This window comes from Rhizobium croatiense, assembly GCF_019793465.1.
GTDB lineage: Bacteria > Pseudomonadota > Alphaproteobacteria > Rhizobiales > Rhizobiaceae > Rhizobium > Rhizobium croatiense.
The window spans coordinates 113,414-170,589 of the sequence record NZ_JAILYJ010000013.1 but is presented as its reverse complement, the minus strand read 5'-3'; the positions used below and the strand labels follow the sequence as shown (position 1 = coordinate 170,589).

51 protein-coding genes, 1 tRNA gene and 1 pseudogene (1 of these 53 cut by a window edge) are annotated in these 57,176 nt (G+C 62.3%); 38 read left to right on the top strand and 15 right to left on the bottom strand.

The genetic code is table 11. From position 1 onward, the window contains the following. The 3 genes in view from K6M89_RS21200 to K6M89_RS21190 are tightly spaced (at most 17 nt apart) and all read left to right on the top strand, a layout consistent with a single transcriptional unit that may run on beyond the window. A protein-coding gene (locus tag K6M89_RS21200) for an SIS domain-containing protein (protein ID WP_222140851.1) crosses the window boundary here: on the top strand, positions 1–154 show its end. 878 nt of this gene lie to the left of the window's left edge; the window shows 154 of its 1,032 coding nt (coding positions 879–1,032); its start codon lies beyond the left edge, outside the window; its stop codon occupies positions 152–154. Beyond that, positions 154–1,305, top strand: coding sequence for an N-acetylglucosamine-6-phosphate deacetylase (nagA, locus tag K6M89_RS21195; protein WP_222140850.1), 1,152 nt, complete (start codon positions 154–156; stop codon positions 1,303–1,305). The genes K6M89_RS21200 and nagA overlap by 1 nt, the downstream gene beginning before the upstream one ends. A 17-nt stretch (positions 1,306–1,322) precedes the next feature. Beyond that, positions 1,323–2,051, top strand: a complete 729-nt coding sequence (locus K6M89_RS21190) for an SIS domain-containing protein (RefSeq protein WP_222140849.1) — start codon at positions 1,323–1,325, stop codon at positions 2,049–2,051. Between the two features lie 59 nt (positions 2,052–2,110). Here the strand turns inward: K6M89_RS21190 and efp are convergent, their stop codons facing one another. Continuing rightward, on the bottom strand, positions 2,111–2,680 hold the full coding sequence (efp, locus tag K6M89_RS21185) for an elongation factor P (RefSeq protein ID WP_010031711.1): 570 nt from the start codon (positions 2,678–2,680) through the stop codon (positions 2,111–2,113). 148 nt (positions 2,681–2,828) lie between these two features. Between efp and epmA the strand changes: the two genes are divergently transcribed. The 9 genes from epmA to K6M89_RS21140 all read left to right on the top strand — a co-directional run bounded on the left by epmA (position 2,829) and on the right by K6M89_RS21140 (position 15,634). Then, on the top strand, positions 2,829–3,890 hold the full coding sequence (epmA, locus tag K6M89_RS21180) for an EF-P lysine aminoacylase EpmA (protein ID WP_222140848.1): 1,062 nt from the start codon (positions 2,829–2,831) through the stop codon (positions 3,888–3,890). Further along, on the top strand, positions 3,887–4,939 hold the full coding sequence (locus K6M89_RS21175; protein WP_222140847.1) for a lysine-2,3-aminomutase-like protein: 1,053 nt from the start codon (positions 3,887–3,889) through the stop codon (positions 4,937–4,939). Before epmA ends, K6M89_RS21175 begins: the two co-directional genes overlap by 4 nt. Positions 4,940–5,201: 262 nt before the next feature. Further along, positions 5,202–5,453 (top strand): acyl carrier protein, encoded by a 252-nt coding sequence (locus tag K6M89_RS21170; RefSeq protein WP_010031713.1) that lies wholly within the window; start codon positions 5,202–5,204, stop codon positions 5,451–5,453. Further along, on the top strand, positions 5,453–6,634 hold the full coding sequence (locus K6M89_RS21165) for an acyl-CoA dehydrogenase family protein (RefSeq protein ID WP_222140846.1): 1,182 nt from the start codon (positions 5,453–5,455) through the stop codon (positions 6,632–6,634). The genes K6M89_RS21170 and K6M89_RS21165 overlap by 1 nt, the downstream gene beginning before the upstream one ends. Before the next feature lie 5 nt (positions 6,635–6,639). Continuing rightward, positions 6,640–7,548 (top strand): amino acid--[acyl-carrier-protein] ligase, encoded by a 909-nt coding sequence (locus K6M89_RS21160; protein ID WP_097583178.1) that lies wholly within the window; start codon positions 6,640–6,642, stop codon positions 7,546–7,548. Then, on the top strand, positions 7,539–8,519 hold the full coding sequence (locus K6M89_RS21155) for a DUF1839 family protein (RefSeq protein ID WP_498072975.1): 981 nt from the start codon (positions 7,539–7,541) through the stop codon (positions 8,517–8,519). Before K6M89_RS21160 ends, K6M89_RS21155 begins: the two co-directional genes overlap by 10 nt. Positions 8,520–8,535: 16 nt before the next feature. Next, positions 8,536–11,016: a glycoside hydrolase family 2 protein gene (locus K6M89_RS21150; protein WP_097583177.1), complete on the top strand. Its 2,481-nt coding sequence runs from the start codon at positions 8,536–8,538 to the stop codon at positions 11,014–11,016. Positions 11,017–11,061: 45 nt separating this feature from the next. Then, positions 11,062–12,240: a glycosyltransferase family 4 protein gene (locus K6M89_RS21145; protein ID WP_222140845.1), complete on the top strand. Its 1,179-nt coding sequence runs from the start codon at positions 11,062–11,064 to the stop codon at positions 12,238–12,240. Positions 12,241–12,322: 82 nt separating this feature from the next. Further along, entirely contained in the window at positions 12,323–15,634 is a 3,312-nt protein-coding gene (locus K6M89_RS21140; RefSeq protein WP_222140844.1) for an oligosaccharide flippase family protein, read from the top strand. 20 nt (positions 15,635–15,654) lie between these two features. Here K6M89_RS21140 and K6M89_RS21135 read toward each other — a convergent pair whose 3' ends face one another. The 3 genes from K6M89_RS21135 to K6M89_RS21125 form a co-directional block, all read right to left on the bottom strand. Further along, entirely contained in the window at positions 15,655–16,833 is a 1,179-nt protein-coding gene (locus K6M89_RS21135; RefSeq protein WP_222140875.1) for a glycosyltransferase family 4 protein, read from the bottom strand. A gap of 268 nt (positions 16,834–17,101) precedes the next feature. Continuing rightward, positions 17,102–17,338 (bottom strand): Lrp/AsnC ligand binding domain-containing protein, encoded by a 237-nt coding sequence (locus K6M89_RS21130; RefSeq protein ID WP_010029047.1) that lies wholly within the window; start codon positions 17,336–17,338, stop codon positions 17,102–17,104. Positions 17,339–17,406: 68 nt separating this feature from the next. Beyond that, the gene (locus tag K6M89_RS21125; protein ID WP_222140843.1) at positions 17,407–18,315 is read right to left on the bottom strand and encodes a LysR family transcriptional regulator; all 909 of its coding nucleotides are present in this window, start codon (positions 18,313–18,315) and stop codon (positions 17,407–17,409) included. A 103-nt stretch (positions 18,316–18,418) separates the two neighbouring features. Between K6M89_RS21125 and hglS the strand changes: the two genes are divergently transcribed. From hglS to K6M89_RS21095, 6 genes are all read left to right on the top strand, one after another. Beyond that, the gene (gene hglS, locus K6M89_RS21120; RefSeq protein ID WP_222140842.1) at positions 18,419–19,831 is read left to right on the top strand and encodes a 2-oxoadipate dioxygenase/decarboxylase HglS; all 1,413 of its coding nucleotides are present in this window, start codon (positions 18,419–18,421) and stop codon (positions 19,829–19,831) included. A gap of 67 nt (positions 19,832–19,898) precedes the next feature. Then, the gene (locus tag K6M89_RS21115) at positions 19,899–21,182 is read left to right on the top strand and encodes an NAD(P)/FAD-dependent oxidoreductase (RefSeq protein ID WP_222140841.1); all 1,284 of its coding nucleotides are present in this window, start codon (positions 19,899–19,901) and stop codon (positions 21,180–21,182) included. A gap of 64 nt (positions 21,183–21,246) precedes the next feature. Then, positions 21,247–22,785 carry an L-piperidine-6-carboxylate dehydrogenase gene (amaB, locus tag K6M89_RS21110; protein WP_222140840.1) on the top strand — a complete coding sequence of 513 codons (1,539 nt, stop codon included), beginning with the start codon at positions 21,247–21,249 and terminating at the stop codon, positions 22,783–22,785. 194 nt (positions 22,786–22,979) lie between these two features. After that, a complete protein-coding gene (locus K6M89_RS21105; protein WP_222140839.1) occupies positions 22,980–24,002 on the top strand; it encodes an iron ABC transporter substrate-binding protein in 1,023 nt (340 codons plus the stop codon). Positions 24,003–24,065: 63 nt separating this feature from the next. Then, positions 24,066–25,733: an ABC transporter permease gene (locus tag K6M89_RS21100; RefSeq protein WP_222140838.1), complete on the top strand. Its 1,668-nt coding sequence runs from the start codon at positions 24,066–24,068 to the stop codon at positions 25,731–25,733. After that, positions 25,730–26,767 carry an ABC transporter ATP-binding protein gene (locus tag K6M89_RS21095; protein WP_097583160.1) on the top strand — a complete coding sequence of 346 codons (1,038 nt, stop codon included), beginning with the start codon at positions 25,730–25,732 and terminating at the stop codon, positions 26,765–26,767. Before K6M89_RS21100 ends, K6M89_RS21095 begins: the two co-directional genes overlap by 4 nt. Before the next feature lie 103 nt (positions 26,768–26,870). Here K6M89_RS21095 and K6M89_RS21090 read toward each other — a convergent pair whose 3' ends face one another. The 3 genes from K6M89_RS21090 to K6M89_RS21080 form a co-directional block, all read right to left on the bottom strand. After that, complete coding sequence (locus K6M89_RS21090) at positions 26,871–28,202, bottom strand: glucoamylase family protein (RefSeq protein ID WP_222140837.1); 1,332 nt, start codon at positions 28,200–28,202, stop codon at positions 26,871–26,873. A 250-nt stretch (positions 28,203–28,452) separates the two neighbouring features. Further along, positions 28,453–30,237, bottom strand: a complete 1,785-nt coding sequence (locus K6M89_RS21085) for a gamma-glutamyltransferase family protein (protein ID WP_222140836.1) — start codon at positions 30,235–30,237, stop codon at positions 28,453–28,455. 46 nt (positions 30,238–30,283) lie between these two features. Continuing rightward, positions 30,284–31,726 carry a M81 family metallopeptidase gene (locus tag K6M89_RS21080; RefSeq protein ID WP_222140835.1) on the bottom strand — a complete coding sequence of 481 codons (1,443 nt, stop codon included), beginning with the start codon at positions 31,724–31,726 and terminating at the stop codon, positions 30,284–30,286. A gap of 40 nt (positions 31,727–31,766) precedes the next feature. On the opposite strand from K6M89_RS21080, the gene K6M89_RS21075 reads away from it, so the two are divergent. Both K6M89_RS21075 and K6M89_RS21070 read left to right on the top strand, forming a co-directional pair. Continuing rightward, complete coding sequence (locus tag K6M89_RS21075; protein ID WP_222140834.1) at positions 31,767–32,051, top strand: hypothetical protein; 285 nt, start codon at positions 31,767–31,769, stop codon at positions 32,049–32,051. 68 nt (positions 32,052–32,119) lie between these two features. After that, positions 32,120–32,413, top strand: coding sequence for a hypothetical protein (locus K6M89_RS21070; protein ID WP_222140833.1), 294 nt, complete (start codon positions 32,120–32,122; stop codon positions 32,411–32,413). Positions 32,414–32,417: 4 nt separating this feature from the next. Here K6M89_RS21070 and K6M89_RS21065 read toward each other — a convergent pair. Beyond that, a tRNA-Ser gene (locus K6M89_RS21065) sits at positions 32,418–32,507 on the bottom strand. A gap of 303 nt (positions 32,508–32,810) precedes the next feature. On the opposite strand from K6M89_RS21065, the gene rplU reads away from it, so the two are divergent. The 4 genes from rplU (at position 32,811) to K6M89_RS21045 (ending at position 34,797) form a co-directional block, all read left to right on the top strand. Continuing rightward, positions 32,811–33,128: a 50S ribosomal protein L21 gene (rplU, locus tag K6M89_RS21060; protein ID WP_003543907.1), complete on the top strand. Its 318-nt coding sequence runs from the start codon at positions 32,811–32,813 to the stop codon at positions 33,126–33,128. A gap of 33 nt (positions 33,129–33,161) precedes the next feature. Continuing rightward, a complete protein-coding gene (rpmA, locus tag K6M89_RS21055; protein WP_003567620.1) occupies positions 33,162–33,431 on the top strand; it encodes a 50S ribosomal protein L27 in 270 nt (89 codons plus the stop codon). A 125-nt stretch (positions 33,432–33,556) separates the two neighbouring features. After that, complete coding sequence (locus K6M89_RS21050; protein WP_222140832.1) at positions 33,557–34,213, top strand: GNAT family N-acetyltransferase; 657 nt, start codon at positions 33,557–33,559, stop codon at positions 34,211–34,213. Next, on the top strand, positions 34,210–34,797 hold the full coding sequence (locus K6M89_RS21045; protein ID WP_097583146.1) for a GNAT family N-acetyltransferase: 588 nt from the start codon (positions 34,210–34,212) through the stop codon (positions 34,795–34,797). The genes K6M89_RS21050 and K6M89_RS21045 overlap by 4 nt, the downstream gene beginning before the upstream one ends. A 38-nt stretch (positions 34,798–34,835) precedes the next feature. Here K6M89_RS21045 and K6M89_RS21040 read toward each other — a convergent pair whose 3' ends face one another. Next, positions 34,836–35,702, bottom strand: coding sequence for an endonuclease/exonuclease/phosphatase family protein (locus tag K6M89_RS21040; RefSeq protein WP_222140831.1), 867 nt, complete (start codon positions 35,700–35,702; stop codon positions 34,836–34,838). An 84-nt stretch (positions 35,703–35,786) separates the two neighbouring features. On the opposite strand from K6M89_RS21040, the gene obgE reads away from it, so the two are divergent. The 7 genes from obgE to modC all read left to right on the top strand — a co-directional run bounded on the left by obgE (position 35,787) and on the right by modC (position 43,231). After that, complete coding sequence (gene obgE / locus K6M89_RS21035; RefSeq protein WP_097583141.1) at positions 35,787–36,875, top strand: GTPase ObgE; 1,089 nt, start codon at positions 35,787–35,789, stop codon at positions 36,873–36,875. Beyond that, positions 36,862–38,031: a glutamate 5-kinase gene (proB, locus tag K6M89_RS21030; RefSeq protein ID WP_097583139.1), complete on the top strand. Its 1,170-nt coding sequence runs from the start codon at positions 36,862–36,864 to the stop codon at positions 38,029–38,031. Before obgE ends, proB begins: the two co-directional genes overlap by 14 nt. Further along, complete coding sequence (locus K6M89_RS21025; RefSeq protein ID WP_222140830.1) at positions 38,024–39,307, top strand: glutamate-5-semialdehyde dehydrogenase; 1,284 nt, start codon at positions 38,024–38,026, stop codon at positions 39,305–39,307. The genes proB and K6M89_RS21025 overlap by 8 nt, the downstream gene beginning before the upstream one ends. Positions 39,308–39,344: 37 nt before the next feature. Further along, on the top strand, positions 39,345–39,944 hold the full coding sequence (locus K6M89_RS21020) for a nicotinate-nucleotide adenylyltransferase (RefSeq protein WP_245443237.1): 600 nt from the start codon (positions 39,345–39,347) through the stop codon (positions 39,942–39,944). A 486-nt stretch (positions 39,945–40,430) separates the two neighbouring features. Beyond that, positions 40,431–41,222 carry a molybdate ABC transporter substrate-binding protein gene (modA, locus tag K6M89_RS21015; protein ID WP_222140829.1) on the top strand — a complete coding sequence of 264 codons (792 nt, stop codon included), beginning with the start codon at positions 40,431–40,433 and terminating at the stop codon, positions 41,220–41,222. 213 nt (positions 41,223–41,435) lie between these two features. Continuing rightward, positions 41,436–42,137 carry a molybdate ABC transporter permease subunit gene (gene modB / locus K6M89_RS21010; protein ID WP_222140828.1) on the top strand — a complete coding sequence of 234 codons (702 nt, stop codon included), beginning with the start codon at positions 41,436–41,438 and terminating at the stop codon, positions 42,135–42,137. Continuing rightward, positions 42,134–43,231, top strand: a complete 1,098-nt coding sequence (gene modC, locus K6M89_RS21005; protein ID WP_222140827.1) for a molybdenum ABC transporter ATP-binding protein — start codon at positions 42,134–42,136, stop codon at positions 43,229–43,231. Before modB ends, modC begins: the two co-directional genes overlap by 4 nt. Before the next feature lie 79 nt (positions 43,232–43,310). Here the strand turns inward: modC and K6M89_RS21000 are convergent, their stop codons facing one another. Then, complete coding sequence (locus K6M89_RS21000) at positions 43,311–43,688, bottom strand: winged helix-turn-helix domain-containing protein (RefSeq protein ID WP_097583125.1); 378 nt, start codon at positions 43,686–43,688, stop codon at positions 43,311–43,313. A 210-nt stretch (positions 43,689–43,898) separates the two neighbouring features. Between K6M89_RS21000 and rsfS the strand changes: the two genes are divergently transcribed. From rsfS to K6M89_RS20970, 6 genes are all read left to right on the top strand, one after another. Further along, entirely contained in the window at positions 43,899–44,342 is a 444-nt protein-coding gene (gene rsfS / locus K6M89_RS20995) for a ribosome silencing factor (RefSeq protein WP_097583123.1), read from the top strand. A gap of 119 nt (positions 44,343–44,461) precedes the next feature. Then, on the top strand, positions 44,462–44,944 hold the full coding sequence (rlmH, locus tag K6M89_RS20990) for a 23S rRNA (pseudouridine(1915)-N(3))-methyltransferase RlmH (protein WP_097583121.1): 483 nt from the start codon (positions 44,462–44,464) through the stop codon (positions 44,942–44,944). Between the two features lie 181 nt (positions 44,945–45,125). Then, on the top strand, positions 45,126–46,529 hold the full coding sequence (locus K6M89_RS20985; protein WP_222140826.1) for a murein hydrolase activator EnvC family protein: 1,404 nt from the start codon (positions 45,126–45,128) through the stop codon (positions 46,527–46,529). Continuing rightward, positions 46,519–47,841 carry a S41 family peptidase gene (locus tag K6M89_RS20980; RefSeq protein WP_003543943.1) on the top strand — a complete coding sequence of 441 codons (1,323 nt, stop codon included), beginning with the start codon at positions 46,519–46,521 and terminating at the stop codon, positions 47,839–47,841. Before K6M89_RS20985 ends, K6M89_RS20980 begins: the two co-directional genes overlap by 11 nt. A gap of 77 nt (positions 47,842–47,918) precedes the next feature. After that, entirely contained in the window at positions 47,919–49,109 is a 1,191-nt protein-coding gene (locus tag K6M89_RS20975; protein ID WP_222140825.1) for a divergent polysaccharide deacetylase family protein, read from the top strand. Between the two features lie 24 nt (positions 49,110–49,133). Next, a complete protein-coding gene (locus K6M89_RS20970) occupies positions 49,134–49,667 on the top strand; it encodes an RNA pyrophosphohydrolase (RefSeq protein WP_064683951.1) in 534 nt (177 codons plus the stop codon). A gap of 68 nt (positions 49,668–49,735) precedes the next feature. Here the strand turns inward: K6M89_RS20970 and bfr are convergent, their stop codons facing one another. The 5 genes and pseudogenes from bfr to K6M89_RS31145 form a co-directional block, all read right to left on the bottom strand. Further along, positions 49,736–50,221: a bacterioferritin gene (bfr, locus tag K6M89_RS20965; protein ID WP_064683952.1), complete on the bottom strand. Its 486-nt coding sequence runs from the start codon at positions 50,219–50,221 to the stop codon at positions 49,736–49,738. Beyond that, positions 50,187–50,587 (bottom strand): annotated as a pseudogene (locus K6M89_RS20960) ((2Fe-2S)-binding protein). The gene bfr and the pseudogene K6M89_RS20960 overlap by 35 nt, the downstream one beginning before the upstream one ends. 121 nt (positions 50,588–50,708) lie before the next feature. Further along, positions 50,709–54,158: an error-prone DNA polymerase gene (locus tag K6M89_RS20955; protein ID WP_222140824.1), complete on the bottom strand. Its 3,450-nt coding sequence runs from the start codon at positions 54,156–54,158 to the stop codon at positions 50,709–50,711. Then, positions 54,155–55,603, bottom strand: coding sequence for a Y-family DNA polymerase (locus K6M89_RS20950; protein ID WP_313140884.1), 1,449 nt, complete (start codon positions 55,601–55,603; stop codon positions 54,155–54,157). The genes K6M89_RS20955 and K6M89_RS20950 overlap by 4 nt, the downstream gene beginning before the upstream one ends. Positions 55,604–55,613: 10 nt before the next feature. After that, positions 55,614–56,558, bottom strand: coding sequence for an ImuA family protein (locus K6M89_RS31145; protein WP_246642585.1), 945 nt, complete (start codon positions 56,556–56,558; stop codon positions 55,614–55,616). Positions 56,559–56,721: 163 nt separating this feature from the next. On the opposite strand from K6M89_RS31145, the gene K6M89_RS20945 reads away from it, so the two are divergent. Then, on the top strand, positions 56,722–57,159 hold the full coding sequence (locus K6M89_RS20945; protein WP_008528622.1) for a metallopeptidase family protein: 438 nt from the start codon (positions 56,722–56,724) through the stop codon (positions 57,157–57,159). Positions 57,160–57,176: the final 17 nt, after the last annotated feature.

Genomic DNA, 57,176 nt, shown 5'->3' with positions numbered 1-57,176 from the left:
CCTCAATCTGCGGATGCCGACGACGGGCAACGGTCTCGTCGATCCGCTGGTGTCGCTGCTCGTCTATTACCGGCTGATCGAGTCGGTGACGCGCCGTAAGGGCTTCGATCCGGACAAGCCGGCAAACCTGCTCAAGGTGACGGAGACGGTCTGATGGCCCGCAAGATCTTCATCGGCGCCCGTATTTTCGACGGCGAGCGCTTTCATGACGACAAGGCGCTGATCGTCGCCGACGGCCGGGTCGAAGCGATCGTTGCGACAAACGATCTGCCGGACGGCGAGACGTTGACGCTTGCCGGCGGCGTGCTTTCGGCCGGCTTCATCGATGCGCAGGTCAACGGTGGCGGCGGGCGGATGCTGAACGACGAACCATCGGTCGCCTCGATGGAGATCATCGTACAGGGGCATCGGCCCTATGGCACGACGTCGCTGCTGCCGACGCTGATCACGGATACGGCAGAGGCCTCCATTGCCGCGATCGAGGCCGCGATCGAGGCTGTCAAAGGGAACCGCGGCGTCGCCGGCCTGCATCTCGAAGGCCCGCATCTGGCGCCGGCGCGCAAAGGCGCGCATCTGGCCGAATTGATGCGGCCGGTGGAGGACCGTGACGTCAAGGCCTTCATCCGTGCGCGTGAGGCGATCGGCACGCTGCTCGTCACTATTGCCGCCGAACAGGTGACGGTTGCCCAGGTGCGCGAACTTGCAGAAGCCGGCGTCACCGTCAGCATCGGCCATTCCGATTGTTCGAGCGAGGCGGCAGAGGAACGTTTCGATGCCGGGGCGCGCGGCGTCACGCATCTCTTCAACGCCATGAGCCAGCTGGGACATCGCGCCCCCGGCCTGGTCGGCGCGGCGATCGATCATCCCTCCACCTGGTGCGGTATCATCGCCGACGGTCATCACGTCGATCCGAAGGCCTTGCGCACGGCGCTGCGCGCAAAACGGGGCGAAGGCAGGCTGTTCTTCGTCACCGATGCGATGTCGCTCGTCGGATCGGAAGAGGATTCGTTCACGCTGAACGGTCGCATTGTCCGGCGCGAAAGGGGCGGCTTCTGCTCGAAGCTGGTGCTGTCCGACGGCACGCTCGCCGGTTCCGACGTCGACATGATCTCGACGATCCGTTACGGCGTCACTTATCTCGACCTGACGCTCGCCGAGGCTCTTCGCATGGCAACCCTCTATCCGGCGCGTTTCCTCAGGCTTGCCGATCGCGGCCATCTCTCGCCGGGCGCGCGCGCCGATCTCGTCCATCTCACCGATGCGCTGACTGTTACCGCCACCTGGCTTGCCGGCGAAGCGGCCTGACATCAAGGAGACCTGGCATGACTGATATCACCGATGCCTATTTCTCCAATCTGATCGGTCGGCTGGAGACGCTGAAGCAGGTACTTGCCGAGCCGATGGCGCAGGCAGCGTCGGTGATCCTCGATGCCGCCCGCGGCGACAAGCGCGTCTATGTCTTCGGCACCGGCCATTCGCACATGCTGGCGGAAGAGGTGCACTACCGCGCCGGCGGACTCGCCTTCACGGTGCCGGTGCTTGTCGGGTCGGCCATGCTGCACGAGGGAGCGGTCATCAGCTCGGTCTATGAACGCACCCAGGGCCTAGTGCGGCCGATGCTAGAGCGTTACGGCATGCAGCCGGGCGACGTCATTATCATTGCCTCGAATTCCGGTGTGAACGCCGCGCCGATCGAAGCCGCCGACTATGCGCATGAAATCGGCGCCAGGGTGATCGCCATCACCTCGATCGCCTATTCCGCAGCGATCGCCAATGGCCGCCGGCGGCTCGCAGAAGTCGCCGATATCGTGCTCGACAACGGGCTGCCGCCGGGTGATGCCGTTCTCGACCTTGCAGGTACGGGGCTTCGGGTCGGCCCGGTCTCGACAGCGGTCGGGGTCACAGTCATCAACGCGATCTTTGCCGAAGTCGCCTCGGAGCTTGCGAAATCCGGCGATGCGCCGGTCTATCTCAGCGCCAACATGCCGGGGGCAGCGGAAATCAACCAGAAGCTCGTCAAGAAATACCGGCCGCGCAATCCGCATCTCTGATATCGCGGATATAAAAAAGGCCGGTCTGAGCCGGCCTTTTGCGCGAGATGCAACCAGGATCAGTCCTTCGCGCGTTCGACGTAGGAATTGTCTTCGGTCGCGATGACGACGCGGGTGCCGGCATTGATGTGCGGCGGCACCATGGTGCGCACGCCGTTCGACAGCATGGCCGGCTTGTAGGAGGACGACGCCGTCTGGCCCTTGACGACCGGCTCGGTCTCGGTGATTTCGAGCGTGACGTGGCGCGGCAATTCGAGCGCCAGCGGAATGCCTTCATGGATCGACAGGATGCAGGACATGCCTTCCTGAAGGAACGCCTTCTGGTCGCCCATGGTCTCGACGTCGACCACGACCTGGTCATAGGTCGCCGGGTTCATGAAGTGGAAGCCTTCGCCGTCTTCATAGAGATACTGGAAGGAGACGTCTTCGACGAAGGCGCGCTCGACCTGTTCGGTGGTGCGCCAGCGCTCGGAAACCTTCACGCCGTCGACGATGCGGCGCATATCGACCTGGGTGACCGGCGTGCCCTTGCCCGGATGAAAGTTCTGGGCGGTGAGAACGACGTAGAGCTTGCCGTCGACATCGAGAACGTTGCCCTTGCGGACCGAAGAGGCGATGACCTTGACCATAAGACTTCCTTGTAACTCGGCTTTCGGCGTCGTAGAGGACTGTCGAAACGCCCCGAAGACGCAAATGTTTTTCTTTGGGGGCGCAACTAACCTAAAATCCGGGAAATAGCCACCCCCATACCGGCTTGTCCGGCGAAGAAAGCTTGGAATGAACTCTGCGGCCAAAGCGTCCCCCTGGTGGACCCCGTCCGTGCATGCCGATCGCCGCCCGTTCCTCATCGGGCGCAATGCGATCCAGGCCGCGATGCGCGGGTTTTTCGCGCGCGAGGATTTCATCGAGGTGGATACCCAGGTGCTGCAGATATCGCCGGGCAACGAGGCGCACCTGCATGCCTTCGCGACGGAAGCGGTGACGACGGACGGGCAGAGGGCGCCGTTTTATCTGCACACCTCGCCGGAATTCGCCTGCAAGAAGCTGCTCGCAGCCGGTGAGCAACGCATCTCCTGCTTCGCCCATGTCTACCGCAATCGCGAGCGCGGGCCCCTGCATCACCCGGAATTCACCATGCTCGAATGGTATCGGGCGGGCGAAAGCTATGAGAGCCTGATGATGGATTGCGTGCGCATTCTGGCGCTTGCGGCCGAGACGGCGAAGACTGACAGGCTTGTCTATCGCAGCCGTGAGAGCGATCCCTTTGCAGGGCCGGAGCGGCTGAGCGTCGCCGAAGCGTTCGAGCGCCACGCCGGCATCGATCTTCTCGCCTCCGTCGCCGCGGACGGTTCGACCGATCGTGAGCATCTGGCGGCCGAGCTCAGGCGCGTCGGCATGCGTGTGGCCGAAGACGACGGCTGGGCCGATCTTTTCAGCCGGGTGCTGGTCGAAAAGATCGAGCCGCATCTCGGCTTCGGCCGCATCACCATCCTCGACGAATATCCGGTGTCGGAGGCGGCCCTTGCCAGGCCATCAGCCCGCGATCCGCGTGTTGCCGAGCGTTTCGAGGTCTATGCCTGCGGCGTCGAGCTCGCAAACGGCTTCGGCGAGCTCACCAACGCCGCCGAACAGAAGCGGCGGTTCGAGATCGAGATGGCCGAGAAGATGAGGGTCTATGGTGAGACCTACCCGATCGACGAGGATTTCCTGGCGGCACTTTCGTCGATGCCCGAGGCAAGCGGCATTGCGCTCGGTTTCGACCGGCTGGTCATGCTGGCGACGGGCGCTTCGCGCGTCGATCAGGTGCTCTGGGCACCGGTCGCGGAGTATGGCCGATGAACGCCGTCAAACCGCTCAAGAGCGTCGATGATCTTGTGCAGGCAGGACTGGTCTTGCCCGGCGATCGTGCAATGCTCGACGAAGTGGCCGCGCGTTACGCGATCGCCCTGACGCCTGCCGTCACCAGGCTGATCGACCGCGCCGATCCCGATGATCCGATCGCACGGCAATTCGTGCCCGACGCCGCCGAGTTGGCGGTCGCGCCCGAGGAACGCGCCGATCCGATCGGCGATCATGTCCACAGCCCCGTCGAAGGCATCGTTCACCGCTATCCCGATCGCGTATTGCTCAAAGCCGTGCATATCTGCCCGGTCTATTGCCGCTTCTGCTTTCGACGCGAAATGGTCGGACCGCAGGGTCTCGGCACGCTCGATGCGGCGGCGATGCAGAAAGCCTTCGATTACATAGCCGGCCACCAGGAAATCTGGGAAGTCATCCTCACCGGGGGCGATCCGCTGGTGCTTTCCGTGCGCCGGCTCCGCGACATCATGGAGGCGCTGGCGGCAATCGCACATGTGAAGATCGTGCGCTTCCACACCCGCGTTCCCGTGGTCGATCCCGAAAAGATCGACGCGGCGTTGATCGCTGCCCTGAAGGCGAGCGGCAAGACGGTCTATGTGGCGCTGCATGCCAACCATCCGAGGGAACTGACAAACGAAGCGCGCGCGGCTTGCGCCCGCCTGGTCGATGCCGGCATCGCCATGATCAGCCAATCGGTGCTGCTGAAGGGCGTCAATGACGATCCTGACGTGCTTGCCGAACTGATGAAGGCCTTCGTCGAGATCCGCGTCAAACCCTATTACCTGCACCATCCGGATCTCGCGCCCGGCACCGGCCATTTCAGATTGTCGATCGACGAGGGGCAGCGGATCGTCGCGGCGTTGCGCGGACGGATTTCCGGGCTTTGCCAGCCGGCCTATATCCTCGATATCCCAGGCGGCCACGGCAAGGCCGTCATCAGCGAAAGCGTGATCAGGGCAACAGGTGACGGATGTTACTCCGTCTCGGACCATCGCGGCGGCGAGCATTCCTATCCCCCCGCCAGTTGACGCAAAATGGCGCTTTGCGTGTCATTTCTGTACTCATCGCGTCGGAGAGTGCCGCAAGTTCCGTCGGCGAAACTCTATTAAATTATTGATGTAGAATTGTTATTTTTACTCCAGCCGGGCCGATTGCTAAAATCCTAACTGTGAGTGCTAATCATATTTAACCCAACAAATTAGCGGAATGTTCTGTTTTCCGCACTAAAAGAACGCTCATGACAAGGCGATGAACGCCGGTTCGGGATCATGAGAATCTTGGAGTGATGGGATGAATACGACAATCCGCGACCTCGTAGCCAAATTCGGCAAGCTTCCGACGTCGATCGACCAGATCGCCGACGATGCCGATCTTTATGCAGCAGGTCTGACGTCCTTCGCTTCGGTGCAGCTGATGCTCGGCATTGAAGAGGCGTTCGACATCGAATTTCCCGACAATCTCCTGAACCGCAAATCCTTCGCGAGCATCTCGGCGATCGCCAAAACCGTCGATCTCATCCGGGACGGTCGGAAGGTCGCCTGATGAATTTCCCCGTCAAGATCATGCAGGACGGTCTTGTCGCAAGGGTGGCTCGCGTCGCCGAAATCGCGGCCAGACATGCCGATGCCGTTGACGCCGAGGGCCGTTTCCCACGGGAAGCCGTGGATGCCATGAAGGCCGAGAGACTGCTCGGCATTCAGGTACCGCACCATCTCGGCGGTGAATCGGCCTCGATCACCGAGATCGCCGAATTGTGCTCGATGCTCGGCCAGGCTTGCGCGGCGAGCGCCATGGTCTTCGCCATGCACCACATCAAGCTGTCGAGCCTTGTCGAACACGGCGCCGACAGCCAATGGCATTGCCATTTCATGCGTAGCATTGCTGCCGAGCAGCTGCTGATCGCCTCCGCCACCACCGAGGGCGGGATCGGCGGAAACCTGCGCAACAGTATTTGCGCGGTCGAAGTCGACGGCGATATCTGCCGCCTCGAAAAGGATGCCACCGTCATTTCCTACGGCTCGCATGCCGACGCCATCCTCATCACCTCGCGTGCCCACGCCCAGGCCGCCTCCTCCGATCAGGTACTGACGGCCTTCCTCAAGGATCAGTACACGCTCGAAAAGACGCATGTCTGGAATACGCTCGGCATGCGCGGCACCTGCTCCGACGGCTTCCAGTTCAGAGGGCAAGCGCCGGCGCATCAGATCCTGCCGAAGCCTTTCGCGGAAATCGCAGCGCAATCCATGCTCGCTTCCTCGCATCTCCTGTGGAGCGGTGTGTGGTACGGCATCGCCGTCGATGCCGTCGCCCGCGCCCAGGCCTTCGTGCGCGCAGCTGCCCGCAGGGCCCCCGATGCCCGGCCGCCCGGCGCCCTGCGCCTCGCTGAGGTATCGAACCTGCTGCAGATGGTGAAATCGAATGTCGTGGCCGGCCTGAAGGCCTATGAACATGCCAAGGCCGATCCCGACAGGCTGTCGTCGATGGGCTTTGCCGTGGCGATGAACAACGTCAAGATCGCCTCGTCCGAGACGATCCTGGAGATCGTCAACCATGCCATGCTGATCTGCGGCATCATGGGCTACAAGAACGGCACGCCCTTCAGCCTCGGACGCCATCTGCGCGACGCGCATTCCGCACAACTCATGATCTCGAACGACCGCATCCTCGGCAATACGTCGAGCATGCTTCTTGTCCACAAGCAGGACACTAGCCTACTGGGGTAACAGTCATGGATATGCAGACCTCGTTTCTCGACCGGCTTTTCGAAGCCGGCCTGCTGATCGACACGGGCATCGATGGACTCTATGGCCGCAGCGGCCAGTTCGAAGAGGTGATCGCTGCCTTCGAGCGCCTCATCGACAAGGTCGGCGGCGGCGACGGTGCGGAGGCCATGCGCTTTCCTCCAGGCATGAACCGCGCCTTCTTCGAAAAGAGCGGCTACATGAAGAGCTTCCCGCAGCTGGCCGGCACGGTGCACAGCTTCTGCGGTAGCGAACTCGACCATGTCAGCCTGCTGCAATGCATGGAAGTCGGCGATGACTGGACCAAGGGGCAGGAGGCGACCGACATCGTGCTGACGCCGGCGGCCTGCTATCCGCTCTATCCGACGGTCGCCAAGCGCGGCAATCTGCCGAAGACCGGCGGCCTCTTCGACCTGCAATCCTATTGCTTCCGCCACGAGCCGTCGAAAGACCCGGCCCGCCAGCAGCTGTTCCGCATGCGCGAATATGTCTGCATGGGCACCGAACAGCACGTCACCGATTTCCGCCAGCGCTGGATGGATCGCGGCGTCGAAATGATGAAGGCCGTCGGCCTCGACGTGACGATCGATATTGCCAACGATCCGTTCTTCGGCCGCGCCGGCAAGATGCTCGCCAACAATCAGCGCGACCAGAACCTGAAGTTCGAACTGCTGATCCCGATCACCTCGTCCGCCAATCCGACCGCCTGCATGAGCTTCAATTATCATCAGGATGCCTTCGGCGCGAAATGGGGCCTCAACCTCGAAGACGGCAGCGTTGCGCACACCGCCTGTGTCGGCTTCGGGCTCGAGCGCATCGCGCTTGCCTTGTTCCACCATCACGGGCTCGACGTGAAGCAATGGCCGGCCAATGTGCGGAAAGCGCTGTGGGGCTGAGCTACTCGATGACATCGGTATTCCCGGGGATCAGCCCTGAAAGCTACCGGCAGCACGCGCTGCATTCCAGCGAGCGCGCCTGGCCGGAAACCAACTGCTATGTCGACCTGTGGATCGAAGTGCTGGCGACATCAGGCGCGGCACCCGAGGCGATGCTCGGTTTCACCCTGGCGCAGGATTTCGAAGGCGACCAGTTCACCTTCTTCAAGGTGCCGCTCGAGGATCTCGAGACGCTTTACGGAATCCGCGCGACCGAGCTTGCCATCTATGACCGGGTCGAGCGGCATGTCGAGGTGCAGATCGCGCGGGGCCGCCTCTGCCTGATCGAGATGGATTCCTTCTACATGCCGGATACGCGCGGCACTGCCTACCGGCAGGAACACGGCAAGACGACGGTTGCGATCAACCGGCTGGACGTTGCGGCAAAGCGTGTCGACTATTTCCACAATGCCGGATATTTCCGCCTCGAAGGCGAGGATTTCGACGGGCTGTTCCAGCTGCAGCTGACGGAGAACGACCCGCCGTTCCTGCCTTACACGGAATTTGCACGATTTCCGGAAAAGCCTGCCGACGAAGCACATCTGCGCGCGACCGCGCGTCGGCTTGCCGGGGTTCATTTCATTAGGCGTCCAGGACAGAACCCGATCCGCGCTTTCGCCGCCGTCTTCCCGCAACAGGTGGAAGCGGTGGCCGAGCGGCCGTTCGGCTTCTTTCACAAATATGCCTTCAATACGCTTCGCCAGGTCGGCGCCAATTTCGAGCTGGCGGCCGATCACCTGGCGTGGCTCTCCGCGGATGAATTCGCAACGGCCGCCGAGCATGCCAGGCGCATTTCGGACGCAGCGAAATCCGTGCAGTTCCAGCTCGCCCGCGCCGTCGCCCGCCGGAAGTTCGAGCCGCTGCAGGCAGCTCTTGATCCGGCCGCCGATGCATGGGATTTGATGATGGCATCGCTTGCAGAGCGAATCTGAGGCCGGAGATCAGACCATGCGGGGGCGTTTGGCAAGCATCGGAGCCGAGGAAAGCGTGCTTTCCGAAGGCTGGAACCTGGTCCTGACGGAACCGGATGCCTGTGCGGTGCCGCACGACATTCCGCTCTCCGCGCGGTTCATTCCTGCACCCGTTCCCGGCACCGTCGCCGCCGCACTCGAAAGAGCCGGGCTCTTCGACCGGGAAAATCCGGAACCGCTGAACACGAAAGACGCCTGGTATCTCTGCCGCCTCTTCGATGCCGATCCCGGCGAAGCGATCCTGCGTTTGGCGGGGCTTGCAACGCTGTGCCATGTCTTTCTGAACGGTCAGGAAATCCTCTTTTCCGAAAGCATGTTTACGGCGCACGAAATTCCGGTGACGCTTACGGGCGGCGACGAACTGGCGCTTTGTTTCCGTGCGCTCGGCCCGCGTCTGTCGGAGCCCGGCCCGCGCGCGCGCTGGCGGCCGCAGATGATCACGCCGGTCGGCCTGAGAAATTTCCGCACGACGCTGCTCGGCCATATGCCGGGCTGGTGCCCCGATATTCACGCGGTCGGCCCGTGGCGACCGATTTCGCTGCTGCGCCACAATCCCATCTCGATCGACAATGTCTCCATCCGCGCCGTCCTGGACGAGAGCGGCGTCGGCCGGCTGAGCGTTTCCCTGCACAACAATGCCGACAACCCTTCGATGCTGCTGCACTGCGGCGGCATGGAACAGCCGTTCGAGAAGGTCGGCGACAATCATTACTCGGCTATCCTCAAGCTTGCCGACATCGAGCCCTGGTGGCCGCACACGCATGGCGCTCCACGTCTCTACGAACTGACGCTGGTTTCCGACGGCGCCGAGTACTCGCTCGGCAGCACCGGCTTCCGGCGTATCGAGGTCGAGCGCGGCGATGACGGCGACGACTTCGCGATTCTCATCAATGGCGAGCGCGTCTTTTGCCGCGGCGCGGTGTGGACGACGGCGGATATCGCGCGCTTGCCAGGCGGACGGGCGGACTACGAGCCGTTCCTGCGTCTTGCCACTGACGCCGGCATGAACATGATCCGCATCGGCGGCACCATGGCCTATGAGACGCCGGATTTCTTTGCGCTCTGCGATGAGCTCGGCCTGCTCGTATGGCAGGACTTCATGTTCGCCAATTTTGACTATCCGCGCAACGACAAGACTTTTCTCGGTCACGTGCATGCCGAGGTCGAGGAATTCCTGCACGGCGTCCAGGCCTCGCCTTCGCTCGCGGTGCTCTGCGGCGGTAGCGAGATCCACCAGCAGGCGGCGATGCTCGGCCTGCCGATGGAATTCTGGAGCGGGCCGATCACCGATGAGATCATCCCGGCCGTCATCGCGCGCATGCGTCCCGACGTGCCCTATGTCCCGAATTCTCCCTATGGCGGCGCAATGCCTTTTTCGCCGAATGCCGGTATCGCGCATTATTACGGCGTCGGCGCCTATATGCGGCCGATTGCCGACGCCCGCCGTGCCGAGGTGCGGTTTGCCTCCGAAAGCCTCGCCTTCGCACATGTGCCGCAGCAAAGGACGTTGCATCGTCATCTCGACGTGCCGGCCGTCCATAGCCCGCTCTGGAAAGCGCGCGTGCCGCGCGACCGCAGCGCATCGTGGGATTTCGAGGACGTTCGCGACTTCTATCTGCAGCTGCTTTACGGCTGCGATCCGGCCCGGCTGCGCCGCGAGAATCCGGAACATTATCTCGATCTCTCCCGCGCCGTCACCGGCGAGGTATTCGAGGAAACCTTTGCCGAATGGCGGCGCAAGGGCTCCGGCTGCAGCGGCGCGCTCGTCTGGACGCTGCAGGACCTGTTGCCCGGCCCCGGCTGGGGGGTGATCGATTCAACCGGCGAGCCCAAGCCGGTCTGGTATGCGATGCGCCGTGCATTCCGGCCGGTTCAGACTGTCTTTACCGATGAGGGAACCAACGGCCTCGATGTGCATGTCGTCAACGAGACGGACGCCGCACTCGACGTGGAGCTCGAAGTCTTCTGCCTGCGCGACGGCAAGCAGCAGGTCGTCAGCGGCAATACCGGCTTCACGCTGGCGGCAAGGAGCGTGGAACGTTTTGCGGCCACCGCGCTGTTCGGCGCCTTCTTCGATACGACCTATGCCTTCCGCTTCGGCCCGCCGGCGCATGATGTGGGCGTGGCGCGACTGCGCTCGCTCGCCGACGGCGCCGTTCTTGCCGAAAGCTTCCACTTCCCCTTGGGACGCGGCAAAGCGCTTCACGATTCGGGCATTGAGGCATCGCTCGGCAAGGCCGGCGACGATTGGTTCGTCGATCTCAGGACAGACCGGCTGGCGCAATCGGTGCATATCGACGTCGAAGGCTATCGGGCCGACGACGATTGGTTCCATCTGGCCCCCGGCGCGATGCGGCGCGTGAAGCTCCACGCGCTCTCCGGCACGGAAAGCGATCTTCCACCTGCGGGCGAGATCAGAAGTCTGGGCAGTTCACATCGCGTCATGCTCCAGGGCTGATGCTTCCGCCAAAAATAATGCCGACGCATTGAGAAAGACCGTGATTTGAGAACGATATACCGCTTTCTGCGCGCCCATGTCCTGCAGCGGCTGATTCCGCGGTCGCGTCTGGCCTTCAATCCGCGCAGGCCGGTGGAAATCGTCGGCTATCTCTCGATGGCCGTCGGCGTCGGCGAATCGGCAAGGCTCTGCGCCGGGGCTCTGTCGGAGGCCGGGCGGGCGATTTCACTCTCCGACGTCAGCACCCAACCCGACGAGCATTCCTTCGCCGGCTGGACGCCGTCGCGTCTCTCCACCGAACCGCCGGGAAGCCGTATCTGGCACCTCAATCCGCCGATGCTGCCGCGCGCCATCCTGAAGAAGGGCGTCGCGAATTTCACCCGCGCCTTCAACATCGGCTATTTCGCCTGGGAGCTCGAAGTCGTGCCGGCTGAATGGCGCAATGCGATGCATTATATGAACGCCGTCTTCGTGCCTTCGGAATTCACCCGGCGGGCGATCGCGCCGCTGACCAAGGCGCCGGTCATCGTCGTCCCGCATCCGGTCACCGAGGCGGCGGCGACCGACGGCATGCGGCAGAGGTTCGGCATAGAGAAGGACGCCTTTCTCGTCAGCTTCATCTTCAGCGCCGGCTCCTCGATCAACCGGAAGAATCCGCAGGCCGTGATCAAGGCTTTCAGGATATTTGCCGCCGAAGCCCCAAGTGCCGTCCTGCTGATGAAGGCCAGCGGCGATGTGAACAAGGACGAAGGCCTACGCGAGCTGGTTGCCTCGGTTGCGGGCGACAGCCGGATCAGGATCGTCACCGACAGGCTGTCGAACGCCGATATCAATGGCCTCATCCGCTCTTCCGACGCCTATCTTTCGCTGCATCGTTCCGAGGGTTTCGGGCTGACGGTTGCCGAGGCGATCATGCAGCGTACGCCCGTTATCTCAACCGCCTGGTCGGGCACGGCGGATTTCTGCGATCCCGACAATACATGGCTGGTCGACTCTCCCCTCATTCCGGTGGTCGACACCCATCCCGAATTTGCCGGGCTCGCGGGCGCAGTCTGGGCGGATCCCTCTCCTGATGCGGCGGCCGCGCACCTGCAAGACATCTTCCGCGCACCCGAGCGTGCACGAGAGAAGGCCGAGAAGGCGCGGGAGCTCCTGCTGCGATACCTCGCGGAAAACAGCTATGAGAAGGCGCTTCAGACGCTGGCGGCGATGCAGGCGAGCTAAGGCGCCACTCTGCTTTATTTTAACATTTTCGCATTAGAGATGGCGGGTATCAGGCCTTAGGCCGAGCCTGGCGGATGGACGGATGTCGAAGGGTATTATCGCAAATTCGGTGATGAATGCGGCGGCAGGCATGCTGCTGTTGCTGACGGGCTTCGTCTCCTCGATCATCACGGCGCGTCTGCTTGGGCCGGAGGCCAATGGCATCGTCGCCTTCTCGCTGTGGCTGGTGATGACAGGCGCCTCGATCGCGGAGCTCGGCTCCAGCATCACGCTCCTGAAGACCATGCCGCAGCTTTCGGCGGAAGGTTATGACGAGCGCCGCCGGCGAGGATTTGCCGCCATCCTCGTCAGCTTCATGATGTTTTCGACCATCGCGCTGCTGGCGCTTTACGCCCTGTTCTTCCTGACCTCCGAGGAGATGCACTGGGCAGAGACCGCGCCGTCCGTCGCTCTGGTCACGGGCGCGCTGTTTTTCGTCCAGGCGATCGGATCCTTCGTCAAATTCTACCTGATCGGGGAAAAGAAGCTTGGCACCTTTTTTAAGCTGACGGTCGGCGTCTCGATCGTGCAGCTTGCCGGCGTTGCAGCCGGCGCCGTTTTCTATGGCGTCGAGGGGGTTCTCGTCGGTTATGCGCTCGGCCAGCTTGTGCTGTTTTTCGCCACACTGCCGATCCTGCTGGCGCGGCGTGACTGGTGCGGGGTCTCGCTGAAGTACCTCGCCTCGTCCTCCGTCATCCTGTCGATCCAGTTCATTATCGATTCCATCTTCCTCAACCGGCTCGAGCTGCTCTTCCTGCAGCAGTTCTGGTCGGTGGAGATGGTCGGTTACTACGCCGTCGGCCTGTCGATCGCCAATATCGCGCTGCAACTGCCGATTCAGATGACCGGCAGCCTGCTACCCTATTATTCCGAGCGGCGACATAACAGCGACGATTCGACCCTGCCGGTCGAGGTATTCGCCGCCGTCACTCGCAGCATGGCCTACATCGTATTGCCGATGAGCCTCGGGCTTGCGGCGATCTCCAGCGAACTGGTGCTCGTGGTGTTCGGCGAAGCGTTCCGCCGCAGCGGCACGGTGGTGGCGCTGCTGGCGCTGGTGGCGCCCGCCTATACTTTCATGCAGATCCTCAGCCTCTACCTCCTATCGATGGACAGGGCCCGCGCCCGCCTGAATACCAGTGTGATAGGTGGCCTGGTGATGGTAGCGGGTTGTTTACTGATCGTACCTAGGCTTGCCGCCGAGGGCGCCGCGCTGGTGCGCATCCTCGTCTTCGTTGCAATGTCGGTGATGATGATCAGACAGACCGGATTCGGATCCCAGCTTTCGGGTCTCTATAGAAGCCTGACGAAGGTGACGCTCGCCTCCGTGCTCTGCGCTTGCGGCGCCATTTCCGCGCTGGAATTTGTCCATGGTCCGGCCGGACTGGTCGGCGCGATCATCGCCGGCACGTTCTGCTATTTCGCAGCGCTGCGGGTGTTGCGGGCCGTACCGGCCGAAGATGTTGACGTCATGCGCTCCATTCTCGACAAGATGCCGTCCGTGCTGCGCAAGCCGGTCGGGCACGCAATCAATTTCATTGCGCCGGCGCTTCCTGGCGATCCCGATCGCGCCAAGGTCGCTCCCGGCGAGTTCTCGCTCGAACCGGCCGAGGGGGCTGGACGCAGCGCTGCCCTGCCTGTCGTCTTCGACGGTACGATCGGCCTGTTCATGCCTGAGAATGCAGGGGTGAAGAAGCGGTCGGCCGCCGTGCTCTTCGTTAGCCCCTGGGGTTTCGAGGAGATGTGCAGCCGCAAGTTTTTCCGTGTTGCGGCTGAGCATTTTTCGGATATCGGCGTGCCGAGCCTGCGCTTCGACTATCGCGGCACCGGCGATGCGCTCGATTTCGACGCGCTGCCGGCAAGGCTGGAAACCTGGGAAAATTCGATCCGCGCGGCGGCCGCCAAGCTGAAGTCGCTCACCGGCTGCGACCGTATCGTCCTCATCGGTCAGGGCCTCGGCGCAACGCTTGCCCAACGCATCGGCTCTTCGATCGACGGCGTCGACAGCCTCGTCATGCTGGCGCCGGTGCTGAGCGGCCGGGCCTATCTGCGCGAACTCACCATGTGGTCGAAGATCATCGATGCCGATCTCGGCCTCGGCAAGGAGCATGTCCAGACCGCCAAGGTTCAGATCGCCGGGCTCGTCATGCCCGAGGAGATCGCCGGCGAGCTCGGCAAGCTCAACATCACCTCGCCGCAGGGGTTGGCGGCGTCCCGCTATCTGATCCTCGAACGTCCCGCCAGGGCCGACGATACCGCCTTTGCCGACACACTGAAGGCGCTTGGCGCCGATGTCGAGCAGACGGTTTTCGAAGGCTATGACGAGCTCGTCACCAATCCGCTCTTCGCCAAGATCCCGATGGCTGTCGTCGATCTGCTGACGACCTGGCTGGAGGGGGCCACGGTGGAGACATCCGCCGCCCCTTCGCCGGCAGAAATCGAGAACCCGCCGCTGGCCGGCGATGGTTTTGTTGAAATGCCGGTCCGCTTCGGAAGCCATGGTCACCTGGTCGGCGTCGTCAGCCGGCCGCCCGGCGAGATCAACGGCAGTGCCGTGCTCTTCCTGTCGACGGCCTATGACCGGCACGCCGGCTGGGGGCGGACGACGGTTGATATGGCGCGCGAGCTTGCGCGCCAGGGCGTGGTTTCGCTGCGCTTCGATTCCGCCAATGTCGGCGACAGTCCGCCGCGGCCCGATGCACCGGAGCAGGTGCTCTACTCCGATACGCAGACCGCCGATGCGGTCGCCGCGCTCGATCTGCTCGAGGGCATCGCCGCCGGCCCGGTGATGGTGGCCGGCCGATGCAGTGGCGGCTATGTCGCCTTCCGCGCCGGCGTCGCCGATGAGCGGCTGAAGGCCGTCGTGTCGATCAATCCCTTCGTTTATTACTGGGATCCTGAGATACCGGTGCGTAAGGAACATGTTGTCTCCGTTCCCCGCAGCCTTGATGATTACGGCCAGCGCCTGGCGCGGCTCGATACGCTAAAGCGGCTGCTGCGCGGCCAGGTGGATGTCGTCTCTGCGCTGCAGAACATGGTCATCGCTGCCGGTCGTCGTCTGTCCCCATGGATCGCGCCGCTGCTCGAGCTCCTCCCCGATCGGCGCCACATCGCCCGCGAAGTCCGGCATTCCTTCGCTGAGTTCGGCAAGCGCAAGGTGCCGTTGACGCTGATCTACAGCGAAGGCGACGTTGGCCTCGACCACGTCTATTTCCACTTTGGACCACGCGGTGCCAAGCTTTCCCGCTATCCGAACGTGCGGCTGCTGATGCTGCCGGACGCCGATCACAATCTGACGCCGCCGCAATCACGCAGGTTCGTACTCGATGAGATTATCCGTCTCGCCAAAGCGTGACGGAATTTCAGGCCGCAGGATCAAATCCGGTCGGCAGCGGCGACGTTCAGCGATCGATAAAGATCGACATAACGTCCGGCGACAATATCCCAGGAATAGCCGCGCACGGCGTCGACCAGCTCGGCGCGAACGACATCTGGTTGGCGCGCAAGAGTTTCATAGGCCGCTTCGATCACTGTCGCGGCGGTCTCCGGATGGGTGAAATCGGCTAGCCTGATGACGGGATGCCGGCCGGCAAGCATTGTAAAGGCGTCATTGGCATTCAGCACCGGCAGCAGGCCGGCGCTCATCGCCTCCAGCGCCACCAGCCCGAAACCTTCATACTCCGAGGCGGAGGCGAAGAGCGAGGCCTCGGCGATGATGCGCCGGATGGCGCTGTTGTCGGGCGAGACGTACAGGGTGACGCGGCCGGCAAGGTTGCGGCCTTCGATGGCGGCTTCGACATCAGCCCGGTTCAGGTCGGATTCGGCCCCAACGATGTCGAGATGCCAACCCGCATCGCGGCTCTTCAGTACGGTCATCGCGTCGAGCAGATGCTCCAGCCGCTTGTTCACCGAGAAGCGGCCGATGGTGACGATGCGGCGCCTTGGCCGCTGCGACGCGCTGCCGGCGAACTTGCCGATATCGGCGCCGTTTTCGATCAGCAGGCTGTCCGGCGCGATTTCGGAGAACTGCTTGAGATCGGAGGCGCTGCAGCAGACGACGTGCCGATAGGCCAGTGCGGAAGCTCGGGTCAGCGTACGGAACCAGATCTTCTTGATCGCGGCGTATTTCCGGGTGTGGAAGAATCCGCCATGGGTGGTGACGATCATCGGCTTGCGATGCAGCCGCCGGCCCCAGGCGAGCGCGTCGAAGAAGAAATCGATGGCATGGACATGCACGAGATCGGCATCGGCCAGATGGCGGAAAACCTTGGGCGCCAGCGGATAACGGCTGCTGCCGGACCAGGGAATGCGCACCACCTCGATGCCGTCGATGTCTTCGCGCGCCGGCAGTTTTTCCTTCGGTGCGGTGAACAGCGAATCGAGTGTGACGACACGAACGCGATAACCGCGCCGGACGGTCTGGCGGGCAAGATTGGCGACCACATCTTCCAGACCGCCGCGATTGGGCAAAAACTGGCGCACGACATGGACGATCAGCGGCGCGGTTTCCGGCTGCGGCCTCTCGCGCACCCTGTCTGCCTCGACGATCGCCATTTTCCACCTATCGCTGCGCACGCCGCCTCCTGTCGAGGCGGCTTCTTATAGCAACGATGAGATATCTCAGGCGTTAAGCTGCAGTTTCAGCGACGTTGGGAAAGGCGATTCTTCGCGAAAAGGGTTAACCGCGTCTGACGGAGCTCAGAGCATTTCCGTTTTTCTTCGAATCACGGAAATGCTCTGTCTTTTGTTTTTAAGCAATTCCCGGCAAAAGCGCCTCGCGCTTTGCCTGGCAAAACCGCTGCACACTTTTGCTGAAATTGCTTTAGAAGGCCTTGAAGGTCAACGTCGTCAGCGAGCGGACGATGCCGGGAATATTGGCGAGGTTGTCGTTGATGAACTTGCCGATGTCCTGGCCTTCCTCGATGTAGACCTTCAGCAGCAGATCGTAGTCGCCGCTGGTGGAATAGAGCTCCGAAACCAGTTCGGTCTGGTAGATGGCGTCGGCGACCTCATAGGTTTTGCCGGGGGCGCATTGGAGCTGTACGAAGATCGGCTTCATGGGATTTCCTGCAGAGGTTGTTTGGCTGATATAATGGTCGAAAGCGCCATGCCGATGCAAGCCGTTCCTCACGCAGCCGGATTGGCGGCGGCTTCCGCGACGATCCAGTCGCGAAAGGCGGCAAGCGGCGCATAGTCGGCGCGTTCGGGCGGAAAGGCGAGATAATAGCGCTCTCGGCTCTCCATCTCCCGATCGACAGCGGCGACAAGATCGCCGCGCCTGAGTTCCTCCTGCATCAGGAATGTCGGCAGCAGGGCGACGCCGAGACCGGCGATCGCCGCCTGTGCGGCGGTGGCGAACTGGTCGAAGAGCATGCCGTGCACGTTTTCGAAGGGCACGCCGTTGCCGGCGAACCACTGCTCCCAGGCATCCGGGCGCGTCGTCAGATGCATAAGCGGAACGGTGAGCAGATCCTGCGGTTCCGAAATCCGGTGCTGCTTCAGAAAGTCAGGGCTGCAGGCCGGCACCGTGCGCTCCGACATCAAAAAGGCGAGCTCGGCGCCAGGCCAGTGCGGATGACCGAAATGGATCGCGGCGTCGATCGAATCGAGGCGGAAATCGAAGGGCGAAAGCCGGGTCGCCAGATTGATTGTCACACCGGGATTGGCGGCAAGGAAGCGCCCGAGCCGCGGCGCCAGCCAGCGCGTGCCGAAGGTCGGCAGAATGGCGAGATTGAGCGTGCCGCCATGCGGATTGGCGCGCAGGTTCAAGGAGGCGCTCGAGATGCGCCGCAGCGCCTCGCGGATTTCGCGGGCATAACTGTCGCCGGCAAGCGTCAGCCGCATGGTCTGGCGTTCGCGCAGGAAGAGCTCGACGCCAAGCTGCTCCTCCAGCGCGCTCACCTGGCGGCTGACGGCGCTCTGGGTCAGATCGAGCTCGCGCGCGGCAGCCGTGACGCTGCCGGTGCGAGCGACCGCCGCGAAGGCGGCGAGATGTGAAATCGACGGCAGAAAGCGTCTCGAAGTGATCATGATCATTCCGTTTCAGAATGAGCTATTTCCGAATTAGCGATATTTCCTGCTTCGCAGCGGTTGTAAAGACTTTCATCCTGCAAAAACGGAATGAGCCGGAGTTTTCAAGATGCCGCAAACCTTCGTTTCCACTGACCGCATCCGTTCGCTTTTCACCGAGGCGATGTCGCAGATGTACCGGACGGAGGTGCCGCAATACGGCACGCTGATCGAACTGGTCGCCGATGTGAATGCCGGCTGCCTCGAACGCGATCCGGCTCTGCGCGAGCGCCTGGCCCGCGCCGGCGAGCTGGAACGCATCGATGTCGAGCGCCACGGCGCCATCCGCCTCGGCACCGCGGACGAGCTTTTCACCATCCGCCGGCTGTTCGCCGTCATGGGCATGCAGGCGGTCGGCTATTACGATCTTTCGGTTGCCGGCGTGCCGGTCCATTCCACCTGTTTTCGGCCGATCGACGAGGCGGCACTCAACGTCAATCCGTTCCGCGTCTTCACCTCACTGCTGCGCCTGGAACTGATCGAAGACGAACGACTGCGCAGCGAAGCCGAGGCTATTTTGGCAAAGCGGCGCATCTATACGCCGCGCGCCGTCGCGCTGATCGAGCGTCACGAGCAGAATGGCGGCCTCACCGAAGCGGAAGCGGCGGAATTCGTCGCCGAGGCGCTTGAAACCTTCCGTTGGCACGGCGAGGCGACGGTCAGTGCCGAAACCTACAAGCGCCTGCACGACGCACATCGGCTGATCGCCGACGTCGTCAGCTTTAAAGGCCCGCATATCAACCATCTGACGCCGCGCACGCTCGATATCGACGCGGTCCAGGCCCGTATGCCGGAACGCGGCATCACGCCGAAGGCCGTCATCGAAGGGCCGCCGCGTCGTCATTGCGATATCCTGCTGCGGCAGACGAGCTTCAAGGCGCTGGAGGAGGCGATCGTCTTTGCCGGTGACGCGGAAGCCGTTCAAGGGACGCATACCGCCCGTTTCGGCGAGATCGAACAGCGCGGCGTGGCGCTGACGGCCAAGGGCCGGGCGCTCTACGACCGGCTGCTCGCCTCGGTTCGCGGCGAAGTGCGGGTCGGCGCCGGTGGCGCCAAGGCCGGCGCTTACGATCAGGAACTCGCCGAGCGTTTCAAGGCGCTGCCGGACAGCTGGGACGAGCTGCGCAGGCAGGGCCTGGCCTTCTTCCGTTATTCCGCCACATCAGAAGGCATTGCCGCCGCGGTCAACGGCACGCTGGCCGGCGATCCGGAAGCGCTGATCGCCAGGGGTCATCTTGTCTTCTCGCCGATCGTCTACGAAGACTTCCTGCCCGTCAGCGCGGCCGGCATCTTCCAGTCGAATCTCGGCACCGACCAGCAGCAGAATTATGCGACGCGCTCGAACCGCGACGCCTTCGAGGCCGCACTCGGCGCCACCGTTCAGGACGAGCTGGCGCTTTATGCCGAGCGCCAGGCAGCCTCGCTGGATGCAGCGATGGAAGCGCTCGGCCTTGCCGGCCAGCAGCTGAAGACCGTTGCGTGAAATGCGCGCTTCAACGCTTCATCATATGGGTTAAACTACCGCGATTTCGTTCCGATCGGACTGAACCATGCTGAATGATCCGCGCTCCCACGGCCTCTGGGAAAAGACCGCAGCCGAACCGCCTGTTACCTCGCCTCTCGCAGGCGCGGTATCGGCCGACGTCGTCATCGTCGGTGGCGGCTACACCGGCCTCTCCTCCGCCCTGCATCTTGCCGAAGCCGGCTCGGAGGTGGTGCTGCTGGAGGCAAAGGAGATCGGTTTCGGCGGCGCGGGGCGCAATGTCGGCCTGATCAATGCCGGCATGTGGGTGATGCCCGACGATCTGCCCGGCGTGCTCGGCCCGCTGCATGGCGAACGCCTGCTCGAGCTGCTCGGCAATGCGCCGAAGCTCGTCATGGAACTGATCGACAGACACGCGATTGCCTCCGAACTCGAACGCAGCGGCACACTGCACTGTGCGGTCGGGGCGGAGGGGCTGAAGGAGATCGAGGCGCGCGCGGCGCAATGGTCGGCGCGCGGCGCGCCCGTGACGCTGCTCGATGCGGCGGAGACGGCCAGACGCATCGGCAGCGACGTCTATACCGGTTCGCTGCTCGACATGCGCGCCGGAACGCTGCAGCCGCTGGCCTATGCGCGCGGCCTTGGCCATGCCGCCGTCAAGGCGGGTGTCGCCATCCATACGTCGAGCCCCGTCATCGCAACGGAGCGCAACGGCAGCCGCTGGACCGTGAAGACGGAAAACGGCGAGGTCAGCGCGGACTGGATCATCGTCGCGACCGATGCCTACAGCACCGGCCCCTTCGAGCAGGTGCGCAACGAACAGGTCTATCTGCCCTATTTCAACTTCGCCACCGTGCCGCTCGGCCACAATCTGCGCCAATCGATCCTGCCGGGACGGGAGGGCGCATGGGATACCAAGGACATTCTGTCCTCCTTCCGCATGGACCAGGCCGGGCGTCTCGTCTTCGGCAGTGTCGGGGCGCTGCGCAATACCGGACTTGCCGTGCACAAGGGCTGGGCCAAGCGCGCCCTGAAACGGCTCTTCCCCATGATCGGCGACGTCGAATTCGAATGCGAATGGTACGGCCAGATCGGTATGACCGACAATGCGCTGCCGCGCTTTCATAAATTCGCGCCCGGTGTCATCGGCTTTTCGGGTTATAATGGCCGCGGCATTGCCCCCGGCACGGTTTTCGGCCGGACACTGGCCGAGCATATTCTCGGCCGGCTTTCGGAAGCCGATCTGCCGCTACCCCTGACCTCGCCCACCGAACCGAGCTTCCGGGCGCTCAAGGAATTATGGTACGAAGCCGGCGCTCAGGTCGCCCACTTCGCCGATGCCCGCTTCTGAGAACCGACAAGCGCTTCTGAGAAGCGAAACTCGCTTCTGGAATAACAAGATTGGAACCACGACAATGAATATCGCCGTCCTCGATCTCGCCACCGAAACCGCCAAGCTGCTCGCTGAACTCGGCGTCGACGCCGGCCGCTATCATGGCGGCACGCTTTCCGTCACCTCGCCGGTGACGGGCAAGGAAATCGGCAAACTCAGGGAACACACCGTTTCCGAGACAAAGGCGGCGATCGAAGAGGCGCACAAGGCTTTCCTCGAATGGCGTTCCGTTCCGGCACCGAAGCGCGGCGAGCTGGTCCGCCTGCTCGGTGAGGAGCTGCGTGCCGCCAAGACCGCGCTTGGCCGTCTCGTCTCGATCGAGGTCGGCAAGATCACCTCCGAAGGTCTGGGCGAAGTGCAGGAGATGATCGATATCTGCGATTTCTCCGTCGGCCTGTCCCGTCAGCTCTACGGCCTGACGATCGCCACCGAGCGCTCCGAGCACCGGATGATGGAAAGCTGGCATCCGCTCGGCGTGGTCGGCATCATCTCCGCCTTCAACTTCCCGGTCGCCGTCTGGTCGTGGAATGCGGCACTTGCAATGGTCTGCGGCAATTCCACCGTCTGGAAGCCCTCGGAAAAGACGCCGTTGACCGCGCTTGCCGTGCAGGCGCTGTTCGAGAAAGCGCTTAAGCGCTTCATCGCCGAAGGCGGCACGGCGCCGGCCAATCTTTCGACGCTGATCATCGGCGGCCGCGAGGTCGGCGAAGTGCTGGTCGATCATCCGAAAATCCCGCTCGTCTCTGCCACCGGCTCGACGGCCATGGGCCGCGCCGTCGGCCCGCGGCTATCGCAACGTTTTGCCCGCGCCATTCTCGAACTCGGCGGCAACAATGCGGCGATCGTCTGCCCCAGCGCCGATCTCGACCTGACGCTGCGCGGCGTCGCCTTCTCCGCCATGGGCACGGCCGGTCAGCGCTGCACGACGCTGCGCCGCCTCTTCGTCCATGAAAGCGTTTACGACCAGCTGGTGCCGCGCCTGCAGAAGGCCTACGGCTCTGTCACCATCGGCAATCCGCTCGAAACCGGCACGCTGGTCGGACCGCTGATCGACGGCCGGGCCTTTGAAAAGATGCAGGCAGCACTCGGCGAAGCGGCTTCGGCCGGCGGCAAGGTGACCGGCGGCCAACGCGTCGACAATGGTTCGGCCGATGCCTTCTATGTTCGCCCCGCGCTCGTCGAAATGCCCGATCAGACCGGACCGGTCGAACACGAGACCTTCGCGCCCATTCTTTACGTGATGAAATACAGCGATTTCGACGCGGTGCTGGCCCTGCACAATGCCGTGCCGCAGGGGCTGTCGTCGTCGATCTTCACCAACGACATGCGCGAGGCGGAAACCTTCGTCTCGGCGCGCGGCTCGGACTGCGGTATCGCCAACGTCAATCTCGGCCCTTCGGGCGCCGAGATCGGCGGCGCCTTCGGCGGGGAGAAGGAGACCGGCGGCGGACGCGAATCCGGCTCCGATGCCTGGAAAGCCTATATGCGCCGCGCCACCAACACGATCAATTACGGCAGCACGCTGCCGCTCGCGCAAGGCGTCAAGTTCGACGTCGAATAAGTGCAATAGCGAGAGAGGCGGCGCTCGCACAGCGCCGCCTCTCTTTGACTGAATTGGGATTCATTCCCTCGCAATATGAAATATTTGGTCAAGATATTGTGATGTTTTTTTCCTGACGACCAAACTTGAAATAGGTAGTCAAGAAAAATATACGCCTCTTACCCCCTCGGGGTGACATTGCCATGGAGGCCATCATGACTACTGCTCTTAATCGTTTTTCCCAGGTGCTGGCGTTTGCCGCATCGCTTCTCTCCGCCACGGCGCTTGCTGGCATCGCCGATGCGCAGGATGAAGGCCTCGTCGTCTACAATGCCCAGCACGAAAGCCTGGGCCGCGAATGGATCGATGCCTTCACCAAGGAGACGGGCATCAAGGTCACTATGCGCCAGGGCAGCGACATGCAGTTCGCCAACCAGATCATCCAGGAAGGCGACGCCTCGCCGGCCGATATCTTCCTGACCGAGAATTCGCCGGCGATGACACTGGTCGACGGCGCAGGCCTCTTCGCGCCGGTCGAAAAGGACACGCTGGATCAGGTTCCCGATCAGTACCGCCCGGCCGACGGCATGTGGACCGGCATTGCCGCCCGCACCACCGTCTTTGCCTATGACAAGACGAAGCTCACCGAGGACAAGCTGCCGAAGTCGATGCTCGACCTCGCCGATCCGGCCTGGAAAGGCCGTTGGGGTGCGGCGCCGGCCGGCGCCGACTTCCAGGCGATTGTCGCGGCGCTGCTGCAGCTCAAGGGTGAAGACGCCACCAAGGCATGGCTGAAGGGCCTCAAGGACAATGCCACCCCCTACAAGGGCAATAGCGTCGCCATGAAGGCGGTCAATGCAGGCGAAGTTGAAGGCGCGATCATCTATCACTATTACTGGTTTGGCGATCAGGCCAAAACCGGCGAGAACAGCAAGAATGTCGGTATCCATTACTTCAAGAACCAGGATCCGGGCGCTTTCGTCAGCGTTTCGGGTGGCGGTATCCTAAAATCCACCCAGCACATGAAGGACGCCCAGGCCTTCCTGAAGTTCATCACCGGCAAGGCCGGCCAGGCCGTTCTGAAGGACGGCACGTCCTACGAATATGCCATCGGCAAGGACGCAGCCTCCAACGGCAAGCTGGTCCCGCTCGCCGATCTCAACGCGCCGAAAGTCGAGGCTTCGACGCTGGACAGCAAGAAGGTCGTGGAGCTGATGACTGCCGCCGGCCTGATCTGACACTTCTGCCGCAGGCTTGCAGCAGCCAAAACTATTGCTTTTGGCTCAAGAAAACCTTAGGGCATGACGAAATCCGGCAACCGTCCTTCAAAGGCGGTTGCCTTCCTTTTTCAGCGTGTAAAGGCATCGGCCTTGCTGCAGGACAACAGATTGCTCGCATCCGGTAGCGAGGCGCCGGCCGCGCCGGGGACCGTGCGAATGGTTTTGCCGCGCGGGCGCATACCGCACGCATCCGTCATGCTCCTCGCCACCGTGGTCGCGCTGTTCAGTCTCGTGCCCCTCGGCTTCATCGGCTGGATCACTTATGATGTCGGCTGGGAAACCGTGAAGGCGCTCGTCTTCCGGTCGCGCGTCGGTGACCTCCTCATCAATACGGTTCTCCTGGAATCGATCACCATTCCGCTGTCGATCGCGCTGGCCGTGACGCTTGCCTGGCTGACCGAGCGGACGGATGTTCCTTTCGCCAGGCTGTGGGCCTGGCTGGCGATCGCGCCGCTCGCCGTGCCGGCCTTCGTGCACAGCTATGCCTGGGTCAGCCTCATTCCCGGCATGCGCGGCCTGCAGAGCGGCATCTTCGTTTCGGTGATCGCCTATTACCCCTTCCTCTATCTGCCGGTCGCCGCAGCCTTGCGCCGTCTCGATCCGGCCATCGAGGATGCCGCCGCCTCGCTCGGCCTCAATCCCTGGCGTGTCTTCTTCCGCGCCGTGCTGCCGCAGCTGAGATTCGCCATCTGCGGCGGGTCGCTGCTGATCGCGCTGCACCTGCTTTCGGAATACGGTCTGTTCGTCATGATCCGGTTCGACACTTTTGCGACGGCGATCGTCGACCAGTTCCAGTCTTCCTACAACAGCCCGGCCTCCAACATGCTCGGCGGCGTGCTCGTCGCCTGCTGTCTTTTCCTGCTTGGCCTCGAAGTGCTGCTGCGCGGCAACGAACGTTATGCCCGCGTCGGCGCCGGCTCACCGCGTCCGGCCGATCGCCGGCGTCTCGGCTGGTTCGTGGTGCCGGCCATCGCGCTGCCCGTCGTCCTGGCGGTGCTGACGCTCGGCGTGCCGCTGGTGACGCTTGGCCGCTGGCTCTATCTCGGCGGCAGCGAGATCTGGCGTATCGAGGTCGTCAGCGCCTTCGCGCAGACGATCGTGCTTGCCCTTGCCGGCGGCGTGCTGGCGACGATAGCCGCGGCCCCGATGGCGTGGCTGTCGGTGCGTGCACCCGGCCGCTTGCAGCGCCTGCTCGAAGCCTGCCACTATTATGTCGGCTCGCTGCCGGGTGTGGTCGTGGCGCTGGCGCTGGTGACGATCACCGTGCGCCTGATGCTGCCGCTCTATCAGACCTTCGCAACCCTGCTCGTCGCCTATGTGATGCTTTTTCTGCCGCGCGCCATGGTCGGGCTGCGCACCAGCATCGCCCAGGCGCCGGTGGAGTTGGAGCGCGCCGCGATGGGTCTCGGCCGCACTCCCGGCCAGGCGGTGCGGCAGATCACCATGCGGCTTGCAGCGCCCGGGGCCGCCGCCAGCGTGGCGCTCGCCGCACTCGGCATCACCAATGAACTCACGGCGACGCTGATGCTTTCGCCCAATGGCGTCGATACGCTGGCGACGAAATTCTGGTCGCTGACCAGCGAAATCGATTATGTCTCCGCCGCCCCCTACGCCTTCATGATGATCGTGCTGTCGCTGCCGCTCACCCTGACGCTCTATACGCAATCGAAACGGACCGCCGGCCAATGACGATGCTTACGATCGAGAACATCAGCAAGCGTTACGGGCCGGTCCAGGCGCTGAAGGATATTTCCCTCGAAGTGCAGGCGGGCAGCCGCACCGCCGTCGTCGGGCCGTCAGGTTCGGGCAAAACGACGCTGCTGCGCATCATTGCCGGCTTCGAGCAAGCCGACGCCGGCAGGGTGACCCTGGATGGCGACGTGCTGGCGGACGGTCCGGCCGCGGTGCCGGCCCATAAGCGCGGTATCGGCATCGTCTCGCAGGACGGAGCGCTGTTTCCGCATCTGAGCGTTGCCGAGAATATCGGCTTCGGTTTCGAGAAGGGGGCTGTGGATCGCGAGAAGCGCATCATCGATCTGCTCGATATGGTCGAGCTCGATCGCGGCATGCTGGCGCGGCGCCCGCACCAGCTTTCCGGCGGCCAGCAGCAGCGCGTCGCGCTTGCCCGCGCGCTCGGCCGTAAGCCGCGGCTGATGCTGCTCGACGAGCCGTTCTCGGCGCTCGATACCGGCTTGCGGGAAAACATGCGCAAGGTGGTGGCGCGCGTGCTGCAGGCAGCTGGCATTACCGCCGTTCTGGTGACGCACGATCAGGAAGAGGCGCTGAGCTTTGCCGATCAGGTGGCGGTGTTAAGGGAAGGGCGGCTGATCCAGGCCGGATCGCCGCAATCATTGTATCTGCATCCCAGGGATCGCGAGACGGCGCTGTTCCTCGGCGATGCGGTGTTGCTGCCCGCCATCATCCGAAACGGCCAAGCCGATTGCGCCCTCGGCCGCGTCGCGGTCGACGGCAGCCGGCAGGGCAAGGCGGAGATCATGCTGCGGCCCGAACAGATCCGTGTCATTGCCGATGAAAGCGATCGCGATCATGGTGGACGTGTCGTCGAGGTGGAATTCGGCGGCGCGGTCTGCACCGTTGCCGTTTCGCTCGATGGCGTTGCCCTGCCGCCGATCCGGATCAAGACCTCGAGCGTCGCCCTTCCCTCGCGCGGCGATCTCGTTCGCCTCGATATATCAGGCAAGGCGCATGTCTTCGAACGGTAAAGCGCGTCGCATCGAATTTGATGCATGCGAAGCGCTTTAGTTCTTTGTTTTATGCATGTCGTTACCCCGGAACCGCTGCACACTTCCGGGCGACATGCATTGCTCAGCCGACCTTGCGTATCAGCTCTTCCGGTTCGATGCCTTCGAGCCAGCCGCCGGCAAAACCGGCGCGCTCGAGTCCGAGGCGGATGACCGGCGACTGCCGCATCAGTCTCCAGATGAAGTCGGAACGCTCGTTTTCGACGGTCATGACGACAAGACCCTGGTCGATGCCGACGGTGCGATCGTCGACCCAGCCTTCCGGCCGCTTGGTCTTGACCGTCGGGTTGAAGCCGCCGGGAAAGCCGCCCTCCAAGAGCAGGTTGGGATAGTTGGTCAAAAGTGCCTTGGTGCCGTCGAGAGCCGCCTGCCGGTCGTAGGGCAGGCAGGCGAGGGCCGCCCAGGGCGCGATCGTCCCGTCATCCGGGCCAAGCGGCGCACCGCGCGCGGCATAACCCAGAACCTTCGGCTGGCGGCCGCCGCGCATGCGCCGGGTCGGCGGCGGGCCGTCGCAAGCGGAAAACCCCCAGATATTCCTGTTGTAGCCGACGAACTGGCCGGGATTGCGCTCGGCATAGTCACGCTGGACGTTGATGACCACCTGCGTGTTGCGGAAATAATCCCAGTTCCGCTCCGCCATCGGCCTGTCCCGAATGCCGCGGAGATCAATCCAGGCATGGGAGAACAAATGGATGAACAGCGGGCCGGCATAGAGATAGGGCTGTTCGCCGTGCATCATCCAGGAATAGCTTGACGTGAAGGCGTCGTAGCACGATTGCGGGATGGGATGCGTCGGTGATGCCAGCGCCAGGGCATAAAGGATGATCGCCTCGTCGAAGCCGTGATAGCGCCAGCGCAGAAAGCCCGACGAGGGCTTCCAACCCATGGAAATGGTGTCGCCCTTGTTCAGCGCCCAGCGCCAGTCGACGCGTTCGTAGATGAAGGTCGCGAGCTCACGGATTTCGGTCTCGGTCTCATCCTGGCGATCGAAATATTGCGCTGATGTCAGGATACCGGCAACGAGCAGAGCGGTGTCGATGGTCGAAAGCTCGCTGTTCCAGGCGCGGTTGCCGGTGTCCATGTGCAGGAAATGGTAGAAGAAGCCGCGGTGGCCGGTCGCATGACGTTCCTCGCCCTGGCGCGCCTCGGCAAAGAAACGCAGCGTATTGACCGTGCGTTCGGCCGCTTCCTTGCGGGTGATCCAGCAGCGTTCGGCACCAACGGTATAGGAGGAAAGCGCAAAGCCGACGGCCGCGATGCTCGCCGGCACGCCGCCGATCGAGGTATCCGCCACTAGGCCATTCTCGGGATTGGAATATTTTAGGAAGTACTTGAATGCCGAATACTGCAACCTGTCGACCAGGGCGGCATCAATGTCTTCAATCCGTTGCAGCATAGGCTCCTACCCAACTGTTGCATCGCCCCCATGGTTGAACATGAGGGCCGTCCCCCGGCAAATCAAACCTTTTTGATTCGCAAGGATAAGAGAACACAAACGACGGGTATCGGTCGTTAACAATTATCGGTGAAATAATATCTAGCATAAGTCATATAAGCGGTGCAGCAAAAAGAGGGCGCCGCGCCGCGGCGGCACAGCTTATCTCCGCCAATGCTTATTGCCTTACAGCGCCCTGCAAGGCGGTCGCCTATCGGCCGATCGCATAGGCCTGCATCAGCCGCGGGGTAGCTGCGGCGCGCATCAGCCCGTCGGCATCGCGCCGTGCGGCAGTCAGCCGGCCGATCGTCCAGGCGTCGGTAATCGTCAGCTTGTGACCCTTCCGCGCGAGCGCGCCGAGCACATCCGAGCCAAAGCTCTCTTCCGCCATCAGGTTGCCGGGTTCGCGGGTGCGCGGATAGAAGGAGCTCGGAAAATGGGCGGTATGAAAGAGCGGCCGATCGATCGCCGCCTGCAGGTTCAGCTTGTGATTGACATGGCGGAGGAAGAAGGAAAGCTGCCATTGCTCCTGCTGATCGCCGCCCGGCGTGCCGAAGGCAAGGGTCGGGCGGCCTTCATAGAGGCCGAGTGACGGCGTCAGCGTCGTGCGCGGCCGTTTCCCCGGCGCAAGCGAGGTCGGCAGGCCCGGCTTCAGCCAGAACATCTGCGCCCGGGAGTTGAGGCAGAAGCCGAGGCCGCGCACGGTCGGCGAAGACTGCAGCCAGCCGCCGGACGGGGTAACGGAGACCATGTTGCCGTCGCGATCGATTACGTCGATATGCACGGTGTCGCCGCGCTTTTCGGACAGATGCGCCATGGTGGGCTCGTAGACGGCGCCGGTCTTGGAATGGGCGCCGAGCATATTCATCGTCAGATCACGCTGTGCCTCGAAGCCCGGAACGATGCCGGGGCGAAGATCGAGGGAGGCGTCTGCGCCGATCAGCTTGCGGCGTTCGGCAGCATAGGTCTCCGACAGCAGATGCGCGACGGGGATCTCGGAAAAACCGGGATCGCCGTAATAGACCTCGCGGTCGGCGAAGGCGAGCTTCATCGCCTCGACGACGGTATGAACGAACTCGGCCCCATCCGGGTTCATCGCGGCGAGGTCGAAATCTTTCAGGATCGACAGCGCCTGCAGGAAGACGGGACCCTGGCCCCAGGGACCGGTCTTGGCGACGGTCCAGCCGTGATAATCATAGGTCAGCGGTTCCTCGGTCGTTGCCGACCAGTCCGCCATGTCGTTGGCGGTCAGCACGCCCCTGTGGCGGCTGCCGCTTGCGTCCATCACTTCGGCGGTCTTCAGATAGGCGTCGATCTTTTCGGCGATGAAGCCGCGATAGAAAGCGTCGCGGGCCGCCTGCACCTGTGCTTCCCGATCGCTTTTTGCCTCGGCTTCGGCAATGACGCGCTTCCAGGTTTCGGCGAGCGCCGGATTGCGGAAATTCGCCTGCGCTTCGGGGATACGTCCGCCCGGCAGCCAGGTCTCGTGGGATGTCGGCCATTCCTTTTCAAAGAAAGCCGCAAGTCCCTTGATGGTCGCTGAGACGCGCGGCAGCAAGGGATGGCCGTGCTCGGCGTAAAAGATCGCCGGTTCCAGCACCTCGCGCACGCTCATCGTGCCGTAGTCGCGCAGCATCAGCATCCAGCCGTCGAAGGCGCCGGGAATGACCGTTGCAAGCAGGCCATCACCCGGGATCAGCGTGAGGCCTTCGCGCCTATAGTGCTCGATCGTCGCGCCCGCGGGTGCAGGCCCCTGGGCTGAGATGACCTCGACCTTGTCCTTCTTCCTGGAATAAATCACCGCCGGCAGATCGCCGCCGGGGCCACAGAGATGCGGCTCGACGATCTGCAGCACGAAGCCGGTCGCGACCGCGGCATCGAAGGCATTGCCGCCCTTTTCGAGAATGCTCATACCGACCGCGGAGCCGATCCAGTGGGTCGACGTGACGACGCCGAACGTGCCGAGAATTTCAGGTCGGGTCGTAAATCCGGTCATGCCGAACATCCTTTTTGGGAATTATCTCGCCGGCTTCGGTGAAATCTCAAGCCTGCGGTGACCGCGCGGAGAGGAAGACCTGCGGCTCGAAGGCAAAATCCTTGTCGAAAGGATAGGTTGGATGCTGTTTGCGCAGACGCGGCAGGCGCTCGACGAACTGATCGACCACGCCCTCCGACAGTGCCATGAGGTTCGGATTGGCAATCGGCGCCAGTTCCGGCGAAAGATAACCGGATTTGACGACGATGATCTTGGCGGCATGCGGGTCGAGACCCAGCCGCGTGAAATCGACAATATTGTGGTAGGGCCGCCGTTTGGCCGACAGCACGAGATCGATGCCGCCGGTCGAAACCACCGCCTGGCGGTCGGCCGGATCCGACGTTTCGTGCAGGAACCGGATGATGAAACGGGCCATGACCGGCTTGCTGCCCTTGGTATCGAGCGAGGCGCCGACCCTGAGTTCCAGCTCGGTACCCACGCCGGCGGCGTAACAGGCTGCGGTCGCCGCCTTGTCGGTGATGCCGGCGAAGACGACGCCGCTGGCGTTTCTGGAAATCAGCTCGGCCAAGACGTCGGCTCGGTCCCCGACGCCTCCGCCGGTCGGGTTATCGCCGGATTCGGCGAGCACGACAGGAGCCGTCGGGCTGGCGATCGCCCTGGCGACGCATTCCTCGACCGATCCGGTCTCGCAGCCGAAGACAAAATTTTCACGGGCATCCCAATAGGCTTTTGCGAGACGTCGGGCCTCGCGCTCGAGCACGGCCCGATCGGTGCCCGTCATGATCGCGGCAGCCGTGGCGCGCGGCTCGTCGGCCCAGACGTAGCCGACCATCAGCGACGCATCCCAGACACCATCAATCGCATCGATTTCGGGCAGCATGGCATAGAGGCTCTTAGCCGGCTCATCGACGGTGCTCGTGCGTTCGCCCGGCAGCACGACCGGGATCGGCGCCCAGAGAACAACCGGCTTCATGCCTGTTTTCAGGCTCCTTACCAGCATGGAGACCGAGCGGCGCATCGTCTCCTCGACATCGATATGCGGCGCAGTTCGATAGGTCGAGTAGATGTCGAGCGCATCGATGATGCGCTGGGTGACATTGCCGTGCAGGTCGTAGCTTGCCGAAACCGTACATTGCTCGCCGACCAGAGCGCGGGCCGCACAGATCCAGTCGCCTTCGGCATCCTCCATGCCGTCCACATACATGGCGCCGTGCATGGCGAGGTAGAGGCCATCGAGCGGCAGCAGCGGCTTCAGCCGCTCGAGGAATTCGCTCTTGAACGCCTCATAGGTGGCACGCGAAACCGGCCCGCCGGCAATGGCCCGGGCATGGATCGTCGGGAGGAATTCGCCATCATAGTCCCTCAGGAAGGCGAAATAGGCCGAATCCAGCAGCCCCTCGCCGCGCAACACCCGAAAATCCCTCTCTTCGTTCAGCACGGGATTGTATGTGCTGCACTCGATATGAATGCCACCGACGGCGATGCGCATGGGAAACCTCGGTTGATATGGGAGCAATCAGAAAGCAGGGGTGGCGGTGAACTGGAGATCGGGCGGCGTCGATCCGACGATCGCGCCGCTCTCTGATCCTGATGATAGTTCGCAAAACGAACCGATCAACCGCAATAAAGGACAAATTTCATTCGAGTGTCAGCCGGCATCGATGACCCGGAATCACCTCATGAAGGTTCCGGGAGGCGCGATGGAGACTAGTGGATTGGATAAAGTCGCTTACCACCCGCAAAGCGACCGCGACGTCGGCGTCAGGCGGGCGACATCGATCCGGCGCCAGCACTGGCTGTTCATCCGCGGATAAATCTCGACTATCCAGATCGGATTCTGCCGCAACCGGTTCTGGTAAGCGGCCGCCGCGTTTTAATCCGGATGACATTCGAACCAAACGAAGACCGTTTCTCCCTCGCGAACCGGCAGCCGCGTAAAGCCGTTGCTGCGTCGCTCGGTCATGAACAGCGCGTCGATACGCGCACCGGCGGCCAGCATGATGGGGAGCGCATTGTCGCGGAAGAACCCGGAAAAACGTCCTCCGCTCCGGGTGCGAGCGAGCAGATATTGACGACGACCAGTCCTTTTGCGCGGTCATCCTCGGCATATTATGTGGAAAGGCAGAACGCCCTCCACTGGCTTCAGCAGCAGGACATTGTCCGAATTGAGCATTAGATAATGGCGGAGAGGGTGGGATTTGAACCCACGATACCCTTGCAGGTATGCCGCATTTCGAGTGCGGTGCATTCGACCACTCTGCCACCTCTCCGCGGTCAGGTCGGCGCTTGTTCGGCGCGGGCGTTCTCATAACGAGCCTATGACAGGTTGGCAAGCCGAAATCTCAAGCTTTTCCATCCTTTTGCCTTGACACCTTTCTGTCACTCGCGTATCCCGCATCCGCAATAGGAGTGGAGTAATCCGCCCCTTGCCCGCCCCGCGTTCGCGCGGGGTTTCACCGGCAGACCAGAATTCCGGGCTAGCTCCCTGAAATCCCTGCTTAACCTAGACTGATAAAAAGACGGCCACCTGCTCCGATGCGGGGAGCGCCGGAACGAACATGAAAGGATAAAAAATGTTCGCAGTCATCAAGACCGGCGGTAAACAGTACCGTGTGGCAGCCAATGACGTGCTGACCATCGAAAAGCTGGAAGCCACCGCTGGCGATTCCATTGAATTCACCGAAGTGCTCGTGATCGGCGAAGGCGCCGACGCTGCGATCGGTGCGCCCTTCGTAACCGGCGCCTCTGTCAAGGCAGAAGTCGTCGAACAGAACCGCGGCAAGAAGGTCATCGCCTTCAAGAAGCGCCGCCGTCAGAATTCGAAGCGTTCGCGCGGCCATCGTCAGCATCACACGGTCGTCCGTATCACGGACATCGTGGCTGCCAAGTAAGATCAACGGGACAAGGTTTAAAGGAGAACTCCAATGGCACACAAAAAAGCTGGCGGTTCCTCGCGCAACGGTCGCGATTCCGAATCCAAGCGCCTTGGCGTGAAGAAGTTCGGCGGCGAAGCCGTCATCGCAGGCAACATCCTCGTGCGTCAGCGCGGTACGCAGTGGCATCCGGGTTCCAACGTCGGCCTCGGCAAGGATCACACGATTTTTGCGCTTACCGCCGGCAATGTGAACTACCGAACGAAGGCCAACGGTCGCGTATACGTGTCTGTCATGCCGAAAGCGGAAGCAGCGGAATAAGCCGGTAGCGCTCAAAAACAGCCGGCGTCTCATCGACCCGGCTGGCCGTACCAGGTTCAGTCCAGAAAACAGGGGAGATGGGGCGCCATCTCCCCTTTTTCTTTGTCCAAACAGGAGGACTGAACATGCAAGGCGAATTGTTGAGGGCAGACCAATCACGGTCTCCCCGGGAAGACCAGCGGTCTCCCGTAGAACGGCTGAGGCCTGAACGGTTAAGGACCGATTGCCCTGTCTTGTTATCGGAAAGGCTCGTCATGCGCGCGCCCCACGAAGAAGACATCGACGCCCTTGCCCATCTCGCCAACAACGCCAAAGTCGCCACCATGGTATCGCGTATGCCGCACCCCTATACCGCCAATGATGCCGCCGACTTTGTTTGGCGTACGCGAAATGGCGAGATTGGTAAGTGCGTCTATGCCATCACCAAAGCCGAAAACGGCGCCTTCATCGGCTGCTGCGGCGTGGAACCGCATACCGACGGCAAAACCGTCGAGATCGGTTACTGGCTGGGCGAGCCCTATTGGAACCAGGGCTATACGACCGAGGCCTGCCATGCCCTGGTCGATATGGTGTTCAGGACCCGTCAGGACGTCGACCAGATCGACGCCCGCTGCCGGGTGATGAACGTCGCCTCGCGGCGCGTCATCCAGAAGTGCGGCTTCCAGTTCCAGGGCTCGGGGCTTGCCGCCTCGCTGGCGCTCGGCAGCAACGTGCCTGTGGAATGGTACAGGCTCGACCGCAAGACCTGGATGTCGCTGAGAAGCTGGGGGAACATCGCATGAGCACGACCGCGCTGCAAAGGCCGGACACCAGGCCGATGATGCCCGGCCCCGCGCCTGTCATCTCGACATCACGGCTGACGCTCCGCCCGCACAGGCTGAGCGATGCGCCTGCGATCGCGGAATCGCTTTCCGATTTCGCGGTCACGCGCATGCTGTCCCGCGTTCCCGCGCCCTTCGACCGGCAGGATGCGCTCGACTGGCTGATGCCGGTCACCTCGGGCACCCTGCCCGACTGGCCCCTGGCAATCACCGGTCAGGACGATGTCCATATCGGCAACGTCTCGATCGAGCTGCGCCATGGCCGCTGGCACCTCGGCTACTGGCTGAACCGCTACTACTGGCGGCGCGGCTATATGAGCGAGGCGGTGGCGGCGATCATCGAGCGCTTCTCGCGCCGCATGCCGGAGACGCCGATCCATTCCGGCGTCTTCGCCGACAACCCGGCTTCGCTGCGGCTGCAGGAAAAGCTCGGGTTCCGCATGACGGGTTGCGGCGAAATCTATTGTTTCGCCCGCAACACCATGGTGTCGCACATCGAAACCGTGCTGCAGCCGGGCATGCTGCAACCGCGGAAGGTTGCCTAATCGAAGAAAAAGAGACGCCGCCACCCGCGGCGTCTCGGTCAATCGCTGATCTCGACCCAGAGCGGGAAATGATCGGAGCCGACGGATTGCGTGTCGATCCGGGCGGATTTCAACCGGCTCACGAGGCCGCAACTGACAAAGCAATAATCGAGATGCATGCGTTTGCCGTGATCCTCGGGATCCATCCAGCTGTAGCTCTCGGAGCGGTAAGCTTCGAGCGCCGCAAAGGCGTCGACCGGCGTGCCGATCCTGGCGACGCGGCCGTAATATCCGCCGACAGCACCGGCAAGCGCGCAATATTCCGGCGATTCCGGCTCCATGTTGAAATCGCCCAGAATGAGGTAATCCTCCGGCAGCGGCGGCTCCGGCAGATCGAATTCGGCCGCTCCCGTCAGCGACCCGCCCTCCTGGACGAAAGCATTGATATGCGTGTTCAGGAATTGCAGCTGGCGGATGCGTTCGTCGGGAGAAACGTGGTCGAGATGGACGGAGTAGACGCGGATCGCGCCCCCGGGCGCTGTGATGACCGCCTCGGTCGCGCCGCGCTGCGGGTTGATCTTGCCGAGCGTGCGGCTGCGCGGCAGAAGCAGCGTCCGGGTCGAGGCGATCGGCCAGCGCGACAGCACCATATTGCCGAACTGAAAGCGCGTGCCGGGTGCCGGCGCGGGCTTGCCGTGATCAGCCTCGACATGCAGGTCGCAGGCCGGCCCATATACCCAGAAATGGTCGGGAAAGAGGGCGGCAATATCGGCGACCATGTCGGCAAAACCGTTGCGCAAGAAGCCGCGGGTCACCTCCTGCAGCGCGATGACGTCGGCGCCTTCGAGGCTCCTGGCGATGCGCGCGAGATCGTATTTGCCGTCGAGACCGAAGCCGTACTGTATGTTATAGCTCGCAAAATTCACGATAATCTTTGACCTCCGTCGGAACCGCCTATATCGAATGGGCCAAGACGGGCCGTCCAACTGCCACCGGATACTGGAAGTAAAATGAAATTTCTCGACGAAGCAAAGGTCTATATCCGATCCGGAGACGGCGGCGCGGGCAGCGTCTCCTTCCGGCGCGAGAAATTCATCGAGTTCGGCGGCCCCGATGGCGGTGACGGAGGACGCGGCGGCGATGTCTGGGTGGAGACGGTCAACGGCCTCAATACGCTGATCGATTTCCGCTACCAGCAGCATTTCAAGGCGACGATCGGCACCCATGGCATGGGCAGGAACCGCACCGGCGCCAATGGCAGCGACGTGACGCTCAAAGTGCCTGTGGGAACCCAGATCTTCGAAGAAGACCGGGAAACGCTTATCTGCGATCTCACCGTCGAAGGCCAGCGTTACTGCCTCGCCCATGGCGGCAATGGCGGCTTCGGCAACGCCCATTTCAAGACCTCGACCAATCAGGCGCCGGATTGGGCCAATCCCGGCCTGCCCGGCGAGGAAAAGACCATCTGGCTGCGGCTGAAGCTGATTGCCGATGCCGGTCTCGTGGGCCTGCCCAATGCCGGCAAATCGACCTTCCTGGCGTCGGTCACCCGCGCCCGGCCGAAAATCGCCAACTATCCCTTCACCACGCTGCATCCCAATCTCGGCGTCGCCACCATCGACGAACGGGAATTCATTCTGGCCGACATTCCCGGCCTGATCGAAGGCGCCCATGAAGGTGTCGGCATCGGCGACCGTTTCCTCGGCCATGTCGAGCGCACCCGCGTGCTGCTCCACCTCGTCTCCGCCCAGGAGGAAAAGGTCGGCAAAGCCTATAAGACGGTCAAGCACGAACTCGAAGCCTATGGCAATGATCTCACCGAGAAGCCGGAGATTGTGGCGCTGTCGCAGATCGACGTGCTCGACGAGGCCGAGTTGAAAAAGAAGACGAAGGAATTGGCCAAGGCCTGCGGCAAGACCCCGTTCCAGATTTCGGCCGTCACTGGCAAGGGCATGACCGAGGTCCTGCGGGCGCTGCGCGATATCATCGTCGAAGAAAATGCCGAGGAAAAGCCGGCCAAGGTGCCGAAGCTCAGGCATCGCGACATGATCGTCTCCGAAGAGGACACGGGCGAGGATGGGGTCGATGACCAACCGTAAGCCGCTCGGCCGCTACCGCCGCATCGTCATCAAGATCGGCTCGGCCCTCCTCGTCGACCGCAAGGCCGGGCTGAAAAAGGCCTGGCTCGACGCCATGTGTGCCGACATTGCCGGACTGAAGGCCAAGGGGATCGATGTGCTCGTCGTTTCCTCGGGCGCGATCGCGCTCGGCCGCTCGGTGCTCGACCTGCCTTCCGGCGCGCTGAAGCTCGAGGAAAGCCAGGCGGCCGCCGCCGTCGGCCAGATCGCGCTCGCGCGTGCCTGGTCGGAAAGCCTGTCGCGCGACGAGATCGTCGCCGGCCAGATCCTGTTGACGCTCGGCGATACCGAAGAGCGCCGCCGCTATCTCAATGCGCGCGCCACCATCAACCAGCTTTTAAAAATCGGCGCCGTGCCGATCATCAACGAAAACGACACGGTCGCGACCAGCGAAATCCGCTATGGCGACAATGATCGCCTGGCGGCCCGCGTCGCGACGATGACCGGCGCCGATCTGCTCATCCTTCTTTCCGATATCGACGGTCTTTATACCGCGCCGCCGCATCTCGATCCGAATGCGGCCTTCCTGGAGACGATCGCCGAAATCACCCCTGACATCGAGGCGATGGCCGGGGGTGCGGCATCCGAGCTTTCACGCGGCGGCATGCGCACCAAGATCGATGCCGGCAAGATCGCTACGACATCGGGCTGCGCCATGATCATCGCCTCCGGCAAGACCGACAGCCCGCTGTCGGCAATCGAAAACGGCGCCCGCTCCTCCTGGTTCGCACCCTCGGGCACGCCGGTGACCGCCCGCAAGATCTGGATCGCCGGACAGCTGCAGCCGGCCGGCGAACTGCATGTCGATGACGGCGCCGTCGTCGCCCTCGGGGCCGGCAAGAGCCTGCTTCCAGCCGGCGTGCGCAGCGTTTCCGGCCTGTTCAGCCGTGGCGATACGGTGGCGATCGTCGGCCCTGAAGGTCGCGAGATCGCCCGCGGTCTAGCAAGCTACGATGCCGAGGACGCCCGCCGGATCGCCGGCCGCAAGTCGGCCGAGATCGCGGCCATTCTCGGTTATGCCGGCCGCGCCGCCATGGTCCATCGCGACGACATGGTGATGACCACACAGATCAGACAGAAATTGGAAAGGCAGAGGAAGGACGCGGCCCATGCCTGATACCGTTGCGCTAAGCCCTGACATTGACGCGCTGATGAACGACATCGGCCGCAAGGCGAAGGCTGCCGCACGACCGTTGGGCTTTGCACCCACCGAGGCGAAGAACCGCGCCTTGCACGCCATGGCCGATGCCATCCTGGCCAACAGCGCCCATATTCTTGCCGAGAATGCCAAAGACCTGAAGGACATCGAAGGCAGCGAGACGCTCGCCTCCTTCGTCGACCGGCTGACGCTGAACGACAAGCGCATCGCCGAGATGGCCGAGGGAATCCGCGCCATCGCCGCCCTTGCCGATCCGGTCGGCGAAGTCATCGCCGCCTGGGACCGGCCGAATGGCCTCAAGATCGAGCGCGTCCGCACGCCGCTCGGGGTCATCGGCGTCATCTTCGAAAGCCGGCCGAATGTGACGGCGGATGCCGGCGCCCTCTGCCTCAAGGCCGGCAATGCCGTGATCCTGCGCTGCGGCTCAGATTCACGCCGTTCATCGCAGGCTATCCATGCCTGCCTCGTCGACGGCCTGAAGGCGGCTGGACTCCCAGAGCATGCTATCCAACTTGTTCCGGTCACCGACCGCGCCGCCGTCGGCGCCATGCTGCGCGGGCTGGACGGCGCGATCGATGTCATCGTGCCGCGTGGCGGCAAAAGCCTGGTAGTCCGCGTTCAGAGCGAGGCCCGCGTGCCGGTCTTTGCCCATCTCGAAGGCCTTTGCCATATCTATGTCGATGCTTCCGCCGACATCGAGATGGCGAAGCAGATCGTCGTCAATGCCAAGATGCGCCGCACCGGCATTTGCGGCGCGGCCGAAACCCTGCTTGTCGACGGTGCGGCGATCGGCACGCATCTGACGCCGCTGCTCGACGTCCTCACCGAAGCCGGCTGCGAGATCCGTGGCTCCGCGACGGTGCTGAAGGTCGCCCCCGGCATCAAGCCGGCGACCGAGGAAGACTGGACGACCGAATATCTCGACGCGATCATTTCTGTCGCCGTCGTCGACGGCATATCGGGCGCGATCGCCCATATCCAGACCTATTCCTCGAACCACACCGAGGCCGTGATCGCCGAGGACCCTGCGGTGGTCGAGCGTTTCTTCACCGAAGTCGATTCGGCGATCCTGCTGCACAATGCCTCGACGCAATTTGCCGATGGCGGTGAGTTCGGCATGGGGGCGGAGATCGGCATCGCCACCGGCAAGATGCATGCGCGCGGCCCCGTCGGCGTCGAGCAGCTCACCTCCTTCAAATACCGGGTGCGCGGTGCCGGACAGACCCGACCTTGACGTGACGACGGAAAATCTGGATCGGCGCTACCTCCGCATGCCGCACAGCGAGCGCGGCATGGTCATCGGCCTGTTCGGCGGATCGTTCAATCCGCCGCATCAGGGCCACGCGCTTGTTGCCGAGATCGCCATCAAGCGGCTCGGCCTCGACCAGCTCTGGTGGATGGTGACCCCGGGCAATCCGCTGAAGAGCCGCAACCAGCTCGCACCGCTTGCCGAACGCATTGCCGAAAGCGAGCGTGTCGCCGCCGATCCGCGCATCAAGGTCACCGCCTTCGAACAGGCACTCGGCGTCAGCTACACCGCCAATACGCTAGCCCGCATCAAGGCCCGCAATCCGCATGTGCATTTCATCTGGATCATGGGCGCCGACAGCCTGCAGACCTTTCACAAATGGCAGAAGTGGCAGGAGATTGCCCGCACCTTCCCGATCGCCGTGATCGACCGGCCGGGCGCGACACTCTCCTATCTCTCCTCGAAGATGACGCGGACCTTCGATTTCGCCCGCATCGACGAGGACGATGCGCGCGTGCTCTGGAAGAAACCGGCGCCGGCCTGGACGTTCATTCACGGACCACGGTCCGGCCTGAGCTCGACGGCAATCCGCAACGGTTCGCTGCCGGGCAGCTCCAAATAGGCTAAATCTTAGGGAAATCCCAAAAACGAGAAAGCCCGACGGGGGAGGAGATCCGTCGGGCTTATAATCTCGATCGACAACTGGGAGGAGGAGTGTTGTCGATCCTGTCGAACGGCTTATGGGAGGAGGAGAAAGCCGTTGCGATGAGTGTGTTGTACCACATTCCTGAGAAAGGTGAATATCGATTTGTGCAATGCAGCAATGCTGGCGGTGCAACACTGAGGCCGAGAGGCTCCGACTGCTGCCGATTTTATCGGCAAGGCGGACGAAAATGGCCATTGTCCCGGCGGGTTCTTGCGGTTTGTCGCGGGCTTTCCCAGCCATATCAGTACCGCCGAATCTCCTGTTCTCGAAACAGCCATGCGCTTCATAAACAACGTGGATCCTCATCGTCAACAACAGGGTTATATTTCCTTGGATATATCCCTAGCCAAAACCCGAGCATCGTTATATTCGTCAAGATATTTCGAATCCTGGGACAGAATCATGCAGAACCGCCGCCAATGGATGAAACTGACAACCGCCGCGATCGCGGCTCTCTGGCTTGGCGCGGCAGCGCTGCCGGCTCCGGCAGAAGCCGCCGAAAAGCTGACCGTCTTTGCGGCGGCAAGCCTCAAGGACGCGCTCGATGCCGCCAACGCCGCCTGGGCCAAGGAGAGCGGCAAGGAAGCCGTCGCCTCCTATGCGGCAAGCGGCGCACTCGCCAAACAGATCGAAAACGCGGCCCCTGCCGATATCTTCATCTCGGCCGACCTCGACTGGATGGATTACGTCGCCAAGAAGAACCTGATCAAGGCCGACAGCCGCACCAAGCTGCTTAGAAACCGGATCGTGCTCGTTGCCGAAAAGGACAAGGCCAACCCGGTCGAGATCAAGCAAGGCTTCGATCTTGCCGGTCTGCTCGGTGACGGCAAGCTGGCCATGGGTGAGCCGAAATCGGTCCCGGCCGGCAAATACGCCGTGGCCGCGCTCGAAAAGCTCGGCGTTTGGACATCGGTCGAAACCAAAGTCGCCGGCGCCGAAAGCGTGCGCGCCGCCCTTGCCCTGGTCTCCCGCGGCGAGGCGCCCTATGGCATCGTCTACCAGACGGACGCAACGGCCGATAAGGGTGTCGCCATCGTCGGCACCTTCCCGGCCGATTCCCACCCGCCGATCATCTATCCGGTCGCCATTCTTGCCGAGAGCAGGAACCCGGACGCCGCAGCCTATCTCGACTTCCTGAAATCCGACAAGGCAGCCGGCTTCTTCACAGCGCAGGGATTTACCGTTCGCAAGTGACTGAGGGGGCGAAATGATTGCGGAATCAACAACGACGGCTTAGCGTGAGGCTAACGGAGCCGGCCTATTGCTCTTTCGTCATGCTCGGGCTTGTCCCGAGCATCTGCATCCGTTTGATAGGGCAGCAGATCCTCGGCACAAGGCCGAGGATGACGCGGAGTAAAAGGCAAAGTGAGCCTCAGCGAGCCTTCGATTTCGTGGAGACAACTGCGTTTGGATATGTTCGGCCTGAGCGATGAAGAATGGACGGCGATCCTGCTCAGCCTGCGCGTCTCGGTCGTCGCCATGCTGGCGAGCCTGCCCCTCGGCATCCTGGTCGCTTTGCTGCTTGCCCGCGGCCGTTTCTGGGGCAAGTCGGTGCTGAACGGCATTGTTCACCTGCCGCTGATCCTGCCCCCCGTCGTCACCGGTTTTCTTCTCCTCATCCTCTTCGGCCGCCGTGGTCCGATCGGCAGCCTGCTCGACCAGTATTTCGGCATCGTCTTTTCCTTCCGCTGGACGGGTGCGGCACTCGCCTGCGCCGTCATGGCCTTTCCGCTGATGGTGCGCAGCATCCGTCTGTCGATCGAGGCGGTCGACCGCAAACTCGAGGAGGCCGCCGGAACGCTGGGGGCCGGTCCGATCCTGGTCTTTCTGACGGTGACGCTGCCACTGACCCTGCCCGGCATCATCACCGGCATGATCCTTTCCTTCGCCAAGGCGATGGGCGAATTCGGCGCGACAATCACCTTCGTCTCCAACATTCCCGGCGAGACCCAGACCTTGGCGTCCGCCATCTATACCTTTACCCAGGTGCCCGGCGGCGATGCCGGCGCGCTGCGCCTGACGCTCGTCGCCGTCATCATTTCCATGACCGCCCTGCTCGCCTCCGAGTTCCTCGCGCGTTTCGCCGGCCGAAGGATTGATCCGGAATGACGTTGATCGTCGAGGCAAAACAGAGACTCGGCGGGTTCTTTCTCGACGCCGCCTTCACATCCGAAGGCGGCGTGACCGCGCTGTTCGGACGCTCCGGCTCCGGCAAGACCTCACTGATCCGCATCATCGCCGGCCTCGCCCGTCCGGACGAGGGCCGCGTTATCCTTGACGGTGAAACCCTGACCGAAACCAAAGCCGGCCTCTTCGTTCCGAAACACCGCCGTCATTTCGGTTATGTCTTCCAGGAGGCGCGACTGTTCCCGCATCTCAGCGTCCGTGCCAATCTTTCCTACGGCCGCTGGTTCGCGCCAAGACCTGCAGGCGGCGAGAGCTTCGATCACGTCGTCGACCTGCTCGGCATCGAGACGCTGCTGGATCGCAGTCCCGCCAAACTTTCCGGCGGTGAGAAGCAGCGGGTCGCGATCGGCCGCGCCCTTCTCTGCTCGCCCCGGCTGCTCTTGATGGACGAGCCGCTGGCCGCCCTCGACGAGGCGCGCAAGGCCGAGATCCTGCCCTATCTCGAGCGATTACGGGATCAGACCGAAATCCCGATCGTCTATGTCAGCCATTCGATCGCCGAGGTGGCGCGGCTCGCAAACAAAGTGGTGGTCATGCGCGACGGCAGGGTGGAGGCGGTCGGCCCGGCCGTCGACATTTTGAGCCGCGCCTCTGCGGCCTTCGACCGGAAAGAGGCGGGCGCGCTGCTGCAAGGAATCGTCGACAGCTTCGACGCGCGTCACCATCTCTCGACCGTCGCCCTCAAATCCGGTCGGCTGCATATCCCCGGCGCGGCACTCGCGCCCGGCAGTCCGGTCCGCATCCGCATCCCGTCGCGCGACGTCATGCTGGCGACGGCAAGACCGGAGGGGCTCAGTGCCCTCAACATTGTCGAAGGCAGGATCGAACAGTTATTTCAGGATGCGGACGGAACGGTTGAAATCCGGCTCGACTGCGGCGGCGATAGCATCCTCTCGCGCATCACCGCGCTCTCCTGCGAGCGCCTCGATCTTCGACCCGGCAAGACCGTCTTCGCCGTCATCAAGACGGTTGCCCTGGAACAGGATGATTTTCGGCCCGGTCAGCCTAAAATCTGAATCCTGTTCTGAATTAAAGGTTTAGAGCATGATGTCGTCCGAAAACCGCTCACACTTTTCGGCATCATGCTCTGGAGGTTTAGCCGTGCCCATCCCGCCGCGGGTTGCGCTTTGCCTCGAGCCAGGCAAGGTCCTCGGCAAGGCTCGCTTGCAAAATGCTTTCCATCCGGCGAAACCGCGCCAGCAATTGCTCGCCGAACGGCGTCAGCGCCGCACCGCCGCCCTTCTGGCCGCCGCGTTGTGATTCCACCACCTGTTCGCAGAACATCCGGTTCATCTCGCTGACCAGCAGCCATGCCCGGCGATAGGACATATCCATCGCCCGCCCGGCTGCGGAGATCGATCCGGTCACGCGGATGTGTTCCAGCAGTTCCATCTTGCCGCGTCCGAGCCGATCCTCATCCGGGAAGCTGATTCGCAAGATGGGAACGAGTGTTTTTGCGGCCGGATCGGTCATTCGAATCTGCAGATGGTGGAATTTCCGGCACTTTACGCTCCGGCCAGGAAACTGTACACCGCCCGGACAAGCAGCGAGGGCAGCAATATAGTTCAATTCGGTCGCCAGATCGGATTTTCCGCCGCTCCGTACGTTAGCACGTCTTGAAACATTAATGGTTTGATGCCTATCTTAACCATGATCCGGTCGTGATCGGATCTCGTGTTGTGCATGGCTTGTCATTCCAGGAAAGGGAAAGCACTGACAACAGTACACGCCAAGGGAAAAACGCTCGCCGTTCTCCCGAAGAGCGCAGAACGTGGCGCCGATGCCGCTGCCCGCGCCCTAGAAGCCGTCCTCGCCAGCCTCGAGGACTCCAAAGCCGAAGATATCGTCACCATCGACATTGCCGGAAAATCGGCGCTGGGAGACTACATGATCGTCGTCTCCGGCCGCTCGAACAGGCATGTCATGGCGATCTCGGACCACCTGCTCACCGATCTCAAGGACGATGGCTTCGGTACGGCCCGCGTCGAAGGTCAGGAGGGCGGTGACTGGATCCTGATCGACACCGGTGACATTATCGTGCATGTGTTCCGTCCTGAAATTCGAGAGTTCTACAACATCGAAAAGATGTGGGCGGCTCCCGATATGGATGAAGAGACACGGCACTGACAGGCGGTCCGGCATTCTGACCGGCGCCTGAGACGTGGCATTGACTGGCTGGGAAACATCGTATGCCGGCCGGTGGGCGCTTCGTGCGCCGCAGATGCCTCATGAGCGGGAGCGGGTGAATGCGCGTTGGTCTTTTTGCGGTGGGACGGCTGAAATCCGGCCCCGAAAAGGATCTTGCGACCCGTTATTTTGATCGTTTCGCCAAGGCCGGCCCTGCGGTCGGCCTCGAACTTGCCCGTATCGCCGAGGTAGCCGAAAGCCGCGCTTCCAATGCGGAGACCCGCAAGCGCGAGGAGGCGGCGATGCTGTTGAAATCGCTTTCCGAAGGCAGCGTCCTTATTCTTCTCGACGAACGCGGCAAGGCGCTCGACAGCGAAGCCTTCGCAAATCTGCTCGGCGCCTATCGCGACCAGGGCAAACGCGAGCTGACGATCGCGATCGGCGGCGCCGACGGCCTCGATCCCGCGCTCTACGATCGTGCCGACGCCACGCTCTGCCTTGGCAAAATGACCTGGCCGCACCAGCTCGTCCGCACGCTGATCGCCGAGCAGCTCTATCGCGCCGTCACCATACTGTCCGGCCATCCCTATCACCGCATCTGAGATGTTCCACGTGGAACTCAAGTCTTTGACGATGCGTCGCATTGTCACGCAGCCGTGTTTCGCGTGGCCGGCCGTTCGCTTGCAAACTTTCTGGCAAAGCGTGCCAAATCAGCTTAGTCTCCGCGCGATTTGAGAAAGTGCCCCGACACGCATGACGACGACACCAACCAGGCGACACCGCATGATTCTGCCGGCACTTGCGGCCGGTTTTGGTGTCGCCGTCATCGTCGTGTCCGCAAACACCTTCACCGTCCAGGCCCAGGAAGCCGCGCCGGCAGCGGCACAATCTGCAGCGCCGCCGCCGGCAGCCGAGCCGCCGCCGCCCGATCCGGCCGCTGAACTTGCCGCCAAACGCGATCAGACCCGCGCCGAGCTCGAAACCCTGTCGAAATCAATCAACCTTTCCTCGGACAAGGTGAGTGAACTCCAGCAAAGCATCGCCAATCTGGAAAAAAGCACGCAGAGCATCCGCCAGGCGCTGATCGATTCCGCCGCCCGCCGCAAGGGGCTCGAGAAGCAGATTCTCGAAAGCGAGAAGAAGCTGGCCGATCTCGGCGTCAGAGAGGATGGCATCCGCCGTTCGCTGCACGAGCGCCGCGGCTTGCTGGCCGAGGTGTTGGCCGCACTCCAGCGGATGGGCCGCAACCCGCCCCCGGCCTTGCTGGTCACCCCCGATGACGCGCTCGCTTCCGTGCGCAGCGCCATCCTGCTCGGCGCCGTCGTGCCCGGCATCCGCAAGGAAACCGACAAGCTCGCCGCAGATCTTGCAAGCCTCGCCGCGCTGCAGACGGCAAGTGCGGCCGAGAAGGCCGGCCTGACCGCGACGATGACCGATAGCATCGAGGAAGAGCGGCGCATGGACCTGCTGCTTGCCGAAAATGACAAGCTCAGCCGCAGCAACGCCGCCGATCTACAGGCCGAAAGGAAGCGTTCGGAGGAACTGGCGGGCAAGGCGACCAGCCTCGAAGGCCTCGTCGCTTCCATGGAATCCGAGATCGCTTCGGTGCGCGACGCGGCTGCCGCCGCCCGCCAGGCCGAGGAGAATCGCAGGCTCCTGACCGACGAGCAGCGGGCTCAGGCCAAGGCTCTGGCCGAGAGCGGCGTGCCCGATAAAAACCGCATTGCGCCCGCATATCCCTTCGGAGAATTGAGGGCCAAATTGGAGCTGCCGGTGGCAGGCGATATCCTGCGCCAGTTCGGCGATGCCGACGGCACCGGGCACGAGGCCATGGGCATGACGGTCGCCACCAACCCGGAGACAGTGGTGACGGCGCCTGCAGACGGCCTGGTGGTTTTCGCCGGCGCTTTCCGCAGTTACGGCCAGATGATCATTCTTGACGCGGGCGATGGATATCACCTGGTTCTCTCGGGAATGGATACGATCAATACCCGTCAGGGAAAATTCGTTTTTTCCGGCGAGCCGCTCGCCGTGATGGGAGCGAAAAGAGTGGCAAGCGCAACTGCATTGGCGCTGGAAACGGACCGGCCAACGCTTTACATTGAATTTCGAAAAGACGGTAAACCGGTCGATTCCCGACCGTGGTGGACCGCCAAGGACACTGGAAAGGCACGCAATGATTCGTAGGGCTTCTCTTGTTCTGGTCGGCGCATTGATGGGTGCGACCGCGATGAGCGTCATTTACTCGGCAGGTGTGCCGGCAGAAGCGGCCGGATCCTCTACATATAAGGAACTCTCGGTATTTGGCGACGTCTTCGAACGCGTGCGTGCGCAGTACGTCACGCCGCCGGCCGAAGACAAGCTGATCGAGAATGCCATCAACGGCATGCTTTCCTCGCTCGATCCGCATTCGAGCTATATGAATGCGAAGGACGCCGAGGACATGCGCACCCAGACCAAGGGTGAGTTCGGCGGCCTCGGCATCGAAGTCACGATGGAAGACGAGCTCGTCAAGGTCATCACCCCGATCGACGATACGCCCGCCGCCAAGGCCGGCGTTCTCGCCGGCGACTACATCTCCGAGATCGACGGCCAGTCCGTGCGCGGCCTGAAGCTGGAAGACGCGGTCGAGAAGATGCGTGGCGCCGTCAACACGCCGATCAAGCTGACGCTGATCCGCAAGGGCGCCGATAAGCCGATTGAGCTGACGATCGTCCGTGACGTCGTCGCCGTCCAGGCGGTCAAATCGCGCGTCGAGGACGATGTCGGTTACCTCCGCATCATCTCGTTCACCGAGAAGACCTATCCCGACATGGAAAAGGCGATCAAGAAGATCAAGGACACCGTTCCGGCCGACAAGCTGAAGGGTTACGTCCTCGACCTGCGCCTTAACCCGGGTGGCCTGCTTGACCAGGCGATCAATGTCTCTGACGCCCTGCTGCAGCGCGGCGAGGTCGTTTCGACCCGCGGCCGCAATCCTGATGAAACCCGCCGCTTCAACGCCGGCCCGGGCGACCTGACCGACGGCAAACCGGTCATCGTGCTGATCAACGGCGGTTCGGCCTCCGCATCGGAAATCGTTGCCGGCGCGCTTCAGGATCTGCGCCGCGCCACCGTCCTCGGCACCCGTTCCTTCGGCAAGGGTTCCGTCCAGACGATTATCCCGCTTGGCGAGAACGGCGCGCTGCGCTTGACGACGGCGCTCTATTACACACCGTCGGGCCGCTCGATCCAGGGCACCGGCATCACGCCTGACATCAAGGTCGAAGAGCCGCTGCCGGAAGAACTGCAGGGCAAGATGGTGACCGAAGGCGAATCCAGCCTGCGCGGCCACATCAAGGGTCAGAGCGAAACCGATGAAGGTTCGGGCTCCGTTGCCTACGTGCCGCCGGATCCGAAGGATGACGTTCAGCTGAACTACGCGCTCGACCTTCTGCGCGGCAAGAAGACCGATCCGGCCTTCCCGCCGAATCCTGATAAGGCCGTCGTCGCCAAGTAATCGATCGTCGCAAGGCCGGGCACTCGCCCGGCCTTGACCCTTTATGCTGTTTCCCGGTTTTGGAGCGGGCGAGAAAATTGGGAACGGACCTGCATGTGCCTTTGGGGCGCAACCGCAAAACCGGCAGCCGGCGTCCTGGCGTGCTGCGCCTCGGCCGCATCGCTGCCAGTCTCTGCCTTTTCGCAATAGGCGGCTTTTCTCTCTATACCGCCTTTCGGGGCGACGGGCTGGAGCGCGCCAAATCGCCGGCGGCCGAACAGGCTGCAACCCAGGCTTCCGGCAAGGCGCCGACGACCGCTGCCGACCAGGCGGCGGACGGAATGCCCCGCGCCGATCCACGCTCGGGCGCCAATGTCGAACAGATGATCACCGGCGATGGCTCCGTCGTCACCAAATACAGTCCCCGCCCGCGCGACGGCAGCGGACCGGTGCTGGTCGATGCCATGCAGATCGGCCAGGACCCGCGCATGGCGGCCCAACCCAATGAAGCGCTACTCGAAGACACTGCCTTTGGCAGGCTGCCAATCGTCGGCCCCGATGGTCGGCGGCCGATGGACCAATATGCCCGCCCCTCATCCGGCGCACGCGGCATCCGCATTGCCATTGTCGTCAGCGGCCTCGGCCTTAGCCAGACGGGGACGCAGCGCGCCATCGCCGAATTGCCGGAGGAAATCACCCTCGCCTTTGCCGCAAGCGGCAACAGCCTGCAGCGCTGGATGCAGGAAGCCCGCCGCGGCGGTCACGAAATTCTTTTGCAGGTTCCGCTCGAGCCATTTGATTACCCGGCCAATGATCCCGGCCCGGAGACCCTGCTGACCTCGAAGCCGGTGGCCCGTAACATCGAGAACCTGCACAAGGCGATGGGTGAGATCACCAATTACACCGGCATCATGAACTATCTCGGCGGCCGTTTCCTCTCCGACCCCGCCGCCATGGAACCTGTCATGCGCGATATCGGCAAACGCGGCCTCCTGTTCCTCGACGACGGCACGTCGGCACAGTCGAAAACCGCGACGGTCGCCAAGGGCACCGAACTGCCCTATGCCTTTGCCGACCTGCAGCTCGACGGCCAGCTCGATCTTGGCGCCATCCTGAAGAAGCTCGACGAGCTCGAACGCATCGCCCGTAAGAACGGCCAGGCGATCGGCATCGCCTCGGCTTTCGATGAAAGTGTCGACGCCATCGCCAAATGGAGCGAGGAAGCGTCCATGCGCGGCATCGAGATCGTCGGCGTCGCGGCGCTTTCCAACGACCCGAGAAGCCCCTGAGAGAATTCCTGAACGGAGAAGAAGATGAGCCAGGCGACCGTGAAAGCCGAGGATCTGCCCTACCGTCCATGCGTCGGCGTCATGATCCTGAACCGCGATGGCCTGGTCTGGGCCGGACGACGGATCCCCGACGGCAATTCCGAATATGACGGCTCGCCGCAGCTGTGGCAGATGCCCCAGGGCGGCATCGACAAGGGCGAGGATCCCTTGGACGCCGCCTATCGTGAGCTCTATGAGGAAACCGGGATCAGAACGGTGACCCTGCTTGCCGAGGCGAGCAACTGGATCAACTATGATCTGCCGCCGGCGCTGATCGGCATCGGATTGAAAGGAAAGTTCCGCGGCCAGACACAGCGCTGGTTCGCCTTCCGCTTCGAGGGCGACGAAAGCGAGATCGCCATCAACCCGCCGCCGGGCGGTCATGATCCGGAATTCGATGCCTGGGAATGGAAGCCGATGCAGGAGCTGCCCGGCCTGATCGTCCCCTTCAAGCGCGCCGTTTATGACCAGGTGATCGCCGAGTTCCGGCATCTGGCAGCGCTACAGGCCGAAGACTGAGCGCCTGTTGCCCGCAGATGTGAATTGAAGATGCCGACCGCGTGGAGCGGCCGGCATTTCCATCCGAATTATTCGGCTTCGTTGGCGGAATCGGCGTTGAGCTGGCCGTATTTGCTCTCGCCGATTTTCTCGAGCAGATCGATCTGCGTTTCGAGGAAGTCGATATGGCCCTCCTCATCCGCCAGTAATTCTTCGAAGAGTTTCATGGAAACGTAGTCGCCGGCCTCGTGACAGATATCGCGCGACTTCTTGTAGGCGGTGCGGGCGTCATATTCGCCGGCAAGATCGGCTTCCAGCACTTCCTTGACGTTCTGGCCGATGCGCAGGGGCGCCAGAGTCTGCAGATTGGGATGGCCTTCGAGGAAGATGATGCGCGCGACAAGCCTGTCGGCATGGTGCATTTCTTCGATGGATTCGGCCCGCTCCTTCTTAGCGAGCTTGGTGTAGCCCCAGTCCTCGAGAAGTCGATAATGAACCCAATATTGATTGACCGCCCCGAGCTCGAGGAACAGTGCCTCGTTAAGCCGCTCGATGACCTTTTTGTCGCCTTTCAATGTCCGCTCTCCTGTTTTCCTCATGGAATTGTTTCAAGCGTGACATGAAATCAAATATTTCGGTCTCCGTCGAGTGGCGACGGGCGTGATATTCCTCGGTCGTCTGGATAATGATATCGACCACATTGGGGAAGCAGCCGCAGCAACGGCCGCGTTTTTCCATGGCGTGGTAGACCTTCGCAGGCACGATAAGTTGCCAACAGTCTTCGTCGAGAAGGTTGGTGATAACCTCCCGGATTTCCTTGTCGGTTATATAATTGCAGCTGCAGACAAGCACGTCTTCATTTCCAAACATGACACTGACTATCGTGTTTTTTTGCTAAAGAAGATGGTGGCTGTCAAGAAAAAATTCGAGTCCGGCGCCATCGGGCAGCAGCGATGGGTAATGCTTGTTGCAGATTGTCTAAATTATGAGGGCGATTCCGGGCGGTAACCCCCCACACATAATGAAGGCATGTCCGGATGATTCCGACCGGCGCAATGCACGTCAATGAAAATTCCGCCCGCGCGGCATGACTTCGGCGGTTTCCGCCACGCCCGCATGGCGGCCTGCGGCCAGCACCCGTTTTTCCAATTCCGCCCCCTTCCGCGCCTCGGCGATCTCCCGCTGGTCGCCTCCTGGTCTCAGCACCTCGTCCGACCGCTCGCAGGCGCCGAAACGGCGAGCCTCGCGTTGCAGGATGCCGAGCGCCGGTGTCATGTCCTCGATATGCTCGACGACCGTATGGATCACGCCGCTATGGCTTTGCAGCCTGCCGCGGATTTTTACGAGCCGAGCCCCCATGACGATCGCCCGGTATTTGTCGAATATCTTGTTCCAGACGATCGCATTGGCGACCCCGGTCTCGTCCTCCAGCGTCATGAAGATCACGCCCTTGGCCGAACCCGGCCGCTGGCGCACGAGCACCAGGCCGGCGATCGTCACCCTCTTTCCGTTCGGCACCGCCAGAAGATCGACATTGCGGGTGATGCCGATCTTCCGGAACTCCTCGCGCAGGAAGGAGACCGGATGCGCTTTCAGCGACAGGGAGAGATAACGATAGTCTTCGATCACCTGCTCTCCCGGCAGCATATCCGGCAGCACCGCCGCGGGTTCTGGCTGAAGGTCGACATGACGGACCTGTTCGAAAAGGGGCAGTTCTTCGGCTGCACTCTTCACATCCAGTGCCCGCACAGCCCAAAGCGCTTCGCGCCGTGACAGATGAATGGATCGGAACGCATCCGCATCCGCCAGCCGCTCGATGACCGACTTCTGCAAGCCGGACCGCAGCCAGAGATCACGCACCGTACTGTATTCTTGACCGCGATTGTCGACGAGCCGTTTCATATCGTCCGACGAAAGACCCTTGATCTGCCGGAAACCCAGCCGCACCGCATGCCGGGTCTTGATGATCCCGCCCATCTCGCCATGCCGGAAATCGACGGCCTTCCGGTCGAAGGCAGCCTCCTCAAGGGTACAATCCCAGTCCGATTCATTGATGTCGACCGGCAGGATCTTTACTCCATGCTCGCGCGCATCCCGCACCAGCTGAGCCGGCGCATAAAACCCCATCGGCTGGGAGTTCAGCATCGCCGCGCAGAAGACATCGGGATAATAGGCCTTGAGCCATGAAGAGGCATAAACCAGCAGCGCGAAGGAAGCAGCATGGCTTTCCGGAAAGCCGTACTCACCGAAACCTTTGATCTGATTGAAACATTGTTTTGCGAACTCGGGATCGTAATCCTTTGAGACCATTCCCTCGATGAAGCGCTTCTCGAAATCGCCGATCGTACCGGTTCGCTTGAATGTCGCCATCGCCCTGCGAAGTTTGTCGGCCTCTGCCGGCCTGAAGCCCGCAGCGGTGATCGCGATCTGCATCGCCTGCTCCTGAAACAGGGGCACGCCGAGGGTTCTTTCGAGCACCGCTTCCAGCTCCTTGCTCGGATATTCGATCGGAATGTTCCTGGCGCGCTGTTCTCGGCGTTTCAGATAGGGATGGACCATATCGCCCTGGATCGGCCCCGGTCGGACGATCGCCACCTCGATGACGAGGTCGTAGAATATCTTCGGCTTCAGGCGCGGCAGCATGCTCATCTGCGCCCGGCTTTCGATCTGGAAGACACCAAGCGTATCGGCCCGGCCCATCATCTCATAGACCGGCTTGCCCTCGTCCCCATGCTCCCTGTTGCCGAGGTCTGCGAGCGTCTTCTTGACATCATAATGCAGTTCAAGCAGCGAAAAGGCCTTCCGCAGGCAGGTCAGCATGCCGAGCGCCAGCACATCCACTTTGAGGATCTTGACGTTGTCGAGATCGTCCTTGTCCCATTCGATCATGTAGCGATCCGGCATCGCCGTCTTCATGATCGGCACGACCTCGTCGAGCCGGTCCCGTGTGATGACGAAGCCGCCGACATGCTGGGTGAGGTGGCGCGGGAAACCGAGAAGCTCGGAGGCATATTGCAGCACATTCTGGGTCACTGGATCCTTGACGTCGAGACCGGCCGCCTTGGCATCCCTGTCGGAAAGATTGTCCTCCGACCAACCCCAGACGAGGCTGCTGATCGCCGACTGAACATCCTCCGACAGGCCGAAGGCCTTGGCGACCTCGCGGCCGGCCGAACGGGTGCGGTAGGTGGTCACTCCCGCCGTCAGCCCGGCATGTTCGATGCCATATCGTCCGTAGATGAACTGGATGACTTCCTCACGCCGGTCATGCTCGAAATCGACGTCGATATCCGGCGGTTCGTCGCGATCCATCGAAATGAAGCGGTCGAAGAGCAGCGTGCTCTTTTCAGGATTGACCTCCGTTATTTCGAGACAATAGCAGATGACCGAATTCGCCGCCGATCCGCGCCCCTGGCACAAGACCTTAAGGTCATAACGGGCGTGTTGGATGATCCTGTGAACCGTCAGGAAGTAGGACGCGTAGTTCTTATCACCGATGAGTTTCAGTTCATAATCGATCTGCTTTGCCACCTTGGGCGGCACACCCTCGGGATAGCGTTTGACTGCTCCCGCTCTCGTCAGCCTTTCGAGGGTCTCCTGTGGCGTTTCGCCGGGGTCGTTTTCAGGCGGATAATTATGCTCCAGTTCCTTCAGTGAAAAGGTCAGCTTGTCGAAAAAGACCCGGGCATTCTCGATCGCACCAGGATAGTCCCGGAAGATCCGGACCATTTCACGTGAATCCTTGAGGTAACGCTCGGCATTCGGCGCCAGCAGGAATCCGGCTTGCGATATCTGCACATGCTCCCGGATCGCGATCACGACGTCCGAAAGCGGCCGGCGTTCAGGATGGTGGTAAAGTGGCTGGTTGGTGGCAATCAACGGCACGCGATTTCGGGCGGCAAGCATGGCAAGCACAGCAAAGACCTGCCTGTCGCGGCCGTCATAGGCCGGCGCCAACGCCATAAAAATAGCCTTGCGGAATCGCCTGCGAAACCGCTCCAGATAATCTTCCAGCGCCGACTGGCCCTGCTGATGATCGACAAGGGTACGATCCGGAACGAGAGCAAGCATCATCTCGTCTCCCCATTCCATGAGCTCCGCTTCCGTCAGGATGCAGGTTCCCTTGACCGCCTCCTCCTTCAGATTGCCGGCGCTGAGAAGCCGGCAGAGATTTGCCCAACCGCGGCGGTTTCTGGGATAGGCGAGAATCTCGGGCGTATCATCGGAGAAGACGAGACGGGCACCCGGCTGAACCCTGACCGGATCGAGGATTTCCTCGCCTTCCTTCGCCTGAAAATCTGTCTCATGTCTGTTCTTGTACTTCTCCTCGATCTGCAACGCCTGCGCATGGGCCCTGACCACGCCGGCAACCGAATTCCTGTCCGCAATCCCGAGGCCGCCGAGCCGGAGATGGGCGGCCTGTACGACCATCTCCTCGGGGCCGGAGGCGCCTTCGAGAAACGAGAAATTCGTCCTCGCGCCAATCTCGAAGAATGCACGTTCGGCCTTCATGCGAATACCCCGTGCATGAACCAGCGAGGGTCGAGCTCCTGACCATAGAAACCTCGACGATAGATCCAGAAGCGATGTCCGGCCTCATCCTCGATACGGAAATAATCGCGCGCCTCCGCGTCGCTTCCGTCGATCCACCACTCCATGGCAATCCGCTCCGGACCTTCGCTTTTTGCCACTTGATGCTGCATGCGCCGCCAGCGGAAGATCTGCGGCGGGCCATCGGGCACTTCGGCGAGTATAGTCTCGACAGGCTCCGGCGTTGCAAAAAGCCGCAACGGACGCTCTTCGCGGAAAGGGAGAGAACCGCCCTGTTCCGCCTTCCCCCGCCTTGAAAGCTTATCCATCGTCGGAACTGCGATGACGGCGCGTTCCGGCACATGGCTCTCACGGAGTTGGAAGCTTTGCAGGCAATCCGCACCCAGCCGGGCGGAGACACGGTCGACGAAAGCCGAAAGGGAGATTTCTCCCTGACGATCGCCCTCGAAATCAGCCTGCGCTTCGTTGAAGGGATCATGCTGCAACACATTCAGCCGTACGATCTCGAAACCATAGCCGGCATCGAGATCGTCATAGACCGCCTGCAGTCGTTCGGAAAAAAGCCCGGCGATAAATTTCGGTTCGCGAAGCGGTTGCGAAGCGCCGACGGAAATACGGAAGACCCTGCCGTCGACGCGGAATAGAACCAATTCGAACACCCGCCCGCCGGCGCCTCGTGCCTCCAGCGACGGCTGCAGCGATACGGCGACCTGCCTTGTGACGGCAAGGATCTGTTCCTCCGTTCCGATGGGCTCGATCAGACGGCTTTCGGCCGAAAGGCTGGCGACGGGACGACGGGGCGAAACCGGTTCATCTTCATGCCCTAACGCCTGGTCGAGACGCAGCAGCAATTCCGGCCCGAACCGGCGGGTCAGCGGCGCCCGCGGCGCATTGATGACGTCGCCGATATATTTCAGGCCGAGCTTCTTCAGCGCATCGACGGTTTGCCCTTGCAGCCGCAAGGCTGCGATCGGCAAAGACATCAGCACACGCTCCGTCTCCTCATCTTCGATCACGCCGCTTTGCCCGAAACGCGACACGGCCCAGGAAAGGCCCGGCGACGATGAGATCGCGCCGCGCGCATCGATCCCCATATGAAAGAGCCGCGACAGAACATCCTTGAGAAGCGCCTTCTCACCGCCGAAAAGATGCGTGCAGCCGGTAATGTCGAGAAACAGACCGTCCTTGCCGTCGAACGCCACCAAAGGCGTATAACGGTCGCACCAGTCGGCAATTGCCTCCAGCAGCCGGCGGTCGGCGGCCGGATCCTCTTCCACCACCTCGATCGTCGGATACATGGCGCGCGCCTCGGCAACGCCCTGCTCCTTTTTGAGCCCCAGCCGCTCGGCCAATTCGTCCAGTGCCGTCAGCCGCATGGCATTGTTGAGCTTGGCCGAACAGACGATGGGCGGTGCCTCAGGACGCTCTTTCGAACGCCAGGAGGGCCTCCATCGCCTGCGGGCGATACGGTCGGTTGGCAGATGCGGGAAGCTGAGCGCCAGAATGCGCTGACTGTTCGCCTGGAGGACGAATGAGGTTTGGTTCGGTGACAGGGAAAAATTCGCGTTCATGGGGGCTCCACTCCAGGAGAAAGGAGAGCGGGGCCGGATTGCGGCTCTTCTCCAGCGTGAGACGGAAAATCGGATTGCCGATGCTGCCGGCAAGCTTCGATCCATCCGGCAACGGCCGCAGACCAGACGGTCCCGGCTCGACATGCAGGCGCAAGGCGGCACTGCTGGCCTCCTCCACCCCTGCCTGCCGCACGAGAAAGAGCGGACGGCGGGCAGCATGCGCCCTGAGACTGAGCCTGCGACTTTCGGTCAGGCCGAAATGCGCAGGGTTGCCCCGCACTTCGAGGATGACGGCCGAAAAAGCAGCGCTTTCCACCGCCGTCTCCGCCAGCCAGAGCGCTTCGTCCAGCTTGCGCGGCGCGGCATGGAGAAATCGCTCAGGGCTCAACCCGAAATCCCGAAGCCCGGGAGCATAGGGACGGCCGGCCTCCAGCGTACCGACTGCATCGCCGATCCAGAGCAACGGCATAAGCCTGCCGCCATCCGATTCCTGTTTCTGCAGCCGCGCGGCAACAGCCATCGCCAGTCCGCTTGCCGCGCCGGCATCGCGAGACAGCGCGGAACGGAATTCGGTAATCGCATCGAGGGGCAGGCCGCCCTCCAGCGCCCGATCGAGAAGCTCCACCCCGAACGGCAGGGATGGCAGAATGCGCTCCTGGCGCGTCTTGCGTCCTTCCGCCAAAGCTTCCCGCTCCGCGGCCGCAAATGCCGGCGCGGGCTTTCCTTCCAGTCTGGCAATGGTTTCGCGGAGCGCAAAAAGCCGCTCGCGCGCCAGGGCGTTCTGCGCCATGGCGTTCACTCCGATCCGTCTTGTTCCTGTTATGTTCTTATAGATTCCAGAGAGCTAATGAAGAGTCAACAATCATTTTCTATGAATTTATTCCTGCCTTTGATTCCGCACTCGAAAATCGGCAATAAAGGTTCTATATGGGCCCGCAAAGGAAGGAATATTCATGGCCCGCATAGACCAGAGCGATGATTGGCGGGACCGCCATGCGCCGACGATCAGCACCTTCGAGTCGCTGGCCATGGAGGCCTACAGCCATCTTCCGGATGAATTCCGCCAGCTGACGACCAATCTCACGATCGAGATCGAGGATTTCCCCGATGACGACGTCTTCGAGGACATGGCGCTGGAAACCCCTTTCGATCTGCTCGGCCTTTTCGAGGGCAGGGGCATTTCCGAACGTTTCACGGTGGAAACCGGCGAGATGCCGAACCGCATCCGCCTCTACCGGCGCCCCATTCTCGATTACTGGGCGGAGAATGACGAGACGCTCGGCGATATCATCACCCACGTGCTGATCCACGAGATCGGCCACCATTTCGGGCTGAGCGACGATGATATGGAGCGGATCGAGGCCAGCGCCGAGGAAGCCGCGGAGCGTTAGGCGTCTATCCTGGAATT

What these genes read in the sequence shown, in the direction of transcription:
- nagA (WP_222140850.1), top strand. Translation starts at nt 154, where the DNA reads ATGGCCCGCAAGATCTTCATCGGCGCCCGTATTTTCGACGGCGAGCGC.
- K6M89_RS21170 (WP_010031713.1), top strand. Translation starts at nt 5,202, where the DNA reads ATGAATACGACAATCCGCGACCTCGTAGCCAAATTCGGCAAGCTTCCG.
- K6M89_RS21115 (WP_222140841.1), top strand. Translation starts at nt 19,899, where the DNA reads ATGCTGAATGATCCGCGCTCCCACGGCCTCTGGGAAAAGACCGCAGCC.
- K6M89_RS31145 (WP_246642585.1), bottom strand. Translation starts at nt 56,558, where the DNA reads ATGGCGCAGAACGCCCTGGCGCGCGAGCGGCTTTTTGCGCTCCGCGAA.
- amaB (WP_222140840.1), top strand. Translation starts at nt 21,247, where the DNA reads ATGAATATCGCCGTCCTCGATCTCGCCACCGAAACCGCCAAGCTGCTC.
- K6M89_RS21190 (WP_222140849.1), top strand. Translation starts at nt 1,323, where the DNA reads ATGACTGATATCACCGATGCCTATTTCTCCAATCTGATCGGTCGGCTG.
- K6M89_RS21100 (WP_222140838.1), top strand. Translation starts at nt 24,066, where the DNA reads ATGACGAAATCCGGCAACCGTCCTTCAAAGGCGGTTGCCTTCCTTTTT.
- obgE (WP_097583141.1), top strand. Translation starts at nt 35,787, where the DNA reads ATGAAATTTCTCGACGAAGCAAAGGTCTATATCCGATCCGGAGACGGC.
- K6M89_RS20955 (WP_222140824.1), bottom strand. Translation starts at nt 54,158, where the DNA reads ATGAAGGCCGAACGTGCATTCTTCGAGATTGGCGCGAGGACGAATTTC.
- rsfS (WP_097583123.1), top strand. Translation starts at nt 43,899, where the DNA reads ATGGCTTGTCATTCCAGGAAAGGGAAAGCACTGACAACAGTACACGCC.
- K6M89_RS21150 (WP_097583177.1), top strand. Translation starts at nt 8,536, where the DNA reads ATGCGGGGGCGTTTGGCAAGCATCGGAGCCGAGGAAAGCGTGCTTTCC.
- K6M89_RS21160 (WP_097583178.1), top strand. Translation starts at nt 6,640, where the DNA reads ATGGATATGCAGACCTCGTTTCTCGACCGGCTTTTCGAAGCCGGCCTG.
- rlmH (WP_097583121.1), top strand. Translation starts at nt 44,462, where the DNA reads ATGCGCGTTGGTCTTTTTGCGGTGGGACGGCTGAAATCCGGCCCCGAA.
- K6M89_RS21070 (WP_222140833.1), top strand. Translation starts at nt 32,120, where the DNA reads ATGACATTCGAACCAAACGAAGACCGTTTCTCCCTCGCGAACCGGCAG.
- K6M89_RS21130 (WP_010029047.1), bottom strand. Translation starts at nt 17,338, where the DNA reads ATGAAGCCGATCTTCGTACAGCTCCAATGCGCCCCCGGCAAAACCTAT.
- modA (WP_222140829.1), top strand. Translation starts at nt 40,431, where the DNA reads ATGCAGAACCGCCGCCAATGGATGAAACTGACAACCGCCGCGATCGCG.
- K6M89_RS21045 (WP_097583146.1), top strand. Translation starts at nt 34,210, where the DNA reads ATGAGCACGACCGCGCTGCAAAGGCCGGACACCAGGCCGATGATGCCC.
- K6M89_RS21095 (WP_097583160.1), top strand. Translation starts at nt 25,730, where the DNA reads ATGACGATGCTTACGATCGAGAACATCAGCAAGCGTTACGGGCCGGTC.
- K6M89_RS21050 (WP_222140832.1), top strand. Translation starts at nt 33,557, where the DNA reads ATGCAAGGCGAATTGTTGAGGGCAGACCAATCACGGTCTCCCCGGGAA.
- K6M89_RS21135 (WP_222140875.1), bottom strand. Translation starts at nt 16,833, where the DNA reads ATGGCGATCGTCGAGGCAGACAGGGTGCGCGAGAGGCCGCAGCCGGAA.
- K6M89_RS20970 (WP_064683951.1), top strand. Translation starts at nt 49,134, where the DNA reads ATGAGCCAGGCGACCGTGAAAGCCGAGGATCTGCCCTACCGTCCATGC.
- rpmA (WP_003567620.1), top strand. Translation starts at nt 33,162, where the DNA reads ATGGCACACAAAAAAGCTGGCGGTTCCTCGCGCAACGGTCGCGATTCC.
- K6M89_RS20980 (WP_003543943.1), top strand. Translation starts at nt 46,519, where the DNA reads ATGATTCGTAGGGCTTCTCTTGTTCTGGTCGGCGCATTGATGGGTGCG.
- K6M89_RS21165 (WP_222140846.1), top strand. Translation starts at nt 5,453, where the DNA reads ATGAATTTCCCCGTCAAGATCATGCAGGACGGTCTTGTCGCAAGGGTG.
- K6M89_RS21090 (WP_222140837.1), bottom strand. Translation starts at nt 28,202, where the DNA reads ATGCTGCAACGGATTGAAGACATTGATGCCGCCCTGGTCGACAGGTTG.
- K6M89_RS21080 (WP_222140835.1), bottom strand. Translation starts at nt 31,726, where the DNA reads ATGCGCATCGCCGTCGGTGGCATTCATATCGAGTGCAGCACATACAAT.
- K6M89_RS21025 (WP_222140830.1), top strand. Translation starts at nt 38,024, where the DNA reads ATGCCTGATACCGTTGCGCTAAGCCCTGACATTGACGCGCTGATGAAC.
- K6M89_RS20985 (WP_222140826.1), top strand. Translation starts at nt 45,126, where the DNA reads ATGATTCTGCCGGCACTTGCGGCCGGTTTTGGTGTCGCCGTCATCGTC.
- proB (WP_097583139.1), top strand. Translation starts at nt 36,862, where the DNA reads ATGACCAACCGTAAGCCGCTCGGCCGCTACCGCCGCATCGTCATCAAG.
- K6M89_RS20945 (WP_008528622.1), top strand. Translation starts at nt 56,722, where the DNA reads ATGGCCCGCATAGACCAGAGCGATGATTGGCGGGACCGCCATGCGCCG.
- epmA (WP_222140848.1), top strand. Translation starts at nt 2,829, where the DNA reads ATGAACTCTGCGGCCAAAGCGTCCCCCTGGTGGACCCCGTCCGTGCAT.
- K6M89_RS21140 (WP_222140844.1), top strand. Translation starts at nt 12,323, where the DNA reads ATGTCGAAGGGTATTATCGCAAATTCGGTGATGAATGCGGCGGCAGGC.
- rplU (WP_003543907.1), top strand. Translation starts at nt 32,811, where the DNA reads ATGTTCGCAGTCATCAAGACCGGCGGTAAACAGTACCGTGTGGCAGCC.
- K6M89_RS21020 (WP_245443237.1), top strand. Translation starts at nt 39,345, where the DNA reads ATGCCGCACAGCGAGCGCGGCATGGTCATCGGCCTGTTCGGCGGATCG.
- K6M89_RS21000 (WP_097583125.1), bottom strand. Translation starts at nt 43,688, where the DNA reads ATGACCGATCCGGCCGCAAAAACACTCGTTCCCATCTTGCGAATCAGC.
- K6M89_RS21125 (WP_222140843.1), bottom strand. Translation starts at nt 18,315, where the DNA reads ATGATCATGATCACTTCGAGACGCTTTCTGCCGTCGATTTCACATCTC.
- modC (WP_222140827.1), top strand. Translation starts at nt 42,134, where the DNA reads ATGACGTTGATCGTCGAGGCAAAACAGAGACTCGGCGGGTTCTTTCTC.
- K6M89_RS21085 (WP_222140836.1), bottom strand. Translation starts at nt 30,237, where the DNA reads ATGACCGGATTTACGACCCGACCTGAAATTCTCGGCACGTTCGGCGTC.
- efp (WP_010031711.1), bottom strand. Translation starts at nt 2,680, where the DNA reads ATGGTCAAGGTCATCGCCTCTTCGGTCCGCAAGGGCAACGTTCTCGAT.
- hglS (WP_222140842.1), top strand. Translation starts at nt 18,419, where the DNA reads ATGCCGCAAACCTTCGTTTCCACTGACCGCATCCGTTCGCTTTTCACC.
- K6M89_RS21175 (WP_222140847.1), top strand. Translation starts at nt 3,887, where the DNA reads ATGAACGCCGTCAAACCGCTCAAGAGCGTCGATGATCTTGTGCAGGCA.
- K6M89_RS21105 (WP_222140839.1), top strand. Translation starts at nt 22,980, where the DNA reads ATGACTACTGCTCTTAATCGTTTTTCCCAGGTGCTGGCGTTTGCCGCA.